At 56.1% G+C, this 57,671-nt stretch carries 52 protein-coding genes, 1 other RNA gene and 1 pseudogene (1 of these 54 only partly in view); 22 read left to right on the top strand and 32 right to left on the bottom strand.

Features of this window, described 5'->3' with window-relative positions; translation table 11 throughout:
* From C5Y96_RS11085 to acnA, 8 genes are all read right to left on the bottom strand, one after another.
* Positions 1-442, bottom strand: partial view of a TolB family protein gene (locus C5Y96_RS11085; protein ID WP_158261179.1) — the 5' portion only. Its footprint begins 419 nt before the window's first position; 442 of the gene's 861 nt are visible here — the first part of the coding sequence; the start codon lies at positions 440-442; the stop codon falls past the left edge of the window.
* 267 nt (positions 443-709) lie between these two features.
* Complete coding sequence (locus C5Y96_RS11080; protein ID WP_105353105.1) at positions 710-1,834, bottom strand: amidohydrolase family protein; 1,125 nt, start codon at positions 1,832-1,834, stop codon at positions 710-712.
* Positions 1,834-3,168: a glutamine synthetase family protein gene (locus C5Y96_RS11075; RefSeq protein ID WP_105353103.1), complete on the bottom strand. Its 1,335-nt coding sequence runs from the start codon at positions 3,166-3,168 to the stop codon at positions 1,834-1,836. The genes C5Y96_RS11080 and C5Y96_RS11075 overlap by 1 nt, the downstream gene beginning before the upstream one ends.
* Positions 3,169-3,273: 105 nt before the next feature.
* A complete protein-coding gene (locus tag C5Y96_RS11070) occupies positions 3,274-3,768 on the bottom strand; it encodes a hypothetical protein (RefSeq protein ID WP_105353101.1) in 495 nt (164 codons plus the stop codon).
* On the bottom strand, positions 3,769-4,644 hold the full coding sequence (locus C5Y96_RS11065) for a hypothetical protein (RefSeq protein ID WP_105353098.1): 876 nt from the start codon (positions 4,642-4,644) through the stop codon (positions 3,769-3,771).
* 229 nt (positions 4,645-4,873) lie between these two features.
* The gene (locus C5Y96_RS11060; RefSeq protein WP_105353096.1) at positions 4,874-8,320 is read right to left on the bottom strand and encodes a CHAT domain-containing protein; all 3,447 of its coding nucleotides are present in this window, start codon (positions 8,318-8,320) and stop codon (positions 4,874-4,876) included.
* A 311-nt stretch (positions 8,321-8,631) separates the two neighbouring features.
* Positions 8,632-10,527 carry an FAD-dependent oxidoreductase gene (locus tag C5Y96_RS11055; protein ID WP_105353094.1) on the bottom strand — a complete coding sequence of 632 codons (1,896 nt, stop codon included), beginning with the start codon at positions 10,525-10,527 and terminating at the stop codon, positions 8,632-8,634.
* Between the two features lie 269 nt (positions 10,528-10,796).
* Positions 10,797-13,508 carry an aconitate hydratase AcnA gene (gene acnA / locus C5Y96_RS11050; protein WP_105353092.1) on the bottom strand — a complete coding sequence of 904 codons (2,712 nt, stop codon included), beginning with the start codon at positions 13,506-13,508 and terminating at the stop codon, positions 10,797-10,799.
* Positions 13,509-13,866: 358 nt separating this feature from the next.
* Here acnA and C5Y96_RS11045 point away from each other — a divergent pair, with 358 nt between their 5' ends.
* Entirely contained in the window at positions 13,867-15,393 is a 1,527-nt protein-coding gene (locus C5Y96_RS11045; RefSeq protein WP_105353090.1) for an AAA family ATPase, read from the top strand.
* 304 nt (positions 15,394-15,697) lie between these two features.
* Positions 15,698-17,668: a SpoIIE family protein phosphatase gene (locus C5Y96_RS11040; protein ID WP_158261178.1), complete on the top strand. Its 1,971-nt coding sequence runs from the start codon at positions 15,698-15,700 to the stop codon at positions 17,666-17,668.
* Positions 17,669-17,856: 188 nt separating this feature from the next.
* Here the strand turns inward: C5Y96_RS11040 and C5Y96_RS27080 are convergent, their stop codons facing one another.
* The 8 genes and pseudogenes from C5Y96_RS27080 to C5Y96_RS11005 form a co-directional block, all read right to left on the bottom strand.
* The gene (locus C5Y96_RS27080; protein WP_146115622.1) at positions 17,857-18,069 is read right to left on the bottom strand and encodes a hypothetical protein; all 213 of its coding nucleotides are present in this window, start codon (positions 18,067-18,069) and stop codon (positions 17,857-17,859) included.
* Between the two features lie 205 nt (positions 18,070-18,274).
* Complete coding sequence (locus C5Y96_RS11035) at positions 18,275-19,075, bottom strand: toxin-antitoxin system YwqK family antitoxin (RefSeq protein ID WP_146115621.1); 801 nt, start codon at positions 19,073-19,075, stop codon at positions 18,275-18,277.
* Complete coding sequence (locus C5Y96_RS11030; RefSeq protein WP_105353084.1) at positions 19,059-19,544, bottom strand: hypothetical protein; 486 nt, start codon at positions 19,542-19,544, stop codon at positions 19,059-19,061. The genes C5Y96_RS11035 and C5Y96_RS11030 overlap by 17 nt, the downstream gene beginning before the upstream one ends.
* A gap of 44 nt (positions 19,545-19,588) precedes the next feature.
* The gene (locus C5Y96_RS11025) at positions 19,589-19,936 is read right to left on the bottom strand and encodes a transposase (protein WP_105353082.1); all 348 of its coding nucleotides are present in this window, start codon (positions 19,934-19,936) and stop codon (positions 19,589-19,591) included.
* Between the two features lie 154 nt (positions 19,937-20,090).
* Positions 20,091-20,234 (bottom strand): annotated as a pseudogene (locus C5Y96_RS28135) (hypothetical protein); the annotation flags it as partial.
* Positions 20,235-20,437: 203 nt separating this feature from the next.
* Positions 20,438-22,285, bottom strand: a complete 1,848-nt coding sequence (locus C5Y96_RS11015) for a hypothetical protein (RefSeq protein ID WP_146115620.1) — start codon at positions 22,283-22,285, stop codon at positions 20,438-20,440.
* Positions 22,275-22,517: a hypothetical protein gene (locus tag C5Y96_RS11010; protein WP_105353078.1), complete on the bottom strand. Its 243-nt coding sequence runs from the start codon at positions 22,515-22,517 to the stop codon at positions 22,275-22,277. The genes C5Y96_RS11015 and C5Y96_RS11010 overlap by 11 nt, the downstream gene beginning before the upstream one ends.
* 118 nt (positions 22,518-22,635) lie before the next feature.
* Positions 22,636-23,196, bottom strand: coding sequence for a DDE-type integrase/transposase/recombinase (locus C5Y96_RS11005; protein WP_105353076.1), 561 nt, complete (start codon positions 23,194-23,196; stop codon positions 22,636-22,638).
* Positions 23,197-23,381: 185 nt separating this feature from the next.
* On the opposite strand from C5Y96_RS11005, the gene C5Y96_RS11000 reads away from it, so the two are divergent.
* Complete coding sequence (locus C5Y96_RS11000; RefSeq protein ID WP_233198910.1) at positions 23,382-24,440, top strand: serine hydrolase domain-containing protein; 1,059 nt, start codon at positions 23,382-23,384, stop codon at positions 24,438-24,440.
* Between the two features lie 394 nt (positions 24,441-24,834).
* Complete coding sequence (locus C5Y96_RS10995; RefSeq protein WP_105353071.1) at positions 24,835-25,242, top strand: hypothetical protein; 408 nt, start codon at positions 24,835-24,837, stop codon at positions 25,240-25,242.
* 90 nt (positions 25,243-25,332) lie between these two features.
* Here the strand turns inward: C5Y96_RS10995 and C5Y96_RS10990 are convergent, their stop codons facing one another.
* From C5Y96_RS10990 to C5Y96_RS10980, 3 genes are all read right to left on the bottom strand, one after another.
* Positions 25,333-26,064 carry a C39 family peptidase gene (locus tag C5Y96_RS10990; RefSeq protein WP_146115619.1) on the bottom strand — a complete coding sequence of 244 codons (732 nt, stop codon included), beginning with the start codon at positions 26,062-26,064 and terminating at the stop codon, positions 25,333-25,335.
* A gap of 20 nt (positions 26,065-26,084) precedes the next feature.
* Complete coding sequence (locus tag C5Y96_RS10985; protein ID WP_105353067.1) at positions 26,085-27,257, bottom strand: transporter; 1,173 nt, start codon at positions 27,255-27,257, stop codon at positions 26,085-26,087.
* A gap of 82 nt (positions 27,258-27,339) precedes the next feature.
* Positions 27,340-28,470: a hypothetical protein gene (locus C5Y96_RS10980; protein ID WP_105353065.1), complete on the bottom strand. Its 1,131-nt coding sequence runs from the start codon at positions 28,468-28,470 to the stop codon at positions 27,340-27,342.
* A gap of 637 nt (positions 28,471-29,107) precedes the next feature.
* Here C5Y96_RS10980 and C5Y96_RS27340 point away from each other — a divergent pair.
* Together C5Y96_RS27340 and C5Y96_RS10975 are read left to right on the top strand one after the other, a co-directional pair.
* On the top strand, positions 29,108-29,320 hold the full coding sequence (locus C5Y96_RS27340) for a hypothetical protein (RefSeq protein ID WP_158261177.1): 213 nt from the start codon (positions 29,108-29,110) through the stop codon (positions 29,318-29,320).
* A gap of 269 nt (positions 29,321-29,589) precedes the next feature.
* Positions 29,590-30,495 carry an ankyrin repeat domain-containing protein gene (locus C5Y96_RS10975; protein WP_105353063.1) on the top strand — a complete coding sequence of 302 codons (906 nt, stop codon included), beginning with the start codon at positions 29,590-29,592 and terminating at the stop codon, positions 30,493-30,495.
* A 145-nt stretch (positions 30,496-30,640) separates the two neighbouring features.
* On the opposite strand, the gene C5Y96_RS28130 is transcribed toward C5Y96_RS10975, so the two are convergent.
* The 6 genes from C5Y96_RS28130 to ffs all read right to left on the bottom strand — a co-directional run bounded on the left by C5Y96_RS28130 (position 30,641) and on the right by ffs (position 36,101).
* Positions 30,641-30,940, bottom strand: a complete 300-nt coding sequence (locus C5Y96_RS28130) for a transposase (protein ID WP_105353061.1) — start codon at positions 30,938-30,940, stop codon at positions 30,641-30,643.
* A 165-nt stretch (positions 30,941-31,105) separates the two neighbouring features.
* Positions 31,106-32,584, bottom strand: coding sequence for an RNA polymerase factor sigma-54 (gene rpoN, locus C5Y96_RS10965; protein ID WP_105353059.1), 1,479 nt, complete (start codon positions 32,582-32,584; stop codon positions 31,106-31,108).
* A gap of 114 nt (positions 32,585-32,698) precedes the next feature.
* Positions 32,699-33,298 (bottom strand): recombination mediator RecR, encoded by a 600-nt coding sequence (gene recR / locus C5Y96_RS10960; protein WP_105353057.1) that lies wholly within the window; start codon positions 33,296-33,298, stop codon positions 32,699-32,701.
* Positions 33,299-33,349: 51 nt separating this feature from the next.
* The gene (locus tag C5Y96_RS10955) at positions 33,350-33,697 is read right to left on the bottom strand and encodes a YbaB/EbfC family nucleoid-associated protein (protein ID WP_233198909.1); all 348 of its coding nucleotides are present in this window, start codon (positions 33,695-33,697) and stop codon (positions 33,350-33,352) included.
* Positions 33,698-33,862: 165 nt separating this feature from the next.
* Positions 33,863-35,638: a DNA polymerase III subunit gamma/tau gene (dnaX, locus tag C5Y96_RS10950; protein ID WP_233198908.1), complete on the bottom strand. Its 1,776-nt coding sequence runs from the start codon at positions 35,636-35,638 to the stop codon at positions 33,863-33,865.
* Between the two features lie 367 nt (positions 35,639-36,005).
* Positions 36,006-36,101, bottom strand: an RNA gene (gene ffs / locus C5Y96_RS10945) — signal recognition particle sRNA small type.
* 172 nt (positions 36,102-36,273) lie between these two features.
* Here ffs and C5Y96_RS27985 point away from each other — a divergent pair.
* The 3 genes from C5Y96_RS27985 to C5Y96_RS27335 are packed head-to-tail and all read left to right on the top strand — an operon-like array spanning position 36,274 to position 37,506.
* Positions 36,274-36,408, top strand: a complete 135-nt coding sequence (locus C5Y96_RS27985) for a hypothetical protein (protein ID WP_261341387.1) — start codon at positions 36,274-36,276, stop codon at positions 36,406-36,408.
* Positions 36,409-36,421: 13 nt separating this feature from the next.
* Positions 36,422-37,306 carry a hypothetical protein gene (locus C5Y96_RS10940; protein WP_105353055.1) on the top strand — a complete coding sequence of 295 codons (885 nt, stop codon included), beginning with the start codon at positions 36,422-36,424 and terminating at the stop codon, positions 37,304-37,306.
* Between the two features lie 44 nt (positions 37,307-37,350).
* A complete protein-coding gene (locus C5Y96_RS27335) occupies positions 37,351-37,506 on the top strand; it encodes a hypothetical protein (RefSeq protein WP_158261176.1) in 156 nt (51 codons plus the stop codon).
* A gap of 152 nt (positions 37,507-37,658) precedes the next feature.
* Here the strand turns inward: C5Y96_RS27335 and C5Y96_RS10935 are convergent, their stop codons facing one another.
* Complete coding sequence (locus C5Y96_RS10935) at positions 37,659-38,528, bottom strand: alpha/beta fold hydrolase (RefSeq protein WP_105353053.1); 870 nt, start codon at positions 38,526-38,528, stop codon at positions 37,659-37,661.
* Between the two features lie 162 nt (positions 38,529-38,690).
* Between C5Y96_RS10935 and C5Y96_RS10930 the strand changes: the two genes are divergently transcribed.
* Positions 38,691-39,365 carry a HEAT repeat domain-containing protein gene (locus C5Y96_RS10930; RefSeq protein WP_105353051.1) on the top strand — a complete coding sequence of 225 codons (675 nt, stop codon included), beginning with the start codon at positions 38,691-38,693 and terminating at the stop codon, positions 39,363-39,365.
* Between the two features lie 14 nt (positions 39,366-39,379).
* Here the strand turns inward: C5Y96_RS10930 and C5Y96_RS10925 are convergent, their stop codons facing one another.
* The 5 genes from C5Y96_RS10925 to C5Y96_RS10905 all read right to left on the bottom strand — a co-directional run bounded on the left by C5Y96_RS10925 (position 39,380) and on the right by C5Y96_RS10905 (position 46,372).
* On the bottom strand, positions 39,380-40,066 hold the full coding sequence (locus tag C5Y96_RS10925; protein ID WP_105353049.1) for a family 16 glycoside hydrolase: 687 nt from the start codon (positions 40,064-40,066) through the stop codon (positions 39,380-39,382).
* 116 nt (positions 40,067-40,182) lie between these two features.
* Entirely contained in the window at positions 40,183-41,244 is a 1,062-nt protein-coding gene (locus C5Y96_RS10920) for a metallophosphoesterase (protein ID WP_105353047.1), read from the bottom strand.
* Positions 41,245-41,456: 212 nt separating this feature from the next.
* Positions 41,457-44,330 (bottom strand): PAS domain S-box protein, encoded by a 2,874-nt coding sequence (locus C5Y96_RS10915; RefSeq protein WP_105353045.1) that lies wholly within the window; start codon positions 44,328-44,330, stop codon positions 41,457-41,459.
* A 639-nt stretch (positions 44,331-44,969) separates the two neighbouring features.
* Entirely contained in the window at positions 44,970-45,392 is a 423-nt protein-coding gene (locus tag C5Y96_RS10910) for a DUF6795 domain-containing protein (protein WP_105353043.1), read from the bottom strand.
* A gap of 62 nt (positions 45,393-45,454) precedes the next feature.
* Entirely contained in the window at positions 45,455-46,372 is a 918-nt protein-coding gene (locus tag C5Y96_RS10905; RefSeq protein ID WP_105353041.1) for a DUF1559 domain-containing protein, read from the bottom strand.
* A gap of 198 nt (positions 46,373-46,570) precedes the next feature.
* Between C5Y96_RS10905 and C5Y96_RS27075 the strand changes: the two genes are divergently transcribed.
* The 11 genes from C5Y96_RS27075 to C5Y96_RS10855 all read left to right on the top strand — a co-directional run bounded on the left by C5Y96_RS27075 (position 46,571) and on the right by C5Y96_RS10855 (position 56,376).
* On the top strand, positions 46,571-46,852 hold the full coding sequence (locus tag C5Y96_RS27075) for a hypothetical protein (RefSeq protein WP_146115618.1): 282 nt from the start codon (positions 46,571-46,573) through the stop codon (positions 46,850-46,852).
* A gap of 30 nt (positions 46,853-46,882) precedes the next feature.
* Complete coding sequence (locus tag C5Y96_RS10900; RefSeq protein WP_105353039.1) at positions 46,883-49,141, top strand: HEAT repeat domain-containing protein; 2,259 nt, start codon at positions 46,883-46,885, stop codon at positions 49,139-49,141.
* Between the two features lie 238 nt (positions 49,142-49,379).
* Positions 49,380-49,565, top strand: coding sequence for a hypothetical protein (locus tag C5Y96_RS10895; protein WP_146115617.1), 186 nt, complete (start codon positions 49,380-49,382; stop codon positions 49,563-49,565).
* 608 nt (positions 49,566-50,173) lie between these two features.
* On the top strand, positions 50,174-51,673 hold the full coding sequence (locus C5Y96_RS10890) for a sodium:solute symporter family protein (RefSeq protein ID WP_105353035.1): 1,500 nt from the start codon (positions 50,174-50,176) through the stop codon (positions 51,671-51,673).
* A 257-nt stretch (positions 51,674-51,930) separates the two neighbouring features.
* On the top strand, positions 51,931-52,332 hold the full coding sequence (locus C5Y96_RS10885) for a hypothetical protein (RefSeq protein ID WP_146115616.1): 402 nt from the start codon (positions 51,931-51,933) through the stop codon (positions 52,330-52,332).
* A gap of 75 nt (positions 52,333-52,407) precedes the next feature.
* A complete protein-coding gene (locus tag C5Y96_RS10880) occupies positions 52,408-52,782 on the top strand; it encodes a hypothetical protein (RefSeq protein WP_146115615.1) in 375 nt (124 codons plus the stop codon).
* Between the two features lie 45 nt (positions 52,783-52,827).
* Positions 52,828-53,226, top strand: a complete 399-nt coding sequence (locus tag C5Y96_RS10875) for a hypothetical protein (protein ID WP_146115614.1) — start codon at positions 52,828-52,830, stop codon at positions 53,224-53,226.
* 106 nt (positions 53,227-53,332) lie between these two features.
* Positions 53,333-53,866, top strand: coding sequence for a GRAM domain-containing protein (locus C5Y96_RS10870; protein WP_105353026.1), 534 nt, complete (start codon positions 53,333-53,335; stop codon positions 53,864-53,866).
* Between the two features lie 587 nt (positions 53,867-54,453).
* Entirely contained in the window at positions 54,454-54,666 is a 213-nt protein-coding gene (locus tag C5Y96_RS10865; RefSeq protein WP_105353024.1) for a hypothetical protein, read from the top strand.
* Positions 54,667-54,760: 94 nt separating this feature from the next.
* Complete coding sequence (pyrF, locus tag C5Y96_RS10860; protein ID WP_105353022.1) at positions 54,761-55,687, top strand: orotidine-5'-phosphate decarboxylase; 927 nt, start codon at positions 54,761-54,763, stop codon at positions 55,685-55,687.
* A gap of 95 nt (positions 55,688-55,782) precedes the next feature.
* Positions 55,783-56,376 (top strand): hypothetical protein, encoded by a 594-nt coding sequence (locus C5Y96_RS10855; RefSeq protein ID WP_105353020.1) that lies wholly within the window; start codon positions 55,783-55,785, stop codon positions 56,374-56,376.
* 159 nt (positions 56,377-56,535) lie between these two features.
* On the opposite strand, the gene C5Y96_RS10850 is transcribed toward C5Y96_RS10855, so the two are convergent.
* The gene (locus C5Y96_RS10850) at positions 56,536-56,781 is read right to left on the bottom strand and encodes a hypothetical protein (protein ID WP_105353018.1); all 246 of its coding nucleotides are present in this window, start codon (positions 56,779-56,781) and stop codon (positions 56,536-56,538) included.
* Positions 56,782-57,077: 296 nt separating this feature from the next.
* Between C5Y96_RS10850 and C5Y96_RS10845 the strand changes: the two genes are divergently transcribed.
* Entirely contained in the window at positions 57,078-57,590 is a 513-nt protein-coding gene (locus C5Y96_RS10845) for a DUF3365 domain-containing protein (RefSeq protein WP_233198907.1), read from the top strand.
* The last annotated feature ends 81 nt before the right edge of the window (positions 57,591-57,671 follow it).

Raw genomic sequence — 57,671 nt, 5'->3', positions numbered from 1 at the left:
TGCTGAAGAATGGTTCGAACGCAAATATATCGTCCGAGGTGAGTTGGCGTAAATTGTTTCCAGTGGCATCGATCAAACAAATAACGCCCCCCTGCTCCCAGTTTGCAGCCAGACCGCCCCACTGGTAAGTCTTATCGCGCGCGAAGGTAATGGTACTTCCATCTGGCGAGAATCGCGGCGAAGTATCATTGGCATCTTCATAGGTAAGCTGAGTTATTGCGGTACCATCGCGCCGAATCGTGAAGATATGGTCCGCGCGGTCACCAGAAACACCAGACGAATAGACGATTGATTGACCATCGGGAGAAAAACTTGGTGCTGTCTCGTAATCTGGCGTTGAGGCAATTCGTCTGGCTTTCTTCGTGGTCAAGTTGAAAAGGTATAGGTCGCGTCCCCCTTTGCCCATTGCATTGAACACGATTTCGTCATCTGCTGGAGACACGGCAATTGTCGTCCCACGATGCCCCGATGGGCGGCTGTGGTCACGCGGAGTCCCCAGGGGGCAGCCGCAAAGGCAGATAGTTACGAGGCATGCCAACGCTCGATACGGCAAAGAGGCTCTTTTTGTTTTGATATCCGGGGTTGCTGAGGAGTCCTTGCACATCGAGCCTATCCCATTGGGTTTTAGGGTATACGTTTAGATTCGAAGGGAGATATGCAATTAAGACGAACGACCCACATTAAAAGTTTGGTATAAAATCAGACGTCATCAAACGGTATTCAGCCGATACAACCTACGAGCGTTACCGTGCAGCACAGCCTCGGCTACTTCGTCGGCTTCGTCCGCTGTCAGATCGGTGTCGCGGACTGCTTCGTCGAGGGCATTACCGAGCACAGTTCGTCCCCACTTCGCGGCCAGGTAGTAGAGCTCGGGAATTTGGTGGGCGTCCGAGGCGTACATCAGTTTAGTGAACGGAGCGAGCTCTAGTAGTTCTCGCACAGTGCGCTGCATGCCGGAGACGCTTAGGTAGGGAACGGCCAGGCTCAGGTCTAAGTAGACGTGCGGATAGACCGACGCCAGGTAGCCGGCCTCGCGTGCGAAGGGGTAGGACGCATGCAAAAGCACGAACGATGCCCCGCGGTAGCGGTGGTCCTCCAGCAAAGGACGCAGATGCAGCGGGTTGGCCAGACGCAGGTCGAGATCGGGGTCGCCGAAGCCGGTGTGAAACTGCACCGGCAACTGATGGTGGGCCGCGAGTTCCAGGGCATGCAGCAGAAGGAAGTCGAGCAGCTTCTTGTCGACCATTCGCGGCCAACCATTTTGGGCGTCGGCTTGCCAGACAGCGAACTTTGCCCGTGCGTTATCGATGGAAACGGGCTGCACGTCGAGGCCGGTGCGATAAGCGATGATGCTCTTCAGCCCCACCACATCCGCAGGGGGCGGATCAAGAGCGGCCCGGTACTGGGCGAGAAAGTTGTCCAGTGACGTTGCCTTCGTGACGAGGTCTTCCGCCAACATTTCTATGCGAAGGAGTCGCTGCACCGGCACGAACTGTTGATGCCAGTCGAGCGGCAGGATGTCACCCGGCAAGAGCCCGTCGTCGATCAAAATGCCTTCCATGTTCGCGCCCGTGAAGCATTGAGCGGTCAACTGTTCGAGCGACAGCTGACTTCGACGCGTTAAGATGGCCTGTTCGGTCGGTTCGCAGGCCAGCAACTGGCCTATCTCGCGGAGACTGCGGCGGAAGAAGAACGTATGCTGGGCGTGGTGGGCAATGATGTCGGAATGGTAACCTTCGGTGAACGCGGCTCGAAACGGCTTCCGATCGGCTGCCTCGGGCTTCAGGAGATTATGGGCGTGCTGATCGAGAAGCGGTATCGCCGACAGGTCCATCAGTATCGCTCCAATAGCAGGCGGACTTCGTCGTCGAGTTGGTAGTCCTTCATGGCGTGCCACTCGGCCTGGCGCACGGCGAGGAATGCCTGGGCCAGGCCGGGACCAAGTGCTTCGGTCAGCACTTTGTTTTCCGCCAGACACTGAATCGCCTCGCCGAGATTTGACGGCAACGCATCGATCTTGCGTTGGGCCCTCTCGGCGTCGGATAGGGAGCCAGGATCGACCTGCACCGGCGATGGTGGTTTCAATCTTCGCCGGATCCCATCGAGCCCTGCGGCAACGACGCAACCGGCAGCCAGGTACGGGTTGGCTGTAGCGTCGACAGTTTTCAGTTCGAAGTGAAGTGATCCGCTACCCGTGGGACTGCTCGGAACGCGGATGGCGGCCTCGCGGTTATCGAGTCCCCAACAGCGATACGCCCCGCTCCAGTAATGAGGCTGCAATCGGCGATACGAATTTGGGCTCGGAGCGACAACCGCGGCCAGGGCCGGCAGGTGTTCGAGCACGCCTGCCAGAAACGAGAGAGCTGTTTCCGATAGTTCGCCAGGACCGCTTGGATCGGGGAAGATGTTCTCACCATCCTTCCACAGACTCAGGTGCAGATGGCAACCGCAGCCAGCTTTGTCGGCGTAGACCTTCGGCAGGAAGCTGGCTTTGAGACCATGCCGAGCGGCGACCGCGTGAACCGTTTCGCGGAAGACAACTTGCCAATCGGCTGCTTGCGTGAGCGTCGTGCAGGCCGCGGAAAGTTCGTGCTGACCGGGGCCTGACTCGGGATAGTACAACTCGATGGGGACGCTCTGATCGATCAGCGCTTCGACGATGTCATCGATGACAGGGCGTGCCAGGTCCATCGAAAGCGTGGTCGCGAAGACGGTGTCGTCGGCCGGCGCGATACGTCCGTCAGGCGTTGTTTGCAGCAGGAAGAATTCGTTCTCGAAACCAGCCATGACCTCGAAACCGTATAGTGCGGCATCGTCGGCAATCCGCCTCAGGAAGCCGCGCGGACACAAAGGCCATGGCTCGCCATCGAGCACCATATCTCCCATCACGCGAGCATGACCCGGCGCGTAAGGAAGAGGTGTCAGCGTTTCGAAGTCAGGGATAAGCCGAATCTCGCCGATCGGCCCCAGGCCAGTCTCGGGGATAACAGCGTCGTACATCGCCGGCATGGCCTGCGAGGCAGCCGTGATGCCGATGCCGTTGTCGAGGTAGTGATCCAGAGCACGCCGATGGATCGCTTTGCCGCGAATGATATTGGCGTTGTCGGTCCAAAGAACGCGGACGAAGCGAATGTCGTCGTCCAGACTATTGAGGAAATCGCTTTCCATAGGCACCTCAATGGGGTTCGAGGGTTGCACGAACTGTTTGCATCATACCCGCTGGCCAAGGGCATCAACAGATGTGCCCTGCACGAAGCCTTGTAAACGCAATCGCTAATTCCTGGAAGGAAACAATTGCGGAAACTGCGAGATCAGACGCTCGGCGTATGGTGATACGAACTGGCTAAGCTCTCGTTTGATCTGCTCGATGGAACCATATAGCCCTGAATAAGCGAGGTCGCACCCGTCGTCCAAGTAGGTGATTCGAGAGGCTTCCTCAGGAGTGATGCCTTCTTGGTGAGCGAGCGAATAAAGTTCTTTTGCAGCATGCTGCGTTGAAAACCTCTTCTCACCGTACATTAGCCCCACGAATCCAATTGATGTGGCTACTAGAAAGGTAGGCTCAGACGAACCCATGTTTCGCAGTAGGATTGCCAGGTCTATTGGGGCCATGCTTCGATTCATTGACAAGTCGAACAACTCATCGCACGGCTCTTCGAGGGCGAGGATCCAGCGGTCCGCCCATTGGGCGACATCTGATTTGTCGAAATAGCCAACGTTGAATCCGCACCGCATGACATCGGCTTCTGTGGGAATTGGATCAGCCATCTAATCTTTCGGCGGAATCGCTTGCATCATGCCGTCGAGAATATAATCGAGCTGTGCGGTAAAGATGCCGGCTTCCCCTTCGTTGTAGGCTTCAAACCAAATACCGTAGCCTTCGCCGAAGTGGTCGTCTTCGCGGTCCCAGGCTTGTTTTTCGTCGAGCTGCCTTGTCAGGCATTCGAGCAGTGCGTCGGCATCGTAGGGAAGGTGCGACAGAAACAGTCGATTGCCATCGGGGGCGAGAACGTCGGTGACCGAAATATGCACGATCGCTTTGCCATCGAAGCCATGTTCGATCAAGTTGATCCACACGGTGGATGAGCTATCACAATCGCGGGTTTTGTATTTCCAGACTTGCCCTTCCTCCAGGGGTGGCGCGAGAAGATGCTTTTGCTTGGGCTTCCCGAGATGGCTCCAGTCGATGTAAGGGGATTTGTCGGGCCAGTGATGGCTTAGATATCGAGCACACGCTTCCGACTCGGTCTTGGCACCCGTTTCGTCATAGCACTTCAGCAAATAGACGAATGCCAGAGGGCTGTTGGGCTCGGCCACCGCGGACTGCTCGAAATAGGGAATCGCCTCGGTGAAGTTGAGCTCTTCGACATAGCCGATCGCGTAGTTGTCCAACGCCTCGATATGAGTTGGCAGAAGCGTAAATGCTTGCCGGTAGTATTGTCTCGCGTACGAGCGCTCCCCTGCCCTGTCGGCCGAGAGGCCACGTCGGTACGATGCCTGGGCTTTCGAGATGAGCTCGACTAATTCTTCCTCCGGTAACTCTTGAAGCGAACTGCGATCGAGATTGATCTTCTCGCAAAGCTGATTCCAAATTTCGTTGGGATCTTCCGGTGGGCTACTTTTAAAACGATCGAAGAATCCCATAGCAGTCGCTTTTCAAGTCGATGTTTGCAATAAGGTGTACGATGCGCTGATCTTGATGCGTGTGATTGTTCTGTCAGGCGTCCAGGGTATCACTCGTAGAGGGCAAAGTCATCTTCCCAAATGATGCCGAGGGGCAGCAGGGTGATGTCGTCGGTAAAGTACCGATCATGATCCTGCGGATTAGGAAGCGAATAGGGGTTGAGTGTCATCAAGCGGATCGCCTCTGGGGTCAATTCTCGATCAGCGTCCAGCATGCCCAGTAGAAGGGATGGGCTGCGGAGTTCTCTTCTCGGTGGCGACGGATACACTCGAGTTGGGCATTTCGTAATGCGTCTGCATGCGAGTCGCCATCGGCGATCTGCTGAAAAAAGTTTGACATGAGAATCGCCGTTTCGCGGTCGGATACGGGCCAAAGTGTTGAGACAACTCTTTGGGCACCAGCGATTTGAAAAGCCTGGCAAAGCCCTGCGATGCCGTCTCCTGTTCTGACATCGCCGACGCCTGTTTCGCAGGCACTAAGCACGACCAGTTCGGTCCCTTGCAGGTCGATATCGATGACTTCCATTCCCGTGAGAATCCCATCATCGAGATCGACCGGGGGGTTGTTGCAGCCGGCCATCAACACGCCGCAGCGAAGAAGAGGGTTATCGACTTGTTGGATGGTTGCATACTCTTGCTTCAGCGGGCTGCTGAGTCGCGCGAGTATCTGTGGTTCGAGCTTGGGTTCTGGTAGAAAGAAGCCATGCGTGCTCAGTAGCAGAATCTTCGGCCCTGTGACTCGCTTTACCACCCCTTCGAGCGCTGCTTCCCCCAGGAACGACTTGGGTGCTCCACCCCCGATTTTCTCGATACTCGGGGTGACAGCCGCCGCTTCTTCTTTGGTACCAGGCAAACGCCCCACTGGTGGCAACTTGGTTTGAACAGCGAAACGGTCGGTGATGCTGCTCTTGGGAGCGGGATTGCGGAATATCTTGGCCAGGGCCGCTTTGGAGTCGGCCGGCGATAGGTCGTAATCTGGATCGGCGAAAATCAAGGGGATTCGCGTACTCGTCTTTTCTTCTTTGGGCAGGAGTTCTCGGCCGCTGCCAACGTATTGCACCTGATAGTCCTCGACCAGATAGTGGGCCTCGTTGCCAGGCAAAGCGGCCCAGGGAAGGAGCCAAAGTGTTGAATCTGGACTGATGATCAACTGATTGGTTGCCTCGGGGAGTTTGTCCTTCAAGGGCTGCCATACCAGGCCAGCAACCTCCTGAAGTGCCGTTTTGCACTGCTTGGTCGCCTCGCTTTCCTTCTTGGAAGCCAGTAGCTGTGTATCGCCAATGACAGTTCGTACGTCTGTAATCTTGGCATTGATCACTGCGGATGGTCCCAGGTCGACCAATTGAACCTCTCCTTGATTTTCTGCCGGAATGATCCATGCCAAATAGCGTTCTGGTTCGCCCATCGCTTCGGTCCCTTTGGCCGACAGATTGAACGTTACCGGTTGAAGGATGTTAATGAAGACCTGGTTAGGTTTCAGTTGGCTGCGGATATCATTGAGGGAGATCCAGCCTGGAGTTACCTCATTGCGGCCCTGCTTGCGCGCGATTTCACCACTCAGTTGGTTCTCGGCTTCGGTCATCACTTGCAGCACGGACTGGCGGCTGGCGCGTGAGGCAGGGCTCGATGAAGCCATCGTGATGGCGGCGATCGTTCCACGAACTTCTTTTAGCTTGGCGATCTTGTCGCGCAGATCAGGATCGTCGGAATGCATGGTCAGTTGGGTCTGTTTCGCCAGGATCTCGGTGGTCATCGACTTGCCGTTTAAGACCCATTCGGCCGACTTGGACGCGACCTCTGGTTGGTCCGAGTGCTGCCGTGCGACGGACAAGGCCTTGGCGAGACTACCAATGAGCCCCAGCCGAAGTTGTTCTTGCTCGCGGGAACTGGAAGAAGCCAATAGTACGTGTGTCGACTGAGCTTTGGCTTTTTGCGATTGATCGAACAAGTCTAAGGCCTGTTCCCACTTCCCATTTGCCGCGAACACGGTCGCCAAGGTGGTTTGGCCGTTGACCAGCAGGTAGCTCTCCGGAGGAAGACTCTCGGTCATGATTTCCTGAGCTTCTTGCAGAAACTCTTCGGCCTTGTCGTAGTTCCCTAATTTGTAATGGAGGTAGCCCAGGTTCATCAGGGCAACAGTTGCATTGCCATGTTCGGCCCCGCGAGTGTTTTGGGCGATCTCCAAAGCAAGCTGGGCGTAGCGCAGCGACTCTTCGTATTCACCTTTTAATGAGTGCAAAACGCCAAGCCCGCCGACCATCAAGCCCGTTGTCGCATGATTCTCGCCGTTGACCTTGCGTGACACTTCCAGGGCTTTTTCATAGCCACGTTGAGCCGTGTCGAATTCTCCTTGAGATGCCAGGACATGCGATAGATGCAGCATCGAAAGAGCTGTCTCGCTATGTTCGTCGCCAAGGCTTTCACGACGAATCTTCAGCGCCTCTTCGTGATACTTACGGGCTTCTTCCAAATTGCCTGTATGACGGAAGAATTCGCCCAGGACGTCCATGCAATAGGCCGTTTGCGGATGTTTAGCTCCAAAGACGGCCAGACGAATCTTAAAGGCGGCGTCAAACAGGCTGCGCGCACGTGGGTAGTCTTGTTTTTCCTGGAATACCTGGCCCAGATTATCGGCACTGATCGCCGTTTTGTCGTGCGCGGCACCCAAGACTTTTTGCGAAGTCTGCAGTGCGGCGAGTAAATGCAGCGTTGCCGCATCTAGTTCGCCCGTTTCGCGTTCGAGCCGGCCGATATTGTTGAGAAGCGTGACGGTGAGTTCGCTTTCTTTGCCAGCGGTCTTCTCGCAGATGACGAGGGCTTCCTGAAAATGTTGCCTGGCCGCCGCGTAGTCCCCTAAGCGGTTCAGCGTCTCGCCAAGGTTGTTCTTGGCTAAGGCGACATCGGCAGTCGCACCCCCAGGCTGTGCAAGCTTGCTATTAAGAATCATTTCAAAATCGGCTTTGGCGCCTTGGTAGTCACCTTGTTCGACTTTGACGGATGCCAGATTGGTTAAGCATGCCAGTGTCTCGGGATGTTGCTCTCCCAGCTTTTCGCTGCGAACCTTCAGGGCTTTCTCTAAATGGGTACGAGCCTCATCCAGCCGACGCAGCTTGGTTAACACGAATCCCAGATTCGACCGCAGGTAGGCGGCCATCAGGTCATCGTCCCCGGCCATTTTCACTTGGCGGTCCAACGCTTCCTCGAAGGACGCGGCCGCCGGAGCAAGTACCTGCAGTTTCGTAAGCGTGTTGGCTTCCATAATCACGCAGTTGATGTAGGCACTCTCATTGAATTGGCTGCGATCCTTCAAACTACGCTGGAGCTTGAGCGACTGCTGGAAATTCGTAAGGGCACTCTTGTTGTCACCCAGCCCCAAGTCAATCTGGCCTAGGACCAGATAGTTGACGGCAGTCCGGATATCGCGATCTCCGTACAGTTTCTTATTAAGCTCTAGTTCTTTGAGCGAAAGCTTCTTCGCATCAGCGAACTTTCCGGCGGCATTCATCTGCAGTGTCGCATTACGAAGCGCTGCCGCGTCTTCTTGCTCGCCTGCCATTAGGTTGACTGGAACAACTGCGAAAGCCGTGGCACAAATCAACAGCAGAACGAGCTTGGTTCGTTTCCGTGCGTGAAACATATCGATTTCTTATGAAGAGCTAAACGGTTATGTGAAATGATGAGTGTCACGTCTTCGCACAAACGCGGCTTCGGAATTCGATACCGAAAGCTCGACCGTCTGCCGTCAGACAAGGAAGAGACTTCTCAAGCCAAGCTTGGAGATAAGTGTAGTAAGCGATTGAGAAGCTCTGATGATGAGGATTGAGGGGAATGGTACGATGAACCCCCTCCTGGGACAGCAGCAGTATAAAGGGTACGCTCAGGGTATGCAGCATGAGTTTGTGAAGTTTTGCGCATTCACTTTGCATCAAAAGAAGGGAGAAGCACGTTTTACGACTTCCGCACTCGCTCAGCCCAGTCGGCGTGCTCTTTCTTGAACTGCTGGAACTTGTCGTATTCCTTCTCGTCGATCTGGCTGTCTTGGTTCTGATCGATGAAGAGGAATAGGAACTCCCAGCCTGATTTGCCGGCGTTCCACTCGATCTGACTAACGAGTTGGTCTTCGTTTTTGTCACACTCTTTCAGAAGCCGGGCGAAATCGAGGTGGTTGGAGTTCGGGCGGCTAGGCGAGTCGACGGCGGGGTCCCAGGTAAGTTTCTGCCCTGCTCTTTCGAGCGCGGCCAGGTACTTCTTGGTGTCGATCTGTTGCACGGGAACGTGCTCTTCGATTGCCTGCACGGCGGCTACCCCAGCCGATTCACCGCAGATCATAAAGACCGGCTCCATGCGTGCCGATGCATACCCCAGGTGACTGGCCGAAAAGCAAACCGGCACTAGCACGTTGGTACACTCGGCCTGCTTGGGGACGATGGCCTGGTACGGCACCGCGTAAGGAACGTTGGTCGGTCCCTTGTTACCGCCGACGAACATGTTTCCTTCGTTGGCAACCAGTGTCTGACCATCTTCCTGAATGACGATCCGTCGCGAGGGGTAGGTATCGATGCCATACTGAGCGAGGCCCACCGGCACTTCGACCTGGGTGCGGTTGTAGACATCGTGCGCGGTGATCGTGTACTCGGCATCCAGGCGGCGCGAGACTCGAATGTAAAGCTGATGCGGCCAGCCGGCTGTTTCTTCGTGGTAGCGGCCATCGAGACCGAGTTGGGCCACTTCTTCCCGATACCAATCGGGTACGCGGGCATCGGTTCGCATGAACTCGAACAGACCACGCAGGTAATTCTGATGGGCCTTCCATACGCGGGCCTTCATGGCGGCATCGCCACTGGCGTAGTCCTGGCTGATTCCCAGCGGGGCCATGGTAATCAGCGAATCTCTCTGGTAGTTCCATTCGCCAGAGTTCTTCCAGCCTGGGCACACCCCGATTAGCTTCTTGCGAAGGGCCTCTTTGTCTTCGATCGTTTGCGTGAGGTACTCGACGTATCGGCCGACCAGTTCATAATCCTTGGCCGAGTACCCTTCGGGGGCGTCGATCGGCAGGCGATTCTCAGGCACGTTGGTCGTGTAGTAGCGGTAGTTGTAGGCCTGGGTGTACTTGTCGGCCGAGCCTACCGGTTTGCCGTGATCGGTCTGAAGCAGATTCAAGAGGCCACTCTGTGGATCGCCTGGCGTGACGTACGGATCGATCGGGGTCTTCACGACTGGGGGACGAACGCCGTTGGCTTCCTCGTCGAACTGCTCGGCCGATTCGCGACCGGTGCGATACGAACAGCCTGCCGCTGCGAAGAGGTCTCCTTCGTAGCTGGCATCGATAAACATCTTGGCTTGGACCGTCAGATTGCCGCGTTTGGTTGGCTCGACGGGTGGGCAGCCCAGGTCATCGAATGGGGCGAGATCGAACGATGCCGACTTGAGCCGGGCATCGACCATCTGACAGGTACCCATGCGATGCTCGTGGATGACCTGGATCTCATGTTCGTCCAACAGACGCTGAAAGTCTTGGCGAATAGCCGGGACGATCACGGTGCCGTCGGCGATGCCAGGCCCATGCCCCAGGCTGGTCAGCAGCGGCTTGGTCATGCCGCCGGTGGCGTTGTAGTTGGGGCAGTCCTGCATCGGCTTGAGACCGGCCCCCAGCATTCCTCCGACCCAGCGGCTCGGTTCGATAATCACCACCTCTTTGCCGGCCTGCTTTACGGCGATGGCCGCCAAAATACCGGACGGAGTGGCTGTGTACACACAGACGTCCGTTTCGATCGTCTCTGCCTGAGATGTTGTGTGGGTGGTGATCGCCAGCAGTAAAGCCAGACAAACAACAAGACGTCGCATGAGGTTTCCTTTGGCAGAAGGATTGCCGCTGCGAGTTGGTCAAGCAACCAGCCAGGCAACCAAGACTGGGGGATGGGGTTGGTACCACCTTAATCTTCTGGCAGATGGTTTTCCAGCAGGAAGAGGACGCGACCGCGGATTACGCCGACGGGCGCGAATGAGAATTCATTCGTTGCGAATCGCGGGCATATCCGCAATCCTCAAAAAAGCCCTGGAAGGGGCAAACCTTCCAGGGCTCAAGGGATGACTTGGTTCGCGAGGATTCGCGACTACTTCGATTCCTTCAGCAGCTTCAACAGCACCGTTTGAAGGATTCCGCCGTTGCGGTAGTAATCGAGTTCCACCGGTGTGTCGATGCGGACCGTGGCATCGAAGGTGGTGACTTCTCCATCGGCGCTCTTGGCCGAAACGGTGACCTTCTGTAGCGGCTTGAGATCTTCCGGCAGGTAGATGTCGTAAGTCTCTTCGCCGGTCAGGCCCAGCGATTCCCACGAGGCGTCGTTAGGGAATTCCAGCGGCAGCACGCCCATACCAATCAGGTTGCTACGGTGGATACGCTCGAAGCTGGAAGCGATGACCGCTTTCACACCGAGCATGAACGTTCCCTTGGCGGCCCAGTCGCGCGAGCTACCGGTGCCGTATTCCTTACCGGCGATAACCACCAGCGGCGTGCCTTCTTCTTTGTAGATCTCGGCGGCGTCGAAGATCGACATCGTTTCGCCGGTCTTGAAGCACTTCGTATAGCCACCTTCCTTTTCAGGAGTCAGGCGATTGCGGATACGAATGTTGGCGAACGTACCGCGGTGCATCACACGGTCGTTACCACGACGCGAGCCGTAGCTGTTGAAGTCGACCGGTTCGACGCCGTGCTCCATCAGGTACTTGCCGGCTGGGCTGTCCTTGGCGATGGCACCCGCAGGCGAGATATGGTCGGTCGTGACCGAGTCACCCAGCAGAGCCAACACGCGAGCACCGGTGATCGATACGATTGGTTCGACCGATTCTTTAACGTCGTCCAGGAACGGCGGCTCTTGGATGTAGGTGCTGTCGGCGTCCCATGTGTACAGCTCGGAGTCGGCCACGTTGATGGCATTCCAGCTCGGGTTCGATTCGTACGCGCTGTTGTAGCGTTCGCGGAACATCTCAGGCGTGATCGCCTTTTCCACCGTTTCAGCGATCTCTTCGTTGGTCGGCCAGATGTCCTTCAGAAAGACCGCTTCGCCAGCGTCATTGGTACTGATCGGATCGTTGTCCAGATCGATATCAACGGTGCCAGCCAGGGCATAAGCGACGACCAGTGGTGGGCTGGCCAGGTAGTTCGCTTTAACGTGTGGATTCACACGTCCTTCGAAGTTGCGGTTACCGCTAAGAACAGCGGAGGCAACCAACGAGCCCTTGGTGACGGCGGCGGCAACCGGTTCAGGCAGCGGACCGCTGTTGCCGATGCACGTGGTGCAGCCGTAGCCGACCAGGTTGAAGCCGAGCTTCTCGAGGTCGTCCATCACTTCGGCTTTATTCAGGTAATCGGTCACCACGCGCGAACCAGGAGCAAGGCTGGTCTTCACGTATGGTTTGACGCTCAGGCCCTTGGCGACGGCCTTCTTGGCCAGCAGACCAGCGGCCAGCATCACGCTGGGGTTGCTGGTATTGGTGCAGCTGGTGATGGCCGCGATGACCACGGCACCGTGGCCAATATCGGTCGACTTGCCGTTGTCTTCAACCGTTGCCGTGCGGGCCAGGTCGGCATCGCCCAGGCCGAAACCACGCTCGTTCGGCGATGTGACCAGCGACTTCTTGAATTCGGTCTGCATATTGGCCAGCGGCACGCGGTCTTGAGGACGCTTCGGACCGGCCAGCGATGGCTCGACGGTCGAGAGGTCCAGGCGAACCAGCGACGTGTAGCTTGGCTTCACGTCGTCGGTGCGGAACAGGCCTTGTTCCTTGGTGTAACGTTCCACTCGTTCGACTTCGATATCGGTACGACCGGTACGTCGCATGTAGTTCAGCGTTTCGGCATCGACCGGGAAGAAGCCCATGGTCGCACCATATTCAGGGGCCATATTGGCAATGGTGGCTCGGTCGGCCAGGCTCATGTGCGAGACGCCAGGACCGAAGAACTCGACAAACTTACCGACGACCCCTTCCTTGCGCAAGATCTGGGTGATGGTCAGCACCATATCGGTGGCGGTAACACCAGCACCGAGCTTGCCGGTCAGTTCGAAGCCGACAACTTGCGGCGTGAGCATGTAGATCGGTTGACCCAGCATGACGGCTTCGGCTTCGATACCACCCACGCCCCAGCCAACGACACCCAGGCCGTTAATCATGGTGGTGTGGCTATCGGTACCGACCAGCGAGTCTGGCAGGCAGACCTTCCCCTTTTCGTCTTCACGAACGAAGACCCCCTTGGCCAGGTATTCCAGGTTCACCTGGTGCACGATACCGACGTTCGGTGGAATGGCCTGGAAGTTCTTGAGCGACTTCTGACCCCAGCGGAGGAACTCGTAGCGTTCCTTGTTGCGCTTGAATTCGAGGGCCACGTTCTGATCGAGGGCCTGCTCGGTACCGAAAGCATCGACCTGCACCGAGTGGTCGATCACCAAGTCGACCGGGATGAGCGGGTTGATTTTGGCTGGGTCGCCACCTAAACGCTGCATGGCACTTCGCATGGCGGCCAGGTCGACCACGCACGGCACGCCGGTGAAGTCCTGCAGGACGACGCGGGCCGGCATGAACGGAATCTCGCTGGGGGCCGGGCTTTCGGCCTTCCAAGCGGCCAGGGCCTTCACGTCGTCTTCCGAGACGATATAGCCGTCGCAGTTACGCAGCACGGATTCCAGAAGAACGCGGATCGAGAAAGGAAGCTTATCAATGTCTCCCAGGCCGGCTTCTTGTAGCTTGCGAATGCGGTAGATCCCCAGATCCCCTTCCGAGGTGGAAAACACGTCGCGAGCGCCGAACGGATCGAACTTTGCGGTCATCGTACTCGTTCTTTCTAAAGCGTATCTATTGAGGCATATCGGTAGATGCTCCCAATTCTAGCGAAAGCCGAAGGGGTTGTCTTCCAGGGAACTGGCGACGTTTTGGGGGGCTTGCGGGACCGATCGGCAGCATTTTGATCGCCTGTGGCCTGCAATTGCCCTCCGCATATGGGTGGTTCACCATTTCGGCAGCTACGCCCCCCATTTTCCCCCTCGGAAAACTATTAGGTTGGGTTATAACGCCTGCGCAAAACGTAACGCGCAAGTGAGTTGATTCTTCCCGTGTGTGACCTAGGCTTTCCTCGAAACGTCTTTTCCCCACCTCTCTGGCAGTGCTTGCGCAACGAAGATAACAACTATGTCCGACCCGCTTAAAGATTTGTTGGCTCAACTGGCTGGTAGCGATGCGGCAGACTCTGGGGATATCGATCCCTGGCAATTGGTAGAGGCCATTGCGCCAGAGGAAGACCCACAAGATGCGAGTGACAAGTCGCTCGAGGCGATGATCTCGCGGATCAACAGCATGACCAGCCGTGGTTCGGACGACGAAGGTGCGTTTGCTGAAACGGCCCGTGCTGCCGCGGCAACGCCAACCCCTTCGATCAATCTGCAAGAGGACGGCGATATGCCGTTCTACCCGCGCGAGCCTGAATCGCTGCGTGAAGCGCATCTCACCGGAACCGACGTCGAAGCGTTGTGCTTGAAGTACCTGCTTACCGCTGGTGAAGCCTCTGGCCGCGAGATCGCCGGCCAGTTATGCATCCCATTTCTGCTGATGGACGAATCGTTGCGGAAGATGAAGTACGACCAGTTGGTCGTTTACAAAGACACCGCTCAGGCAGGCGACTACGTTTATTACCTCACCGATCTCGGTCGCGAACGTGCCCGGCGTTACAACGAACACTGCACCTATTACGGCTCGGCACCGGTGTCGCTTCACGACTATGTGGCCAGCGTTCGCGCTCAGTCACTGGAAGGCCAGTCCCCTAGCGTCCAGGCGTTGGAAACCGCGTTCGAAGACCTCTTGATCAACAAGGCCATGTTCCGCCGGCTTGGTCCAGCGATCAACAGCGGCCGTGGTCTGTTTCTCTTTGGTGCGCCTGGTAATGGTAAAACGAGTATCGCCGAACGTGTCACCCGCGCCTTCGGTAAGTACATCTGGGTTCCTCGTGCGATTGGAATCGATGGCGAGATCCTCCGCGTCTTCGACCCGGCAGTGCACGATGAAGTGCCGCTGGAAGATGGACCCGGTATCATGCAGCAGCATCGTATCGATCGCCGCTGGGTGCGGATCAAACGTCCCACGATCATCGTCGGTGGTGAACTTACGATGGATAACCTTGAAATCAGCACCATTCAAGCCACCGGCGTCAGCGAAGCACCGCTACAACTGAAAAGCAACTGCGGCACGCTGGTGATCGACGACTTTGGTCGTCAGCGAATGAGCACCGACGAGCTACTCAACCGCTGGATTGTGCCGCTGGAAAAACGCTACGACTTCCTAAACATGCGCGGCGGTAAGAAGATTCAGGTGCCGTTCGATCAGTTGATTGTCTTCTCGACCAACTTGGAACCACGCGACCTGTGCGACGACGCGTTTTTGCGTCGTATTCCCTACAAGATCGAAGTGGTCGATCCGACCGAACAAGAGTTCCGCCAGTTGTTCGATATCATGTGCCCGATGATGGGGTTCACGATCAATGAACCGGCGATCGACTACCTGATCGAGAACCACTACAAGAAGGTCAACCGCCCGTTCCGCTGTTGCCAGCCGCGCGACCTTCTGATGCAGGTCCGCAATATGTGTCTGTACGAAAACGCCCCACTGGAGCTGACCAAAGATTACTTCGACGGGGCTGTCGATAACTACTTCGCGGTGATGTAGTAAATCGCAAGTGTGTCCTCCATGGTCCCCTCTCCCCTGAGGGGAGAGGGCTAGAGTGAGGGGCTTCTGAGAGAGGTTTGGCTTGCATTTCTAGCCAACGTTCTCTTCTCTCACCAGCACAAATCGGGCATGTGCTACCGCCGAGCAGCATGTCCCCTCACCTTAACATTCTCCCCGCAGGGCATGGGGATAAGATAATTCGTCTCCCCTCCTCTTCTCCGCCGTGGGCGCGTGGACGATGGGGATGCGTTATCATGAAGTCAGGCTATTAGCTGCTTATCTTCATCGGATGGAAGTAGAGACCTTGTCCCTTACACGTCTACCTATTCGCGTTCTCGCTCCCCTGCTGTTCGGTGTTCCGGTGCTGATCGTGGGAGTATGGTTGTCTTTGACGTGGAATCGGCAATCGCATCATGCCGTAACGCAGCTGGCCGAGCAGAGTATCGACGAGATCCACCGCACTACCGCTGGCAAGATCGCCGATGTCCTTTCGATTCCGGTCCAGGTATGCCAGATGAATAAGCATCTGGTCACCACCAAGGCTCTTCCCCCTGACGACCTGGCAGCCTGGCGGCCAACGTTCGTGCGCGAGTCGAAGACGTTCGATATGCTCAGCGCGATCTCGTGGGGTAGCGCCGATGGGCGGTCGGTCTGGGTCAGCCGCTATGCCGACGGCAGCACCTATTGGGCAATCAAAAGCGATTCGTCTTCCGAACAGATGGAAGAATGGAAGCTCAACAGCGCCGGAGAAGTCCTGCAAGACACACGCAACTCGTTTGAGTTTCGCCTGGAAACACGCCCCTGGTTTCAAGCACCCCGCGATGCCAAAAAGCCAAGCTGGAGCGATCCGTATGTCTGGGTCGGTGGCGGCAGTGGCGAAGAGACGACGCTGGGCATCTCGTACGGAATTCCCGTGTATCAGGCCGATCGCACGCTGCTGGGCATTGCCGATGCCGACTACTCGCTGAACGATCTTTCCAGCTACCTGGGTAAGCTGAAGATCGGCAAGACCGGCATGGCGTTCATGCTTTCGTCCGATGGCAAACTGCTGGCGACCTCGGACGGAACGAAGATCATCTCATCGGCAGGAAGCCAATTGCTGGCCACGGAGTCGGATAACCCCAAGATTCTGGCCGCGGCCAAATTCCTGGAAAGCCAGGACTCAGCCGGCGACGTCAGTACACATATCAATCTGGCTGGCGAAACGTTTTACCTGCACGCATCGCAGGTCGGACGCGAGGTAGGCCTTGACTGGCAGCTACTAACCATCGTGCCGGAAGACGATTTCGTGGGGGACATTCAAGCCGAGTTCGCCCGCAGTTGGATTACGAGCCTGATCGCGGTTGTGTTGGCGGTCGGCCTGGGGCTGCTGGCCGCGCACTGGCTGGTTAAGCCCCTGACAACCATCAGCGATTCAGTTCGGCGGATCGGCCAAGGGGACCTCGAAACGAAGCTGAATATCCAGCATGCTCCGGAGTACACCCACCTGGCCACCGAGATCAACAAGATGGCCGAGGGGCTGAAAGACCGCTTGCGGATGCAGAAGTCGTTGTCGCTGGCGATGGAAGTTCAGCGAAACTTGTTGCCTTCCCAGTCGCCGCAGATCCAAGGGCTCGACATTGCCGGCCACAGCACCTACTGCGACGAAACCGGCGGCGACTACTACGACTTTCTCGATGTCGGTGGCACCGATGAAGATACCGCCGTGCTGGTGATAGGGGACGTGATGGGGCACGGCGTGGCCGCTGCCCTGCTGATGGCAACTGCCCGCGGAATTTTGCGGAGCCGCTGCGCCGAGCCTGGCTCACTGGCCGACTTCCTGAATCACCTGAACGATATGTTGGTGATCGATACCAACGGCGAACGTTTCATGACGATGCTGCTAATCACCCTTTCCGCGAAGAAGGACACGATCCGCTGGGCATCCGCCGGCCACGGACCACCGATCATCTATACGCCCAACAGCGACAAGTTCCCGCAGCTCGACGGGGGCGGCCTGCCGCTGGGGCTGATGGAAGGAGAAACGTACGCCGAGTACTGGCAGCCCAACATCCTGCCCGGCACCGTCATCCTGGCCACCACCGACGGCCTGGAAGAAACCATGAACGAAGCAGGCCAGCAGTTCGGCAAACAGCGGCTGGAAGAACTCATCCGCAAAAACGCCGAGAAGACTTCCGAAGAGATCAGCCAAATCATCCGCCAGGCACTGGTGGGCTACCGAGGGACTGGTTCGCAGGATGATGACCTGACATTTGTAGTGGCCAAGGTTCTGTAGGCGTGCCCAACGCATCCGAAGCCCTGTAAGGGCACAGAGAATAGCCAGGGGTGTGAGCCCCTGAATGGAGAATAAGAGGACGGGGGCAAGACTGTTCGGCACGAGATTTGTCCGATGTGTTTTGTTATACCAGATGCGGCCTCGGGGGGGCGTTCTCTTGGGCTCACGTGCTGGGATTTTTGGCTGTTTTACCGTACAGTATGCCCTGTTCGCACGATTTGCCTCGGTGTGTGCACGCAGTACTCATCCATGTGCTGATCGCGATTGCCGGCCCGATCTCTTTCGGTCCCAATTTCGTGCAGCGATGCCAGCAGCGGGCGAATCGACTTGAAGAACTTCATCCCCTGAAGATCCCGCGCCTCAAGCTGCCCCTTCAGTTCCCCTGATTTCCGCCTGGTCACAAAAACCCTCGCCGCATGACAAACTGGCAGTTGCAATGCTTGTGAAATGTCATGCGCAAATCTCGTGCCGAACTGTATTGCCCCCGTCCCTTTTTCTTGTCGGAGAGAACAAAGAGTCCTGACACCTTTTCTTTCCCGTGAATCTGACACACTTTCAATTTCTTATAGTCTAAGCACTTGTAGAAACTTTGTTGAGGAGCCTTCCTTACTTAGACAATTCACCGTCGGACGCACGCCACTCTTCATACTCTCTGAGCTTCTCTTTGGAGGTGAGATTGTAAATTGGCGTACCATCTTCCCTATAAAACAAGCCGTTGCTTCCGAACAACATCCCGTTGTCTAGCGAACCCTCCCACCACAAGCTTCCGTCCGGATAGAATCCCTTAGATTCTCCTCCTATTACTCCATTTACACATATTCCCTCATGTTTTACCTCGCCGTTTACATAGAACTGGCGAAATCGGCCCTCCCTTACTCCATTCAGCATCGTCCACTCAACCGTACGCCCACTTGAGTCGGTAACCACAGTCTTGCCATTTTCAACCCACTGCGCATGTAGATCACTGCGATTATAAATAACGAAACTCTCTAGAATTTCACTTCTCCTACCTCCCTTAAAAACACGAAGCAGTTCGTTCGGCCGGTCCGCGACGTAGTCATATGACTTTCCCAACACATTAACTCCAGGAGATTTCTGATGTAGCTTCCACTTCTTACCGGCAAACTGAATCGTATCAGGGAATGCGAGTTCCTGCTCGACAATTGTCGCTTTCATGTTTCCGCTACTCTCTCTGTCATCTGAATTCGAATGCGGTGGATTCTTCATGCATCCCGCCAGAGCTCCAAATACAACGAGCATCAGTATACCATAACACGAAGCACTACTTGCCGTCACGCGGCTCAAGTGAACACTCCCGCCCTGCCCCTTGAAATCGCAATAAAAAGCACGAAAAGAGACTGCATTTTTGCTATATGCATTACTCACACTACTATTCACATGCATCATCCAATACCTCTTCAATCCTTACTCTCTCCGTAGTATACTCAATCTCCCAGTCTCCCTCGTCGAAAAGAATTCGATCGGTCACCTTGCGAGAATAATCGTACTGACCTATTAATTCCTGCCTATGCTGATAAAACCGCTTCCGCTGTTCAACCAAGCTCTTCAGGCTTTCAATTTCTAATTGTTTTAAATCCTGTACTTCGCCTTCAAGTGCATGTGAAGCACCAACCATACCATTAATTGCTCCAAGCAGGTCACCCATAATATCATTATATATCTCGACATACCCTACCTGAGTCGAGGCATACTCAAGTCCTTTTAGAATTTGGTTTGCGCGCCAAATCTCTTCGTGGAGTAATTGCCACTCGGGATTTGTAGTTCGGAATATATAGCTAACAGCCTTGTATTCATCTTCCTTTTCCAGATACGTTAACCGACGTACTGACACGCACTTGCCTTCTCGAATTTCCATAAAATCTTCGGGGGCGGAAAAGGTGTCAGGACTCTTTTTGGCCGCTACCTGTTTTCTTTGGTCGGCCTCTGGGGCGTAGGGTCGAGTCTAGATTGAGACGGCAGGCGGTCGATTGGGTCCATTTGGGGTCGCCCAGCGGGGAGCCTCGGCGGATGGCGTGTTGGATCGCGTTCACTTCCTTCGTCCGCCGTGAGGCGGACCACCAAGTGCCAGTGGTTGGGCATTAACTGGTAGGCCAGCAACTGGCATGGATACCGCGAAAGCCCCTCGGCTAAGATACGCTCGAAGGCATTGAAGTCCTCCGGCTTCTCGAAAATAGTCGCTTGTGCGTTGCCACGATTCAACGCATGATAAGCGCCCCCAGCCTCGTCCGCTCGCTTTGGCCTTCCCATGGAAGCAAGATAACACAAGCGGTGGAGGGAACAAAGAGTCCTGGGAGGGCATAAAGAGTCCTGACACCTTTTCTTCCCCCATACCGCCGTCCGCCGTGGGGCGGATCACCAAGTGCCAGTGGTTGGGCATCAACTGGTAGGCCAGCAACTGGCATGGATACCGCGAAAGCCCCTCGGCTAAGATACGCTCGAAGGCATCGAAGTCCTCCGGCTTATCGAAAATAGTCGCTCGTGCGTTGCCTCGATTCAACGCATGATAAACGCTCCCAGCCTCGTCCGCTCGTTTTGGCCTTCCCATGGAAGCATGATAACACAAGCGGTGGAGAGAACAAAGAGTCCTGACACCTTTTCTTCTCCATCTTTGATAAAATCGCATTAGGCGATTTAAGGTTGAGAATTAGCTTTTGACAAGACATGTGGTGTTAGTCGAAATCGGGCTTCGTCAGAAAGTCAATACGCGTCCTAGGCGAATTCGTAGGCAAGCAACTTTCGATTTGGTGTTTAAGGTGCGGTGTCTAACTTACTTCGAGACGAGCGTATCTTCTCTATATCAGTGCACAATTCCTTTGATACAATATCATATCTACCCAACTTTCTTGCAGCCCAAGCACGACTGCTGATAACACTCGCAATCTCTTGGTCGAGCGGGGCAACGTTCGATTGGGTTCGCAGTTTCTCAATAAGGTAACGCAGCCCTGCTTCGTGGCGAGATATAGTTGAAAGAGCACGCATGCGAGAAGACTTGTTGTGTGCGTTCAGAATATACGACGCCCACCAGCTATCCATCTCTTTGCTAGGCACCCGGTCAAGCTGCCCCAAGCGTATGAGGGAGTCTATTGCCAGAAGCGAGTGTGGGGTTCCCACGGCGTAGGTCTTTATGGCATGAACCAAGGCGTCGTGGTGCTTGGACTCGGTTACCCACTGCCAACGCGTGTAAAACATTGCCTCGATCAATGGGTCCTCGAATTCTCTATTCTTAAATGTCTCTCCGGTTCCGTTGAATGAAGGAGGACCAAGTTCTGCGATCCGAGCGAGCAAACGTAGGCGGTCTTGCTTGCTCAGAATTGACTCGGAAGTGAGTTGCCTGCTGTATTCCACGATCTTCCACATCTCAATGGCAGACGTGATCCGTTCTGCATCACGCCATCGCATCGAAGTGTCGTCAATTTGCAAGAGATCGCCACGCTGTCTGTATCGTTCATCCGCGATCCATTCCAATTTTTCACTCAATGAATCGTAAAGCTGGCCGATGCCTGAACTGCTTGAGAGATCAAAGACCTTGTTGGGATGTTCCAGCAATAGACGTAGCTGTGAACGATCATCCAACGATTGGTAGTACGTCTGATAATCGGTCACATTCTGCTTAAGTGTGGGCGTTTGCGCCAGGCCGAGGGTGTCGGCCAGCAAGTCGGAACGGTGGCTGTTTGGCAAGCCAACGCTTTGCATTTGAGAATAAGAGAACTCTTCCGATCCTGAACGCTCCGCAAACTCCTTTCCTAGCTGCGTCTGAATGACATCATGTGACTTGAGATCGATGGTCTTGTCGAACGCGGCATCCGTCAGTTCGAATCGTGTGTAAACAACCGAAGTATCTCCGGTCGCCGAATGCCATCGCAGTTCCGATAAGTCCGTACCGAACTTGAGCGTATCGCTGGGTGTTCGGAAGCGCAAGAAGAATCGCGAACCATCCGCCTGGCGAATGACCAACGTGGATGAGACTTCATCCCAGTGACACTCTGGAATCTCTTGGTTCGCCTGGATACTCATTTTGAAAGCGAGATCAAACAAGCATCTTCCACTGGTGTCATGCGGAAGATCGGACCATTCAACTTCCGTTTCGAACGGACGGCCATCGACGGATAAACGCCAGCTACCTCCGGTCGCGAACCACTTCGTCTGTGGAAGCCGTACAAACCCATGTCCATCCGACAAGAAGCCGTAATACGATCCTATCCAATGCTGCTGCAATATGCCCGATTGTCCATCCTCCCAGCGTGTCGGAGAACGAAATCCTTGAAATGCATTAGGATTCTGTGGGTGCTTTTCGATCGTGATCCGTTCGAATCCGCCCATAAGTTGGTTGTCGGACCCGAAAACGATATGCGCGTCTTGAATTTGCTCAAGGATTTGTCGGCAAGAACGGCTATTTACATCATGGGATGGAATTTTTGGAACGTAACATATTGGAGCTACCGCCTCTCCTGCCAGGCATTGGCTACCGAAATAGAAGCAGCACGCAGCAAAAAATGCAAAGCGAATGCAAAACTTAGCCAAAAACATTGCGATCGAAATCTTACCTAGTGAAATTAATTGTGCCAAAAATGCCGCCTTTTGTAGGTTATCCATCATCAATTACCTCCGTGACATTGCCGTCGAGGGTGATCGTGAAATTATTCGCTCCGACCGGCCGAGTAAGTGCAAAAATGCCGTTTATGCCGTAGGAGCCAATTCCTTCGGCGGTTACATTCTTTACCTCAAGGATTGCTGTGCCGGACCAGTTCACGCCACCGGGGAGATTGTTTCTCGTAATGGTTCCAATATCGAATGTGAATGTTTCTAATACTACTACCTTAGACAGCAAGTTCTTTTTTCGGTTTCGTTGCTGTCGCCGTTCATCCCATCGCGTATTCCTTTGACAACGGCCAGTGATATTTCAAGCGGTTTCCCCCATTCAATGGACGTTCTATCAAGTGTGCCCCTCACTTAATCTTTGCGCATTTTTTAGCAGGAAGTGGTTGAGGAACGGACCTCCGGGTAATGTCGAGGTAGCCGTGTTCCACAAGAACATGGCGGACAGCTCGACGGTGATGGATCGCTAGTAACATATCGGTTAGTGCATCTCCGCGGGTGCATGCTTCCTGGTTCAATTCTCTTTCGTATTGTAGACCAGCGGCGCGGAACGTGTCACGCTCGATGTCGTTGATGGGAACGCGAGCCGCGAAGCGGCTGGCGGGTGTTCCGGCGGCGAAGCCGCCGGGGTAGCTTGCTTCGTTGGCCCAGCGCTGGGCCGCATGAAGATCGTCGGTCGTCCAGTCGAGGTAACGTCCTTGACGGGCTGCCAGGTATTCGGTGCGGCGTTTCGCCGCCCCGATTCCGGCCTCGCAGGCCCCGTTGTAGCGAGGCATGCGAACCGGTGACAGCAGCGGTACGACCTGGTGATCCGTCAGCCAGGCACCGAAGTCGCCGCTCTTGAAGGCCGAGCCGTTGTCGCTCTTAAGCACCAGCGGTGCTCCATGCTCAAGCACCAGGGGCTGGAGCACACAGCGTTTTCACTGTCAGCCAGGCGACAGGCATCTTCCCCAATGTGAATGTCTTTGAATTGCGATGTGCCTACCAGGATGATAAAACTTGCCTATCCCCTGCCTGCCCCTTCCCATCTCGTTGCCTGCCTTTTCCGAGAGCCTGCCGTATGGATCGTCGTCATTTTCTTCTAGGGAGTCTTGCCGTGGGATTGAGTACGCGCGCGATCGCCGCGGACGAGCCGAGTGGTTTAGAGGAAGCAGACAAGGTACTTCGGCAGGCAACCGCCAGTGGCCAGGTCAAGTCGGCGACACTGCATGTCCTAAAGAATGGAAACGCCGTCACGCGCGCTTACGGTTCGGGTACGACGCCTGATTCGATGTTCCTGTTGGGCTCGATCTCGAAGCCGATCTGCGTCACCGCATTGATGCGCCTGTACGATCAGAATGAATTTCAGTTGGACGATAAGCTGAGCAAGTACCTACCGAAGTTCACCGGCGATGGGAAAGAGAACGTCACGCTACGTCACGTCTTGACGCATACCTCTGGACTGCCGGATCAGTTGGCCAACAATGCGGATCTGCGACGCAATCACGCAGGCCTCGAAAAGTTTGTCGAGTACGCACAGCAAGCCCCCCTTTCGTTCCAGCCCGGCTCGAACTACCAGTATTCGAGCATGGGCATCCTGCTGGCGACCCACGTGGCCGAGAAGCTGACGGGGAAAGACATTCTGTCTCTCGTCGAAGAGACGGTCTTCAAGCCGCTGAAGATGCAGCGTTCGGCCCAGGGGCTAGGGCGGTTCGCGCTCGAGGACATGGTACCTGCCCAAACCGAATTCGCCGCGCCGGAAGCCGGCAGTGGCGATCCCACGGCGAAGAACTGGGATTGGAACAGCCAATACTGGCGCAAGCTGGGAGCCCCTTGGGGAACGACCCATTGTTCGGCACCTGACGTGGCGAAGTTCCTGGCAGAGTATCTCTTCCTGAACGGCGCGGTGCTAAAGCCAGAGACCGCCAAGCTGGTGCGGTCGAACCAGAACCCTGCCGGAATCAAGCCGCGGGGCATTGGCTTTGATGTTGGCTCGCTGCTCGCCGGCGAGGGCTGTTCGGAAGAAACGTTTGGTCATAGCGGATCGACCGGGACCCTGGCGTGGGCCGATCCCGCCACCGAGACCATCTTTGTCGTACTGACTTCGCTGCCAGCTCGCGCGGTAACGCCCCACCCCCGTCAACTGGCCTCGGCGGCGATCGCGGCGCAGGGTTAGCTTGTCCCGCTGGCACCCGGGTTATTGGGAGGGCGAAGAATCTTTGGCGGAAAGCTTGTGATACTAGCGTCTGTAACTAGTCTATGAGATAGGCCAGCCAGCAAGGCTTCTTACTGCTGGCCCTGCTTGAAGCACGCTAAGTTGTGTGCCAGAAACGACATGCCATCCACTTTCAGGTGGCCATTCTGCCGTGTGCGCGGGCAACTCTTCCCCCGCTGTTATCTTCTTTGCAATCCCCAAAATCTGGGTAATTCGCATATTTTCTCTCATCGAGATATCCACACCTGTAACTACAATCGGGTGTATCGCAGCCCATTTTCAGTCACTCAGGGGGGGTCTCAAGCGGTGGGATCGTGCCTGAATCTGCCCTAACTTGTTTCGCGGGAGAAACACAATGAAAACTTTGGCATGTCTCTTGGCAGTCGCTATCACTTCCTTCGCGCTGGTTTCGGATGCGAAAGCCGCTGAACCCAACGGTAACGTCGACCAAGCGACCCTGGCCTCGATGGGCCTGTCGGGTCTGAGCGTCATGAGCGACGAAGAAGGCAAGAACGTCCGTGGTACTTTCGCGATCGCAGGTGGTTTCGGTACTTCCAACTTCCTGCGTAGCTCGCAATTCTCGTTCTACGGTGCCGCCGACGTCGGTCGTGGTCCGGACTTCGCCGCTGGTGGTAACAGCAGCCAGACCGGTCTGAACTACAGCAAGACGGTCTACGGTCCTCGCGGTATCATCCTGGGTGGCACCACCGTGAGTGTTGGTACCTACGCCGTTGGTAGTTCGTGGGCCTTCGCTGGTCGCTAAGCGAACACCCGTCAGCCAAGCAAGCAAAAACGGCCGCGTCGAAAGTGCTCGACGCGGCCGTTTTCTATTTCTTGGTCTAACCGATGAAGGCTATGGGTACGCCGGAAACGGAACCCGGAAAGGTTTTTCGGGGAAGGTGCGGATGATCTGATCGTCGAGCCAGCCTCGGGCCATCTCTTCGTGTCGCACTCCCAATTGCGATACATCCGACTTTGCCTTCCCCTTCTTAGCCACCACCAACACGGCGTTCTCGATCCAGATTCGCTCGAACTCGAATTGCGGAATCCGCAAGTTCCCCCGCGCCGGGTCGGCCAAAAATACCCAGCCGTTGGCCATGCCTCGCAGCACGACGAAGTGGTTCGTTTCTTCCAGGCGAATGGCCACCACCAGAGGTACCTTCACGTCGGCCAGTTCACTCATACTCAAGCGACCGATCGTCGAAAGGTAACCCAGCTTCACCGCCGTCAGACGCAGGTCGGAGATGGCCAGCCCGTTCTTAAAGCGTTCCTCGAGTTCTTCCCGCGTGAGTTGTTTCTCGATGACGCCGAGCACCTGGTTCTCGGTGACGGGGTCGCCCCAGTAATAGCGGCAGATGGTGGCCAGGGCCGCCGCGCCGCACGAAAAGTCGCGCTGCTGCTTGACGATATTTTGATCGCGAATAGCCGTCCACGTGCGGGCATAGGCCTGAATGTTATGGTCGTTGGTGCGTACCGGCGGGCCAAACTGCGACCGCGTCTGCGCCGTGGCCGCCGCGGCCAGCGCCACGGCAACACCCATGGCGATCACCGGTACGCAAATCAATTTGATCCTGGGGTAACGCAAAGGAGTTTCTCCAGCGGAAATTACAGCGTCCAAACGATCCCGACCACGGCGTCTGCCGCGTCGTCGCTCATGCCGATCTCGGCAAACGGTTCTACGATTCGCCCGCAACGGTAGGTCGTTGCAGCGAAACGCAGTCGCAACAGTTCCCGCATCGAGCCTGGTACACCGAGTCCATCGATCTGGGTTTCGGTTTGATACAGCCCCAGAAACGCAGTGCTCAGCGTGATGCGATCGTTCACCGCGAAACCAACGCCAAAGTTGTACGTAAACTGGTGACCATAGAAGACATCCTGGTCGTTGAACTGACGCTTGGCCTGGTAACGATAGCCACAGCCGTAAAAGTAAATGATTGGGTCGTAACGCTGAATCATCAGCAGTTGCACCGATGGTGCCCACACGCCGTTGGACAGCGTCGCTTGGGTCAGCCCGTTGACGGCATACTCGGCATCGCCGGTTGGGGCGGTCAAACCAAAGTTAAGAATCACGTCCGGCGAATAGCCGTAGCATCCTTCACGACACAGTAGGTTCACACCCAGTTCCAGGTCGCCGATACCGCCGTTGTCGCTGTTCTGATCGAACAAGCCCAGCGACGAGAACTCTTGATGCGACCAGCCAATGGGCAGGCTACCAGAAAGTTGAATTCGATCGGTCAAACCATATCGCAGCGCGAACGGCACGAACAGCGCACGACGTTTCAGATCAGCTCGGGCCACGCCGGATGGGTTTAAGGCAACGGGGAAATCGTAATCGGCTTTGGCATATACCAGTCCGACATCCATTTGCCACTGGCCTGGATCGAGAAGGACGCTTGACGTCCGCAGAAACTGAACGTTGAAGTCTTCCAGTGGTTCGCCATATTCCTGATCGCGACTGACCGGCGGATCGACCAGTTCGACTCTGCCGTTGGCGGGAATTTCAGGAAGTGGTGGCGGCAGCGGGCCAGGCTCTTGCTGCATGGCCGAGACCGGCATGATCGTACCGTTCCCATAACGCCAGACCAGCGAGGTGTCTTCGAAGTCGGAAGCGACGAACAGGGGTTCATCGATACGGAAGCTGTTGGATGTACCGTAGTCCCACTGCGCGCTGGCGATCGAGACCTGCCCGAGAAGCACGATGGCCGCGCCGATCAGCCCCTGGTAAAGGCGATTGGCAAGCCAGTGAGGCTGGCGGCGTGTCTGGGTTGTTCGCATCATCGTGTCGTTCCTTCGGGAAGCGAGCTGTGCGGGCTTTGAAACTTCCATATTAGGTAGCCTTATGTATGCTTCGTGTGCCGCGTTACCAAACGATGCCTGCCGAGATAGCGAAACCGACCAGGTCGAGCGAATCGGCCGGGGCCAATGCGTTCATCGTCAGTTCGCCGACGCCAATGTCGCCGACGGTCGACGTGGCACCAGCTGCGGCACCCAGTTCGCCCCAGTGCTGGTATTCAAACGCACCGCGAGCGAAGAACCGTCCACCCATGCACTTCAGCGGTGTGCTCCACTGGGCACCTACTTGGAACTCGGCAACGAAGATTGAATCGCTGTCGCCGGCGTAACCGAAGTTGGTATCGTCGGCGGAGCCGCCTGGTCGAACCAGTTGGGCGTGTGTCAGTGCCCCGGCGTACGAATCGCCGAACAGCACCGAGCCGCGAGCGTTCCAGAACCACTGCAGGCCGCAGCAGCAGTCGGCACAGCGATAGCCAGAGAGGGAGAACGTCAGGCCGTCCCCTTCAAACGTGGCGATCCCCGAAGCAAAGCCGGCATAGGTGGTCGTGCCGCCGCCATGGACGATCGCTCCGTTGAAGCCAATCGTTTCGTTGAATTCGCGCTGGGCATGTCGATAACCAAACGTACCGACCATGTTCCAGTCGTAGAAGCAGAACTCTTTGACCAATTCCAGGTCGAGCGCGAACATGTCCAGGTTCGTCCCTGAGGCGAAACCGTACGTGTCGGCGGTCAGCAGGAAAGGATTGGCATAGTTCGAGCTGCTGTTCAATTCCCAGTAACGTACCTGAAAACCCCAGCCATTATCACAAACGTAACCACCCCACAGACGCGGAGCTGGCACCAGGCCGCCAATGCCGTGGGCATCGGTCGAGAAGCTATCGGTTCGGCCGGCGATGTCGTCGGTGAAGCTCCAGCCGGCTTGATTGCCCCCCATCGGCGCGAGGAAAGTCGCTTCAACCCCCATCCGCCAGCCGGCGCGGCAATAGCCACATGCCGGACCGCAAGCAGGTGTTCCCGCGGCGGTTACTGGGTAGGTTTCTGCATTGGCCAGGTTGTCGAGCTTCTCGAACGAAATCGGGGCCATCACCGGATCTTGAGCAAGGTAGACCGGTCGGAAGATGTTATCCGTTTGGGCATACAGCGCAGTTGCCGCCGTGAACCAGGCAAACATCGTAACCAGGATGTGACGCATTTTCATTTCTGAATTCCTTTCAGCCACCGCCACAACCGGCGAGCTTTTCCACGCTCAAAAGGGATGCTTCGATCAACAACTGGGGCTTCGACAAGGATTAGTCGTTGCGTTCCCGCTATGCGGTGCTAGCGGCATGAATGTGCTAGCGGGCATAACAGGCAGAATCGTGTTCTCTGGCATCGTGCTTTCGAGGGGGTCACGATAAACAGAATGTTGGTAGCACCAACAACCGCTGCCACGAGACTAACCCCACCTTTCGGTACAGGCAGAACAACCGCGAGTCCTGGGAACCAAATCAGCGGGTGCCACGCCCAAGTCCGCTTGGGCGTGTTTGCAAGCGACTAAATAGTGACTGGGCGCGACGCTGTCGTGTGATCCCCGGTATCAAATTGCTGGAAATCGTTCAGTGCCACGGGGTATGATCACTCGAAGTCACCACACTGCCGCGATGTGAAAAAGTTGCCATTTCGAGGACGAACTTCCATGCCGTTTCCAACCCAGTTGAAAAAGAAAAGGGGACGGGGCATTTCGCATTAAAGATGTCGCACTAAAGCCCCCCGTCCCAATACTGTTCGGCACGAGATTTGCGCATGACATTTCACAAGCATTGCAACTGCCAGTTTGTCATGCAGCGAGGTTTTTTGTGGCCAGGCGGAAATCAGGGGAACTGAAGGGGAAGCTTGAGGCGCGGGATCTTCAGGGGATGAAGTTCTTCAAGTCGATTCGCCTGCTGCTGGCATCGCTGCACGAAATTGGGACCGAAAGAGATCGAGCCGGCAATCGCGATCTGCACATGGATGAGTACTGCGCGCAAACACCGAGGCAAATCGTGCGAAAAGGGCATTCTGCACGGTAAAACAGCCAAAAAATCCCAGCACGTGAGCCCAAGAGAACGCCCCCCCAAGATCGCATCTGGTACAACAAAACACATCGGTCAAATCTCGTGCCGAACAGTATTGCCCCCGTCCTCTTATCTTGTCGGAGGGAACAAAAAGTCCTGACACTTTTTCTTCCCCAGAATTTATCGGAGACCAGTTAATGCTGGACGGAATTAGTCAAGAGATTAGATGGCATGATCGCTTCCGACGCGCAGGCGTTGAATTTGAAGGAGGTCGTGAATAGCCAATGACGATGAAACCAATAATTCAAGACTCGTTTCCACAGGCTTCGGATAGTGATTTAGATAAACTTGAGAATCAGTGCGATATTTTGCTTCCACAATCGTACCGATCGTTCTTGAAGAAGACCAACGGTGGGTCATTTCCCTCGGACGTTTATTTTGGTCCAGATACAAGTCCAGTCAGTATCCAACTGTTCTACTCTATTAATTCGGAGTTCGACTATTTGGACCTACTGCTTGCAAATCTAAGGCTTTCTTGGATCCTTCCAGGCAAGTTTCTAGCGATTGCAGACACTGGGCTGGGAGATGTGATTTGTATTAATTCCGAAAGTGAGAGAGGAGAAGTGTGGCTGATTAGCCATGAAACTGAAGCTAACGAATGCCTCGCGGGCGAATTCGCGAAGTTCATCGATGAAATTCGTTACTCCGATCATCCCGATTTAGTGTCGTGGAGTGAAACAGAGGAACCTTTCAGATCAATTGAACAAGGAGATCTCGATGCGGTCGCCCTAATGGCACCACTAGAGTTTAGTACGACCAGCCAATTTGGATATTCGATGCTTGAGTGTGCTGCAGCGTCACGACAGCCCAGGATTGTTGAATTTTTACTAGGACGTGGCACCGAAATTAATTCTCGAACGAGTGATGGAATGACGCCGCTGATTTTGGCGTGTCGGTCGGGGTCCGTTGACGTCGTAGCGACACTGCTCGAGTACGGAGCTCGAATGGAAGATATTGACTCGAGTGGTCGAACCGCACTTCTATGGGCTCTTGTGCGCCAACATCCGCGAATTGCTAAGCTGCTAATTGAGAAAGGTGCCGACACTTCAATCAAAGATAAAAATGGAAATACTGCTTTCTCTCTTTCGCAATCTTTGCCCTTGAACAAATACATCTTACCGCTGTTGTAGATGCTTCTTCGTCGGATGTTCATCAGAAGCAGGAGTTCTATCGCCCTGTGAAAACTTCATTAGCGTCTCTTGTACAGTTGGTGAGTTTTCAGGATTACCGTTTCAAACGGGAAAGAAAAGGTGTCAGGACGACTCTGTAGAAAACTCAAGCCCACCAGAGAATCATAACATTGTGGGTCAGCACCATCAGGTGTAATTCTCTGTGTCGGCTTCCTTCTGATTTGCCTCGGACGAAGTTGCCTTGCCTACGTTTGATCATGCTCATCACGGTTTCGACCTGGCTTCTTTGACGGTAGGTTTCCGCATCGAAGTGGAGTTGCATCAGCCTACGATATCGGCCGCTGGCTGGCTTGCTGGTCGGGCGGCCGTGCTTGGCCGGGATAATCGTTCGCACTGATAACTTGTCTCGTGCGAACTTTTTGTAGCTTTGGCCAGAGCGATGCATTTTCCATCTTCAACTGCTAGTCGCTTGAATCCCTTAACGTTGGTTGGTTTGGAAAAGACCGTCGCCCGCTTTGGGCCAGCAATACTCTTACGCCCAAGAAGACTTGGCGTGGCGGACGGCTCGAGAGGCACGTGAGTTAAGCCTCACGACGACGACGTAATCGCCTTACTTCTTCGACCAGTCACGTCGTTGACGCGAACTGGGAATGCCCATCTTCTTGCGGTACTTGGTGACCGTACGACGGGCAACGTTCAGGCCGTCGTCTTTCAGCTTTTTGACCAGGTCGTCGTCCGACAGCGGTTTGGCTTTGTCTTCGTTGTCGATCACTTCCTGCAGACGCAGACGAATCTGATCCCAGGTCACTTCTTCGCCCGCTTCGTTCACCGTACCACCGGCGAAGAATGCTTTGAGCGGGAAGATACCGCGCGGGGTTTGAATGTACTTGTCGTCGACAGCGCGGCTGACGGTCGTCACATGCACGCCCACCTGATCGGCAATCTGCTGCATCTTCAGCGGCGTGATGTGCTCGGGGCCGTTGTCGATGAAGTCCTTCTGGTAGTCGACAATCGCCTGGGCGACGCGGCTAAGGGTGTTCTGACGCTGGATGATGGCGTCGATAAGCCACTGGGCTGCGTTCAGCTTGCGCTTGATGAACTCTTTCTCTTCCCGCGTGGCCGTCGGGCTGGAAAGTCGTTCGCGGTAATAGTTACTGATGCGCAGTTGGGGAATGTCACGGTCCTCGGCTTGCACGGTGTAGCGGCCATCTTCGTCGATGTCGAGCATCAGGTCGGGAATGACGTTGGCGACGTGCGAATCGTTGTAGATCGAACCAGGCTTCGGGTCCAAGCGGCGTAGTTCGCTCCAGGCTGCTTGAATGCGTTCGATCGAGAATCCTGTCGCCTTCTGGATTTGCGGCAGACGATTATCGCGTAGGTCTTCCAGGTGATTCATGATCAGCGTGCGCAGTTCGTCGTAGAACATCCGCGACGGATCGATTTGTAGCAGCAAGCACTCACGCAGATCGCGAGCACCCACACCGGCCGGGTCGAGCGACTGCACGACGTGAAGTGCTTCCTGGGCGATCTCCCGCAGTTCGTCGTCGGCATCGGCCGGCAGCAGGTCTTCCAGGCTCGTCGTCAGGTAGCCGTTGCTGTCCAGCGCCGAAATGATGCGCTCGGCCCATTCACGGACCTGCGGCTCGATGGTGAGTTCGTATAGTTGGTGATCGAGGTGGTCTTGCAGCGTTTCGGGACGAGACTGAACGTTGGCCAGCGCGTCCATACGGCGTTCGGCGTCTTCTTCCATCTGGCCAGAAGAGCGTTGCGGACGTTCGTCGAAGGTGTCGGGGTACTGCTGGTCCATTTCCAACAGGCGTTCGAAGTCGTCGGCATTGTCTTTGCCGTCTTCGACCACGAATTCCTCTTCGGACTCGCTACGCGATTCATATTCGTCTCGCGGCGATTCATCCGTATCGCTCGCTTCCTGTTCCTGAACTTCGAGCATCGGATTTTCGTTCATCTCCTGCTCGATCTTCTCTTGCAGGGCCAGAACGGGGAGTTGCAGAATTTCCATGGATTGAATCATCCGTGGGGCCAGAACTTGCTTCTGGACCATCTTCTGCTCGAGACCGAAGGACATTCTCATGGGAATGATTCCGTAGCTGTTGGGAAGTGGGTTGCTGGAAGCGAAGACGTTGTCGTCAACTTGCAGCGATCATTGGATGAACCAGTTTGCCTTCTTGGCTCACCCAAAGTGTGGTTAAAGCGATTGCCGGCCTGTCATGGCGTCGGCAAGCACTTCCTTGTTGGCGAATTCGAGAACGCTACCGGCGGTAACACCTCGCGCCAAACGGGTTAACTTAACCGGGAAATCGGCCAGCAGGCTGGAAATGTGCAGCGCTGTGCCGTCTCCTTCGGTCGTGGGATTGGTGGCCATGATCACTTCGCGAATGTCCCCTTGGGAAACGCGCTTGACCAGGGCATCGATGGTGAGTTGATCCGGGCCGATTCCTTCCAGCGGAGCGATGCGCCCCAGCAAGACATGGTACAGGCCCGGGAACACGCCGGACTGCTCGAGCGCGATCAAATCGCGTGGTTGTTCTACCACGCACAAGATCGACGCGTCGCGCTGGGGATCTTTGCAGATACTGCACAGGTCCCCTTCCGACAGATTGAAGCAGCGGCTGCAGTAGCGGACGTTTTCTTTGACGTCGCGGATCGCGTCTGCCAGCCCCAGGGCTTCGTCTTTATTCACGCGAAGCAGGTGATAGGCAACGCGCTCGGCACTTTTCCGGCCGATGCCAGGCAGCTTGGAAAGCTGATCGATCAATCGAACCACCGATTCAGTCAGCTGCGCCATTCACCTCGCTCCTTCATGTGGGTTGTTGTGGTTGCTTTCCGAAAGCCAACCTTATTGACCGAACTGGCTCAACGCTTGATCCAGGCCGGGGACATTCAGTCCGCTGGTCACCGATTGCATCATCTCTTGATGCAACTCTTTGCCTTTGGCCTGGGCATCGTTAACGGCCTGCGGAATGAGTTCTTCGATCAGGTCCTTGTCGCCATCAGCGATCAACTGCGGATCGATGGTGATGCTGACCAACTCACCGTGTCCCGTGCAGATCGCTTCGACAAGGCCGGCACCGGCAGTTCCCTTCACACGCTTGTTGCGAAGTTCTTCCTGCATGGCCTTCATACCCTGACCGACTTGCTGGGCCTGCTGCATCATGCTGGCGATATTGCCAAGATTCTTGAACACGGACGTCTCCTTTTCAGTGAAACATATTCCTGTCCCCTCTCCCTTGGGGAGGGCGAGGGAACATTTTTCTGCATGCCAACGGCATGATTACCGCGTAAAGTTTAGCTCAGCCAATGGCCGAAACTTCCCCTACATGCGAAAAGCGTGCCAAGTTCTGCAGAAAATTTAGCTGGCGTCCGAATCACGGACTCCGCTCACTTCCGCATCAAACAGATCCATCGCCTTTTGGACGAATGGTTCCTGTTCGGCCTGTAGTCGAGCTCGTAGACGACCCTCTTGAGCCGATCGCTCGGGAGACATGTGTTGATCGGGCTTTCGACCGGCATTGGGGTCTTCCAATACCCGAAAATCGATCGTGTAACTGTCTCCGCACATCTCGCGGAAGGCCTTCTCCAGGACTTCCTGGCTTCTGGGCCGTCGCAAAGCTTCGACAGCCGAATTATACGTCGAGAAAAAATCAACGACTAGCCGATTTGGCCCAGAAATTGCTACCGCGTGCCCTTGCCGGGCGTAATCACCGATAAGGCCCGGTAAATCTTCCACAATCTTTTTCCATACCGAGAATGCATTTTTCTCGGTAATCACCAGTTTGGGGGCCTCGCCGGGAACTATTTCGGGCGGCGGAGCCGGTGCCGGTGGTGGATCGACGGCCACGGGAGGTGCCGGGGGATCGACCGGGCGTATCGGAATCGTCTCAGGTGCCGGCGGTGCTACTGGGGGGCTATCGACTGTTTTTTTTTGAGGTTCCACCGCGCGCGGAGTTATCGAAGCCGACTTCGCTGGAAGGCCACCTTCCTTGAGCGTTGCGATCAGCGTGCCCAGGCTTTCCAGGTCGTTCAGCTGGCAAATACGTATGACGGCCGCTTCGGCCAGAACCTGACCATACGTGCTGCGGTGCAATCGAACCAGCGTTTCGTCCAGGCACTGAACCGCGGCCAAAAGCTTCGCCAGACCTGCCTGGGTGGCCATGGCCTGTGCTTGATCGACTGCACCAGGCGAAATCGTTTGCAGCAGGTCAGGCGACCCGCCAGAACCGAGCACCATCAAGTCGCGGAACAATCGTAACAACTGCTCCAAAAGCTGACCCGGGTCGACCCCTTCGGTAAAGACCGCATGCACCGTTTGCAGCGCGCTGGCCGCATCGGACGCGAGAACCTGCCCGGCGAGATCGACGATCTGCTGATTGTCGGCCGTACCCAGCAGGCGATGGACCGATTCGACGGTGATCTGCGAGTCACCGAACGCCAGAATCTGTTCCAGCAGCGACTGGCTATCGCGCATCGAACCGTTCGCCCGGCGGGCAATCAGCTTCAGCGCTTCGTCATCGGCCGGAACCTGCTCGGTGTCAACGATATGCCGCAGCCGGCCAACGATGTCTTCGGGCAGAATCCCGCCGAAGTCGAACCGCTGGCAGCGCGATAGAACCGTGATCGGAATACGTTCGGGGTCGGTCGTGCAGAAGATGAACTTGGCGTGGTCCGGCGGTTCTTCCAAGGTTTTCAGCAGCGCGTTGAACGCTTCCTTGGTGAACATGTGGACTTCGTCGATGATGTAGATCTTGAAGCGAGCGCGGCTGGGGCGGACGTTGATATTGGCCCTCAACTGGCGGATTTCTTCAATACCGCGATTCGAGGCACCGTCGATTTCGAGCACATCGACATCTTCGCCGGCGGTCACGCTCTCGCAGATCTCGCACTCGTTGCACGGAGTGGCGGTCGGTCCCTTCACGCAGTTGAGTGCCTTGGCGAAGATACGCGCCGAGGAAGTCTTGCCGACCCCGCGAGCCCCGGTGAACAGATAGGCGTGCCCTACCCTGTTGCGGGCAATCGCATTGCCTAATGCCGTGGCGACACGCTGCTGGCCGACCAATTCGCCGAACGACTGTGGCCGATAACGCCTGGCAACGACCAGGTAGTCGGGAGAACTATTTTGCTCAGCCACGATCCCTCTCAACCGGCTAAGGACTTTTCGCGAGAAGCCGAGCCGAAAGCATCGGTCTCGTCAGATAAACGCTTACCCAAACTTAGGGCAACGATGCAGTTTGACGCACAACCGGCGGCAAATCAACCGTGGCACTTACCGTCAGGACCTCGGCCGTGTGCCACGGGGCTCTGGTCAGTGCGAACCCGGTACCGGTGCTTCACCAAACACCGACGTAGGCAACAAAAAAGACTGCCTTGGAGGAACCCCCGCACAAAGGTTGCAAAGTTTTGGCTGCTCCAGTTAAGGCCTGACCAGATAACCAAACTTCCCATCGCGGGGATTGCTCGAAAGCAGTCTTATCCGTTGTTCGTTCTTTCCCCGACTATCTTGGAGTGACCCTCGCACAAAAGTCCTCCAGGTGTGGCTGCTCCAGTTAAGGCCTGACCAGGTTGCTAGATTTCCCCTTGCGAGGGTCGCTCTAAGACAGTCCGGGAAAACGAGTTATGCTACCGGCTAGGTGGGCAGTTGTCAAAGGGGGTGTTGGGCGTGCCCCGAAATGGTTGCATGCGGGATTCTTAGAGGGGAAACTGTTTCGGGTGCCTTGCTTACGTCTGCGTGGGCATGCGGTCAACTAAGATTGATGAACTTACGCTATGAATAAGTGGCATCGCATCCTATTAATCGTGTTACTGCTGTTGTTCCTTTGCCCGTTTATGCTGGGCTGGATAACACCGGGTGAGTACCTCTCGGAGTTGAAACAGTTTGTCGTCGAGCGAATTCTGTTTTAGCGGGCCGGCCATAATGCTTAACGTATGTTGTAAATCGCTCATCGCGTTCATCGTGCTCTTTGTTCTATTGCAGTCGGCACACGCCCAGCCGATAGTCGCCCGGGCCGATAGTATCGAAAGCATGGTCATCAACGCCGATCTCGTCTTTGTGGCCAGACTGGTCAAGATTGGCGATGCGCAGAAGGTCGAGGGACGCGATGTTTACAGCACGACAATCGACGTCGAGCAGAACTTGAAACGGGAAATCTTCAACGACGACCCGTACGATCGGGTTCAAGCGGACATTTCGCGTGACTTGAGCGTACTCAACGATTGGCTGGAGCACTCGTCCCGCTTGCTGATATTGTACGACCAGAACTCGCCCTACCAGACGAACGTGATCGAACTAGTGCCTGGCAAGATGGAAGTCATGCAGGCCGACTTCAGTCTGCTACGCGAGCCGGACGAAGTGATTCGTGCCATCAAAGAAGCTCTTAAGCACTGGTCGCCAGCCATCCGGCGCATTCACACGTTCGGTCTGTATGTCCCCCGTAATCGAATCGTCGGTACGCAGTGGGAGAAGTACCACGGCCTCATCCTGAATGTGCCGGTGAACCAAGAGTTGGAAGAACGAGCGATCGAGTTTACGCGCTCGGAAAATTATCTGGAGCGCGAACAAGGGGTCCGCGCCCTGCGGTATTTCAAATCGGACGAGAACATTGCTCGCTTGAAGGCATTTCTAGAGGACTCAGGCTGGGCCTATCTGCAACATGCGGAGCAGAACAATGGTATCGAAGTGCGGTTTTATGGCATTCGAGAAGCGGCTTACAACACGCTGAAGTACTGGGGAGTCGATGCGCAGAAGCCTGTGACCCGAGAAGAAGTCAGGCTGCCGGCTGGGGATGATCCCGTCAAGTAGTCGATTTTCTTGCGGCAAATAGGCCCGATTTCTACACTTGTGTTATGAGCACCAAATCACGCTTCGTGCTGTTCTTGTGGCTGCTATTGCCCCTACTGCTGCTACTGTTTGTCTTGTCCCCGGTCCTATCGGGCGGACTTATGTTGGGCGAATATGTTCAAATGGTGGCAGAGGCGATCGATGAGTACGTCTTTCCATAACGCCGGTTGCCCCGGGCAAACGTTCTGACCTGTTCCGTCTCCTGGTGCGTGGGACTGCCGCTCTCGACAGTGCCAGACGTGCGTCGATTAGAAATCTAATCCGTTCGGCGATCGCTTTCGGATGGATTGAATAGGCCAAGTTTCGGGGAACGTTAACCAAAGAACGCCGTCAACCGCTGGGCAAGCCACGTTCGGAATTCTGGCGTGGTGGGTGGGCAGTGTTTCATGCCTGGGACGACCTCGACTTCGGCGGTGGGTACCTGCGACCGCAGTCGCTGTTCGACCAGATGGCCGGGGAACGAGATGTCCTCTTCCCCCACGATCGCCAACACGGGCATGGTCAGTTGTTTCAGTTGTTCATCCGTTGCCACCGGGGGAATGCGTGGGTCCATTTTCAGATCACGAATCGTACAAGCAATGAAGCCGCCCCAGTCGTCGTCCCAGGTCGATAGCAGTGGTAACAACAGCTTTTGCAGATTGGCTTCACTGGGGCGTACCTGGTAGCGGATCATTGGCCACGCCATTTTCATGAGCCCGGTAAGGTGCGAACCGTTGGCAATGCCTGCTGGTACCAGCAGCGCCAGGCGCGGCACGCTGTGTGGCATGTGCGAGGCCGTCAATCGCGCGATGAAGCCTCCCCAACTCACGCCCAGTAGGTTGGCCGATTCGAGCGAGAGGCCATCCATCACGTCGGCCAACCAGAACGCCGCCGATTCGTCTTGGAGAGGAAGCCGCACATCGAGACCTCGTACCGATTGCCCCGGCAACTCTGGCGCATAGACACGGTACTTCGTTAGCAGCGGGCCCAGTTCCGAAAGCAAAAACGCGGCCCCGGTGCGCATGGCATGCAGCACGACCAGCGGTGGGGCATCGGCCGGGCCGGTTACCAGTACCTGGTTTTCCCCGAACCGCGTCGGCACGGTTCTCGTTTCGACTGGCGTTTCTATCTTAGCCAGGAATCGTTCGTACCATTGATCAAGTCGCTGGCGACCAGCAGCGGTCTTGTAGAGATGTGATTTCAAGATGTGCTCCGATTGGAACGATCCGCTATATCAGGTTAATATCGCTTAGTCTGTGATCAAGCATTCGGACGTCGAGAATTATAACAGGGATAGTGCGTGGTACTATCTCGGTGATGTGAACTAGAACTTTCGCCTGCGTAACGCGTGGTACTGAGGACTACTGTGAACAGTGACGAACTGATTACCTTGTATCGCGCGCCTGACTCCGTACCGCCGGTTTCTGCGCTGGCCGATGTCGACAGCGTCGACTGGTCCGCGGTCGATCACGCCTATGGGCCGGCGACCGATGTTCCGGCGCTGCTGCGGGCGATGACTTCGACCGAGTCGACCCACCGCGACTACGCGATGCAGACTCTCTTTCAAACGATCTGGCATCAAGGGACGATCTATGCGGCCTCAGCCAAGGCGGTGCCCTTTCTGCTGAAACTGTTGGAAGCCGACGGACCGCACGACAAGGCGGCCGTTGCCTACTTGCTGGCCAGCTTGGCGGAAGGTCAGCCGTCCTTCTTTCGCTGCGAAAACAACCCGGAAGAGGCTGCCAGGTGGCGCGAGATCTTGGCCAAGAGTAACCGTTCGCTCGACGAAGAGATGGCCGCCGGGCGAATCTATCATGCCGATCTGCGACAACAGATTGGACAGCAGTTGGACCTGCTGTACCCTTACCTGCGAGATCCGCACCCCGAGGTCCGGCAGATGATCGTTGTGGCGATTGGCACCTACCCTGAGATCGTCAAACGGGTAGTGCCTAACTTGAAAGAGCGACTCGACGAGGAGCCAGACCCCTACGTCCGCGAGTCGCTGCAACAAGTGATTGAAAGTAGCTTGCCCGGAAGCTGAGTAAAAGTCTCAGGCTACTTCGACTGGGAAATGACCTTGGCCTTCGACTGGGACCAATCGGCTTTGGGGGTTGCTTCCCACAGCGAGAAGTCCTTGAACGAAACCGACTCGCCACCAACCGTCAGGCCGAAGTTCGTTTTGTCGACGTCGATCGCCTCGTGGCTGCCGTAGGCGACCTGTTTGCCGTCGAGCCGGGCCAGCATCTCGGGGCCGTTGAACTCGACGACCAGCGTGTGCCACTTGCCAGGGGCGATCTTCGTTTTCACCATTTGCAGCAGTTCGGCTTTGTCAGGGCCGGCATGGTCGTGATCGTCTTTGCGGACCGAAAAACCGTTGGCGTTGATCATTACCCGCGAGTTATGCCCCTTGGCGTCGTTGATGCTCAAGGTCGTGGTTTTCGAGCCATCCATCTTGAAGCTGTACTGCAGCACCAGGTTGCGTACCTTTTGATTCACCCGCATCGCGGCAACGTGCTCGTCTGCTTTCAGTTCCGATCCCTGCGTCGCGCCATCAACGGCTTCCCACTTCCCCTTGGCCGTACGCCACTGTTTGCTCGGTCCGGTCTCGAAGCTATCGCTCAGCAGCAACTTGCCACGCTCGCACATCAGCGTATCGAGTGGCGAAGAAGCCTCTTCCGCCATCGCCGTTAGTGCCAGCAGGACGGTACTCAAACCCAAAGCAAACGCGGTCGAACGAATCATGGCTGTCTTCCAGATGGGAAACGGGAATAGGTTGGGGCAGAAGTCTCTCTGCTCAACGTACCCTGCCTGCCGGCGCGGCTCAATAGCCAGGCCGTTTTCGCAAGCTGGCCGAGCGGCTAACCCACCTTGGCCAGGTCGATGACGAACTGGTTTTGCGGCGAGGTATTCGTCAGGTCGAGCGTGGGCGAGTAGTCGACGATGTGAACCTTGTTGTCGCTGGTGAATTCCATCAGTCGCAGCCAGCCGTCGCCGCCGTTGGGTTTCATCTGGAAGTTGACCAGCATCTGGTGGACGTCGCGCCCGCCAGGCGTGGTGCTGGTAACGCGCCCCAGGCCATCGTTCAGCACATGTCCGTTGAGCGTCAGGATGAAGTTCTCGTGCTTGCTGACCAGGTTGTTCCACAGCTCTTCGCCGTCGGAAACGTCGTCGGCGGTAGCTTTGGCGACGCCGTACGAGTGGGGGTTCCAGTTCTGCTTCGTGCCGTACTTCTTCCAGTCGTAGCGGGTTTCGTCGTAGTAGATGTACGCGTGCGTGATCAGGATCGCTTCGCGGTCTGAATACTTCTCGGCGATTTCATTGGCCCAGCGAACGACGTCGGCACGCGGACCAAATTCCAGGCCGATGACCACAAAATCACGCCCGCCGGAAGAGAACAGGTGATACGTGTTCTCCATGCGGTCCGCTTCCTTGTCGTACGTGCCGCCGAAGGTTGACTGCGACTGGAACTTGGCCAGCGGGAAGTACTGATTCAAGTTCGTGGTGCGGTCCTTGGCCGAGCCGCCGTCGCTATAGTCGTGATTGCCAGGCACCATGAAGTAAGGAATGTGCCCGTCTAGTTGGGACATCGCCTTGACGGCCACGTCCCACTGCTCGGGCGTGTTGCGGTTGGTGATATCCCCCAGGTGCAACACCGCCGAGATATTACGGGCATCCTTGTTCTCGACCAGCCACTTAGTCTGGGCATAGAAACCTTCCGGTACCTTTTGGCAGTACATCTGCGTGTCAGGCAGGACGGCGATCGTGAAGCTATCTTTCTCCACGCGCGCCGGAACGCCAGACTTCTTCGCGGCATCGTCCTCGGCAGCCATCGCAGAAGACGTCATCGCCATCGGCAACGAAGACAACACCGGCAAAGCAAGACCAGACTTCAATAATTGGCGGCGGCTGAGATGCGACATGCGATGGTTCCGAAAGGTGGGAAGTTCGAGTGAAAGCAGACCCTCTGTTATAGGCGTTTTGCCGCCAGATTAAAGACCTGCCCTGGGGGATGCCCGGGAAATTAACGTGACTATAAAGAAACGTGCCGCGCCGAATTCATCGCGAATTGGCGATACGCAACTCCGACTTGCCATCACTGCGGCAGAAGCTGTTGAGATGGGGGCGGGAAGTATTAGATTATGCCTGGGATGTTGGAAGCAGGTGGATCGAGAGGAGATCGTTTTCTGCCGTTGATCGCCTGTTGGCAAATCTCTTGCAGATGTTCTACGGCATCGAGTAGCGAATCTGGGTCTTCGGGATGACAGGCCAGTTGTTCGACGCGTACTGCGGCGTCGGTAATCTCTTGAAAGCCATAGCCGCCACCAGAGCCTTTAAGTTGGTGGGCAAGCATGGTCAATTCATCGAACCGCGCTTGAGACATATACTCTTCAATTTGATTGATCTTCTTGGCCAGGCCTTGCAGGAAGCTGTCGATCACCGGGGCAAATTCATGGTTGTCGGCCAGTTCGCTCCAAATCGCATCGCGCGGTGGTTGGGTTTGTTCAACCGGGGCGATCGGCGCAGATTCGGAAGTCATTGGCTCGATCGATTGCTGGCCATTTTGATCGAGCCAGCGACGGCAAATCGAGAGGAAGGCCATCTTCTCAATCGGCTTGCTGGTATACTCGCTGCAGCCTGCTTCCAGGCACTTCACGCGTGCTTCTTCCATGGCGTGTGCCGTCAACGCTACGATCGGCAGTTTGCTGCCGCGGGCACGTAATGTTCTGGCCAGTGTGTATCCATCCATTTCCGGCATTTGGATATCGGTCACGATCAGATCGAACGACTTGCCTTGTGCGGATGATCGGGCGATTGCCTCGAGTGCGATGCGGCCATTGTCCGCTATTTCGACTTCCGCACCGGCCTTTCGCAGGTAATGCGAGAGAAGTCGTTGGTTGTCCTTGCCGTCTTCGGCGAGCAAGATTCTTCCACCTGTCAGGTCGATCGCATCCAGCGTGGCAGGTTGCGCGGGAATGCTTTCCGATTCAATTTCTTTCGGATCAGTCAGCATCTCGTGTTGGCTCCACTTTCCAGGCGGAATGCTGAAAGTAAAGGTCGATCCAACGTCGGGAGTGCTGCTTACGAAGATCTCTCCTCCCATTAATTCCACGAGTCGCTTCGAGATCGCCAATCCCAGACCGGTTCCTCCGAAGCAGCGTCCCACGGATGAATCGGCCTGTGAAAAGGGTTTGAACAAACGGCCAATATGTTCCGGGGGAATACCGATTCCCGAGTCGAGCACTTCGAACCGCAAATGATGCTCGTTGACTCCATGGGGAACGAATTGGAGGCGAACTTCGACCTGCCCCTCTTGGGTGAACTTGACCGCGTTACCAATGAGATTCAACAGTACCTGTCTCAGGTGGACGGGCGATCCTTCGATGTACCGAGGAATCTTGCCGGCGTAAGTTAAGTAGAGCTGAATTCCCTTTTGTTTGGCGCGCACTTGAAGCAAGGTAATCACTTCCGCGACGATTCTGCCGGGGCATGTTGGTACACGCTCTAGCTCGACATTTCCCGACTCGATCTTGGAAATGTCGAGAATGTCGTTCATGATTTCCAGCAAATGCTCGCCGTTGCGTTTGATGATCTCGACCGCTTGCGCTTCGGGACCATCCTTCAGTGTCGACGCAAGCTCGCTGGCATAGCCGAGAATCGCCGTAAGGGGCGTCCGGATCTCATGGCTCATATTCGCCAGGAAGTCACTTTTGGCGCGATTCGCTTGCTCGGCGTCTACTTGGGCTTCCTTGAGACGTTTGGCTTGCTGCGTGAGCTCTTTAGCCTGGGCCTTGACGCGAAGTTCCGATTCACTCGCCTCTTCGGCGACCGTCTTCAAGCGTTGTTCATACCGCTTGCGATCCGTGATATCACGCACGATACCCGTAAAGTAGCGGTAGTCTCCCATTTTGACTTCACTGACGGAAAGTTCCATCGGGAAGGTCGAGCCATCCTTGCGACGTCCCACCGCTTCGCGCCCCAAGCCGATTACGCGTCGAATTCCACTGGCTTTGTAGTTCTGCAAGTAATTGTCATGCTCGTCCCGGAATGGTGCAGGCATGAGCATCTTCACGTTTTCCCCAACCATCTCATGATGAGAGTAGCCGAAAACCTTCAGTGCGGCTTGATTGAACGATTTGATCAGGCCGTTCTCGTCAATCGTGATGATGGCATCCACGGCCGCATTCAGAATAGCACGCCCCCGGGCCTCGCTATCTCGCAGCGCGTTCTGGGCTCTTTTGACCTTTGTAACATCACGCACCGTCCCGACGAACAGACGATCTTCGCCATCAATCACTTCCGAGATCGACAACTCCATGGGGAATGTCGCGCCGTCCTTTCGTTTACCGAGCACCTCGCGGCCAATGCCGATCACGCGACGTTCGCCCGTCTCCAGGTAACGCGCAAGATAACCGTCGTGCTCCGTCTGGTACGGCTTGGGCATCAGGATACGAACGTTGAGCCCCAGGACTTCCTCGGCCGAGAAGCCAAACAAACGTTCGGCGGCAGGGTTGAAGGCCTTGATCACGCCGTTGGTGTTGATGATCACGATGGAGTCAACAGCCGCCGCGAGAAGCGCTTGAGTACGACCTTCGCTGCGTTTCAGGGAAGCTTCCAGTTTGTGAAACGCCGTGACATCTCGAATCGTAACGAGCCGAACCAGGGCATCATCCGACTTCGTCATCAAGCTATGAGAAAAGTCGAGGATCCGTCGTCCGATATTGGGAAGTTCCACTTCGAGTTGTGCTCGGCTCACGAATACAAAATTCGTATCGCGATCGCCAATGAGTCGGCGTAGTGGTGTTGTATCCCAGCAGCCCTGGTGGATCTCAAAGAAGGACTTGCTAATCAATTCATCCGAGGACAACCCGACAAGTTCATCGAACTGTTCATTGGTACCGAGAATCACACCGCTCGCATCCAACAGGAGAGCCGGGTTGGGAAGAGCATCTAAGTACCGGTGGAAGTGGGGGAGACCTTCAATTTGCGGGTGGGCGTGATGTAACATGCGGGCAATCCACAGCGAAGACCGATTGGCAGTTCGTGACCTCTCCGTTCGACAACCGCCCAAACTTTCAAACCCAAAAGCCGATACCGAATCTATCGATTTGGGTACACGCCAACCGTGAGATCCACACCAGGCGTAGTCACGCGCGGCGTGACAATAGCAAGAGAAGCAAAAGTGCACTGCGATACGCAGTTTAACCTGGAAGACGTATGCCCCGTCTCAAGATCATCTTTAGCCGAACGGATGACGACGCCTGGTGTGGATCATCGGTAAAACCGTTGGAACTTTGGATCCTGTGTTTGTCTGAGCAGGTTCATAAGTGTTTTCGACATGGGCTCGAAAGTTACTCCATGAAAACATGGATATATCACGTGGAATCCGGACTGCCAGCGGTGATTGAGCGAGGAGCCCGTTCGATTCCCCCCCTCTGCAATCGGAGTTGCTTACCCCGAACCTTTCCGGCGTTGATAGCACTGGTGTCATGTGCCGTTGCCGGGTTGTTAATCGACAAAGCTTGAAACGTCCCGGGAAACGCGGGCACTTCCCGGCCGGTAGAGTGGTGATTCCTAGTGATAGCTTGGGCAAACGAAAGCACGGACCGGGCGACGTCACTTAGGTATGGCGGTCCGACGAGTAAGATCAGTCCAGCTTCAACTCCAAATCAGGCATGTCTTCCTCAACCGTGATCGTGAAGGTCGATTTCTTTTCGCTGCCATATTTCTTCAGCACGGCCAGGTACGATTTGGCCGTGCTGGTCTTGCCCCCTTGGACGGCGGCCGGGTCTTGCACGTAGACGGTGTGCTTGCCGGGGGCGACGCCTGGCGTGCTGACCACCTTCATCTCGAAGTGCCCCTCGTCGTCGGTCGTGGCGTAGCTCTCAGGGTGTTCTCCGGTGTTCTCCGGGACGAAAAAGATCATCATCCCGGCGATCGGCTCGCCTTGGTGCGTGAGCCGACCTTTGACTTGATACAGTCCGGAATCGTTGCCGCCGCAGCCAGTGAAGGCCAACGACAAAGGTACGAGCAACCAGAGAAACGTCATCGAGCGCGCGTAGTTAGACATGGTGAGTCTCATTGCCATGGGCCAAGGTTGGTCATGAATTCGCAAGTGATTCGACAATCGCTTTAAGGAAGCGACACCACTTCATCACCGTTGCGAGTGTGCAGCCAACGCCATGGATCACGAGCAATCGTTTCGGGGATGAACTTCACGCTGCCGTCACACATGGCCGCCAGGACTCCGCCTGGGTGATCGCTTCGCGAGGTGCGGCATCCGAGGTTAGCCAGAACAACATTCGGAGGAAAACTGGTTCCTCCTTGATTGGATAGAGCGAGCCCTTCCGAGTTGTGGTTCACCCAGAAAAACGGATTCGAGGCCGCCCCTTGGGTTTTGAGTTCCTGCTCGTCGCTGTCGTGCTTCTGTTCCAGCAGCAAGAATGTATTGGTCGTGCCGTCGGTGATGTCCTTGAAGTTGACGCTGCTGTTCTTGTAGCCAATACCGTTGAATTTCAGTGCCCGTTCCGGACAGCAGCTACTGCCCGAATTGCCGGCGTTCATCGCGTAGTCTTTGAAGTCGGTCTCGGGGCCGCGGCGGGCGGCACTTGGGCAGACGAACATCTCAGGCATGTTCTGGGCGGCGTACTGATTCGCCGTATCGCCGTGCGAGCCATACTCGTCGAAGTAGTTATCCCCTCGCTCGCTCGTCCATGCCAACTTGCTGGTGTCGATGCGTTCGGCCAGGTTTGCCGCTTCCACGAAGTCCAGCATTAGCGCCGGCCAGCCGTGCATGCCGCGATACCAGACGCCGTCGTTCTCGGCGTTACTCTGGTGGCTATTCAAAGCCAAAGCCCCGCTCGGAAACGACCCGACGGTGTCGTGATAGTTGTGCATGCCGAGCGCGATTTGTTTCATGTTGTTGGTGCATTGCATCCGCCGAGCCGCCTCGCGGGCCTGCTGTACAGCCGGCAAAAGCAAGGCAATCAGCACCCCAATAATTGCAATCACAACGAGCAGTTCGACCAGCGTAAAGCCACATTTTCGCATGGGAAATCCTCGGACATAGAAAAGAAAAAAAGAGATAAGGTTGGGAAATGAATTACACCCCCTCGCTGTGATAATATCGGGATATCACCCGATTTGCAACATAAATTCGCGCGCGAAACGTACCTGTGCGTGAGCCGATTCGCAGGCGATTGAGCCAATTTCTGCCTCATCCATATCTATTACCAGTATTCCCTGGGGATGAGATTACGCCGTTGGCTGCGAGCCACCGTAAGCATCGAGCCCGATTCATGGCTCGCGGACCCTTTTCCTGAGATCCTGTATTTGTCGGCAAACTTCCGGCAGGCCGCGTGGGGCGTCGATGAATTCGACTGGTTGGCAGCTCAATGGTCTAGCGGCATGGAAAACGTCGCAATGATTCCCGCTACCCGCAATAGCGGACTTCCCTTGATTTTGGCAAAATGCCGCCAATCAGGATTGGCATCGATTAACAGCCCCACCGATGCCCTCCTGCGAAGATAGGCAGAATAAGTCACTCAGGAGCAAGCCCCCGTGTTCAGTAGTCCTTTGCGTCGCGCCCTCAAGCGAGGTCTCAAGCCAGGCGGAGATTTGGTGGAAGAACTGCGCGGACTGGATGACTACGTGATCACCTCGAAGAACGACGCCGAAGCCATCTGCGAGGCGCTGACCACGCTGCCAGGCGACCGGGTCTACAACGCGCGGCACTTCTCGTCGCCGCTGCACGAACTGACCGGGCTGTTTCAAGATGTCGAAGGGCGTCAGTGTCCTGCGTTCGAAGAGTTGTACGAGGAAGGCCTGCCTGAGCTGATCCGGATTTTCGATGCGATGGTCGACGATGCCAGCGAAGAGGAAGTCGACGACCTGTTGTACGTGCTGAAGATCCTGGCGATGTACGGCTCGTTCGAAGGGGCTCAGAAGGTCGTCGAGGCAGCGCAAATTCCGCTCAAGCCGGAAGCGTACATGTGGCACGTGATCCTCTCGACCTTTTCGGAAGATCACCCGCAGCGCGAGTTCGTCATCCAGTCCCTCAGCGATCCATTGCCGACCGGCTTTATGGCGATCGGCCTGTTAGACTGCGCCACCAGCGCCGCGATCAACGGCGCGTTCGATCAGCATCCGTTCGACTCGCCGGCCGGCACACAGATGCTCCGCGGGTGGCTGGAAGATCCCGACCCAGAAAAATACAGCTACGCCCACAGTGCCACCGGGGCCCTCCCCTTCATTAGCAATCCGCCGCGAGATGAACTGCTGGAACTGGCCATGCAGCACCCCGATCCTTCCGTGCAACTGGAAGCGGCCTGGGCAGCGGGCGAGCTTGGTCGCGAAGACGGCCTGAACATGCTGGTCCAGTTTTGCCTGGACGTAAACCATAGCGACGCTGCCCAGCGCTACCTGGAAGAGCTGGAGCGTACCGATCTGATTCCCAGCCAGGCCCAAGAGGAATCGTTTCAGGCCAAAGCAGAATTCTCAGGCTGGTTGTCGCATCCCAACGAACTCGGTCAGGCCCCTGACCAGCTCGAAGTAGTCGACCACCGTCAATTGGCCTGGCCTCCCGAGCGTGAAGTCCGCTCGATGTGGTTGATTCGCTACTTGATGCGCGACGATTCCGGCCTGGAAGAAGACGACGTCGATTGCGGTCTGGTGGGTAGTGTTACGTGGTGCTTCTTCACCTACAAGATGAATCAGCGTCCGCCAGAGGATGTCTACGCAATCCACTGCTACTGGGAAATGGAAAACGCCGAGCTGATCGACGAAACGGAAGTAACCGATCCCAACGAGTACGCCGGCATGCTCAGTCAGTGGACCGGCGACGCGCTCGAGAACGCCAACATTACCCAGGTGGCCGAGACCTCGCCGAAGCTCAACGTCCACGCACGCTTCGTCGCGCTGGCATCGGCCACGCTCAACGGCGAGGACGGCTGGGTCGTGCTCGATGGTCCCCGCAGTACCTGGTACCCGCAGTCCGAGCAGCCCAGCGAGACGATCGACAGCGTGGTGCTGAAGATCCACGTTGGCCGGCAACTGTTGGGTTTTGAAGACGAACCTGATCGCAAGAGCTACCTGGTCGAAACGGCACCCCGCCGCACGCCTGAGGAGTATCTCGCTGCGTACGAAAAGATGCTCGACGACGCGACCAACGCCAGCAGCCGCAATCAAAAGAAGCTGCTGGGCAACCACAGCATGCTGGCCAGCCACTTCGACCGTTACGTCGATTCGCTGGTCGATGCGCGCGAGGCCGACCGCAACGAAGTCGTTATCGGCACGTACCAGCGACTGCTGTCCGCGGCCCGCGATGCCTGCGCAGACGTTCAGGAAGAAGCGTTCGATTCGTTCGGCATATTGGGTGGCGCGTTCGACGCCTACGTCGACGCGTTAAAGGCCCAGCACCGCGACGCCGAGATCACGGCGGCGGTCGAGTTCTTCGAACCCTTTTGGCAACACAACCTCGGCTACGGCCGCCTGGGCCGCGCTGCCTACCTGGCCGGCGAATACGATCTGGCCGAACCTTTCTTCCTCGACATTCGCGACGGGATGGAGGCCTTCTACCGCAGCGAAACGATGAGCATGCTGGCCGAGATCTGGTTCCAACGCGGCGAAACAAAAGCCGCCGCCGACCTGCTGATCGATTGCCTCACCCAAACTCGCCGCGACTTCCAGGAAAGCGAATACCTCTCGGACCGGAAGATGTTCGCCGAAAGCTACGTGGCCCACCGCGCAACCTACCTCCGGCTGTTCCCCGGCGGCGAAGCCGACCTGGAACAACAGTCGCTACCGGTCGAGCTGAAGTAGAATCGCAGGCGTCAGCAAACGTCTCTGGTCCCCTCTCCACCGTTTGCGGTGGGAGAGGGTTAGGGGGCCGCACCAGGTTCGAACGAAAGAGGCGACCTGCGCTGGTAGAAAGTCAGCACGACTTGCTCAGTCTTTTTGCTTGATAGACAGCGTTGTTGAATTGCTTCCACGCGACAACTACGATGGTGCCGACATCCTATCCAACTTTCGGAACCTACTCTCTCAGGTCGTAATTTCCATGGCAACGATGATCCTCTCGTTATTCCTGCTCACCATCGCGTTTATCGCCGGTGGTATTGGCAGCTTTGGCGCTTTCCAACACAGCCAAGGCAAGCAGTTTTTGCTGCCGCAGAAAGTGTGCATGGGGCTGTCCGCCTTCGGCCTGTTTACTGTTGCGTTTGTTGTCATACAGATGATGAAATAAGCAAGCAGGTGCCAGGCCCACATCCGCGTGGGCATGGCTTTAGCAACGTTGCGACGAAATCGAAGAAGAATAACCACGGATTACGCAGAGGAGCGCGGATAAGTCGTAGGATGGCTACCGACGTCTTCGTTGGATTGCCCTCTTGGGACGCTGAAAGATGGCTATCGCCAGGGAAGGCGTAGCCATCCTACAACGCGCTGGGTAAATGTTTTAATCGTAGGATGGCTACCGACGTCTTCGTCGGATAGCCATCTTGAAATGTTGAGATCGATGGCTATCGCCTCGGAATCCGAAATCCAACGGGGCGACAGAATCTTTAGATGTTGTTTTCTGCCTGCCCTTTCAGGGCTTAGAGAGTGTTCGCATACGGATGTCCTACGCCGATAGGATTTTTCGAGTCGACCAAGTCGACGTCTAATATCCGCGCCCATCCGCGTAATCCGCGGTTGTACCTCTTCTCCTCCCCCTCTTCCCTCTACGGCAATTCTTCCCGCAATCTGATCCCAGGCATATTTTCCCCCGCCGCAACTGCGATACATTGAATGCCGTTCGCCGGGCCTGACGGATGCAGGGAGGGCGGTCATCTTTACCCCAAGGGCATTGCGTAGATGGAAATCGAGTCGTCGCTGAAGTGGCTTCTGGCCGTTACGATGGTTCTTTATCTCATTGTCATGTATGTGATCGGCGTCATTGCCCAGCGGAAGGTGCACAACGCCGAAGACTTTCTGGTAGCTGGCCGAAAGCTGCCCCTCTCGTTTGCCTGGATGACGCTGCTGGCCACCTGGTTCGGTGCCGGCACCATGCTGACTGCCGCCGATGAAGTCCGCAGCGAAGGGCTCACACGCGGCGCGCTCGATCCCTTCGGTGCCGGATTTTGCCTGCTGATCGCCGGGCTGTTCGTGGCCGGTCCGATGTGGCGCATGCAACTGCTCACCGTGCCTGACTTCTTTCGCCGCAAGTTCGGTTCGTCGGCGGAACTGATCTCGTCGTTGATCCTGGTCCCCAGCTACTTCGGCTGGATCGCCGCGCAGTTCACCGCCTTGGCCGAAGTGCTGCAACTCTTCTTTGGCATCCCGCTGTTCTGGGGCATTTTGATCGTAGCGATCGTCGGCACTGGCTACACGCTGATGGGCGGCATGTGGTCGGTAACGCTGACCGATGCCGTGCAGATCTCGCTGGTGCTGCTCGGACTGCTGGTGCTCGGCGGCGTCGTGCTATTCGAACTAGGCAGCGGCAACATGCTGGTCGGCATCACGCGGGTTCGCGAAGAGACCGATCCCGGAATGTGGACGATCATTCCCACCGATAGTTTCCCCAGCCTGGTCGGCTGGATCGGCGTGTTCGCGATTGGTGCCCTGGGAAACCTCCCAGGCCAAGACCTGATGCAGCGCGTCTTCGCTGCCAACTCCGAGCGCACGGCGAAGTGGGCCTGCCTGGTCGCTGGCGTGCTGTATCTGCTCTTCGGCGCGATCCCGCTGCTGCTGGCCTTGGCCGGCAATATTTTGTTCCCCGAAGACATGGAAACGAAAATCCTCCCCGCCCTGGCCCATGCGTTTTTGCATCCCGTGGTGGCGGTGATCTTTCTGGTCGCGCTGTTGTCGGCGATTCTGTCGACGATCGATAGCGCCATCCTGTCGCCTGCCAGCGTGATGGCGCAAAACATCTTTCCCCGCTTCGGCTGGTCCGACACGCTACGAAGCAACCGCATCGCGATTCTGATGGTCGCTATCTGCAGCCTGGTGCTTTCGTACGCCGGCGAAAGCGCCTACGCGCTATTGGAAGAAGCGTACCTGTTAACGATGGTCGGGCTGTTCGTCCCGCTGATCGTCGGCTTGTACACCAGGCCCTGCAGTCCCACGGCCGCGATCGTCAGCATGCTCGTCGGCACCTGCATCTGGGCGGTGCACTTTGCCCTGGGGTGGGAAACATTCCTGCCGGTGGGCGGCTTCATGCAGGCGATGGAGCTACCCATCTCGCTAACCGCCACAGCCGCCGCCGCGATCGCCTACTTCTGCATCCAATGGCCCTGGCAAACCCAATTCGGCCCCGCCCCCGCCGAGGCAGAAGAAGAGCTGCCAGCCACGGATCTCGCGGATGAACGCGGATAGAAGAGAAGAGGGATCTAACCACGGATCTCGCGGATGAACACGGATAAGAGAGAAGAGGCACGGGTATGAAGAACGAACAACTTCAACCACCAATTCCCTATCCGCGCCTATCTGCGTAATCCGCGGTCAAAACTTTTCTGCCTACCTCTTTCAGTTGATAAAGTTTTGCGGATAACGGAAAACGCCCATAGAATTGGGTGCACATCCCCAGGAAAGCAAATTCTTTCGCGAAACAAGTTCGGCCGATTGACCTCGTCATGCAGCAGCGAGCCATATATCCCAAACGCCCGGTGAGAGCGACCTTCATTACTTTCCTCAGCTTGTCCGCGTTTGTCGGTGCGTTCATGCCATTCGACCAGACCATTCGCGATGCTTGGCCGTTTGCATTGGGTTACTGTGCGCTGCTCGCGGTTAGTAGTGTCGGTTTGGCGCGACTAGGTTGGCGTGGCTGGCTGCTGGTTGTTGCGGGGACGATGATTGCTGTTGCTCCCGCAGCCGTTGGCATTGCACTCATGCTTCGTCCAGGTGGTTCCATCGAAGATGGAGACGTTTGGTTGCCGGTGTCATTGTATTTGTTTTATGCACTCATGGCGTTTGGCGTTTGTCTCGTCATAAGAGGTTGGACGCTGTATTTTACGAAGTCAGATGAAACGGATTGAACACGCGTAATGTCGAACCCGCAATGATCGGTACTTTTCGTCGGAGAATTCATGTCTCTTTTACAGGACGATCGAATGGACAAGGACTCGCTTACCGATATTCAACGAGATGCGATCCGCTTCTACATTGCGTCAAGACACAACGACATCACGCCCGCATTCGTCTTTCGCTTCTACCTGGTGGGAGTGGTTTACTTGGCTGTCATTTTTATTCTCTTGTCTGCATTGGCTTGGTTTCTTGTCCCGGCTGATGCCGTGATTTCAGTCAGGATTTCGCTCGTTGCGGTATTTGCCGCGATGTTTTCAACCTTGGTGTTGTGGTTTTTATGGAAATCTCATGCAAGCGTCGAGCATTGGCTAATGCTGAGGTCGATCATTGACTGGAATGCCGTCGCAAGACTGATGGACGACGACAACATTGATGATTCCATTCGTGATGAACGTTCCTAGCGTTAGGTGCACGTCGACCTCACTTCCGCACATTGAGGTGCCAAGTTGGTAGGAAAACTTGTCTTCGCCTTGGCCGTCTCGCTGCTCGTGCTTGTCTTCGGTCTACCCAACATCGAACAAAGCCGGCAAGAAGCACGCAGCGCCCAGGCGTTTCGTCTGGCACAAGAGATCAAGACCGGGACGCTGCCGGAAGATACCGTCGATCCCTGGGGGAAGCTGTTCGAGATCCGACGCCCGGCGGAAGGCGAGGTGACAGTCGTCTCACGCGGACCGAATGGCCTCACGCCATCATCCGGTTACGATTCCGACGATGTCTCGACATCGATGTCCGATCCTCCCCATCAAAAGATAATCCGCCTCAAGCAGATTCAAGTCATCGTTGTCCTGGCCTTGGTCGCGTTGCCGTGGCTGGTCTTACTGGTTGCTGCGATTCGTAAGAGGTAATACCCACAACAGCATTTCAGTGATTGTCATTTCCGCTCCTATACGACAGCATGTCATGATTTGAAACAGACAACCGTTTTCTTTTCACCAACAAAATCCGTAAACCATGAAGACAGCGATCCAAATAGGCGTTCCCAGCGGAGTGATGTTTGGGGCAATATGGGTTTTGGTGATGTCTCCCGGGCTCATCTTTCTCGGCGTCATGGGATATGTGCTCTTGGCGCTTGCTCTGGCTGCTTTCCTATTCGTGATTACCGCGTTCCCTTTTGGATTCGCGATGGGCTTCTTCGGAGAGTACCAACAAAGACGCTTTCTCGCGATGAAGTTGGTACCTGACGACGAGAGTCTGCTCTATCAAGGAGGGGCCAATCACTTCGTTGGCTTCGAGGGTGTGGGGGGATGGCTGTACCTTACCGACAAGATGCTTCGCTTTAAGTCGCACGAATTGAACTTTCAACCACACGAACTGGCAATTCCCCTTTCGGATATTACCAAGATCGACCCAACGCGCATGGCGGGCATTTTCCCCAACGGCGTGCTGGTGAATACCAAAGAGGGACAGCCCGAACGCTTTGTCGTATCTGGCCCAAGCTTTTGGATCAGTGCGATTACGAAAGCGAAAATGCAGGCAGCTTCGTAGGATGGCCGCTGGCGTGTTCATCGGATCGCTACCTTCATAGAGATGCTGATTATTCTGCCATGGGCACGTATGCGTAGACTCTGTAATGCAAAGAAGAAGACGAACCGCGGATGGTCGCGGATAGGAAGCACGAACAACGTCGACCACCAATTCCCATCCGCGCCCAACCACATAATCCGCGGTTAGTTCCCTCTTCTCCCGCCCTGCTCTGAGGCCTGATTTCGACCAACCGTGTCCGCGTTGTGCCTGGGGAAAAATGCTGGCACAAGATAGTCGCGAGTGTGGACGCATGTACACCAATGTGGTACACTAGGCCTTGCGTGAAACGAAAAGTTTTCCAAGTCCGATCTGGGGGTCGGCCGGTATGCATCGAGACCGTGGACGATGCCTAGTTTTCTAACAACAGGCAAAGCGTAGCTTGCTTCGCGACGAATCTTTGGCGAGGTGGGGGATGGCTACGCGCTCGTTCACAGGGGGCTGGTTTTTCAGGCCAGCTTTCTCAGGAACCGCGGCGGGGATGCCGCGCCGGGCAAGGCAGCCCACTCGTTTTGATGCAACATGCGAAACCGCTAGTGAAGGCACTCGTAATGATCGACACGCAAGCGTCACCAGATCGGTGGATGGTGATTGTGGTGGAAGGAAAACCAGGCCAGGAAAATGCAAAAATTCTGATCTCAGGCATTTCTCAGCGGGTCGCCCAAGGCTACGCCCAGGGATACAACCAAGTGAACGATCCGCAGGAATCTCCGCTGGTCCGGGCCATCATTTGTAGCTGTACGCCCCAGACCGCGGTGGCCTGATGCGGCAAAGCTTTGCGAGGGTCCTTTCGCCATTGGGCTATCCGGTTTAACCTCTTAATTCTGGATAGACACTGAACACGAAAGGGATCAGGCAATGGCCAATTTTTCGGATCGTCTTCGCGATGGCATCGTTCGCACGGCAGCCCCGGTGGTGGTGGGTCTGGACCCTCGCTTTGAATCGCTGCCGCAAACCCTCTTGGGCGAACACCGCGGCACGCACGATCCGAAGGTCAAAGCAGGCCTCTACCTGGTCTTCTGCCGCGACGTGATCGACGCCGTCTGTCAGCACGTACCGGCCGTCAAACCGCAGTCCGCCTTCTTTGAAGAGTTGGGCCCCGCCGGCATGATCGTGCTGGCCGAGGTGATTCAGTACGCTCGCGAAAAGGGGCTGCTGGTCATTCTGGATGCCAAGCGAAACGACATCGGCTCGACCGCAACCGCCTACGCCAAGGGGATGCTCGGAGCCAACAGCCCCTGGCAGGCCGACTGCCTGACGATCAGCCCTTACCTGGGTGACGACAGCCTGACCCCGTTTGTCGAAACGGCCATGCAAAACGATGCCGGCCTGTACTGCCTGGTGAAGACCTCCAACCCCGGCGGCAAGATGCTGCAAGACCTGGTCGTCGATGGCCTGCCCATTTATCGCCACGTCGGGGCATACGTCGAATCGCTGGCCAAACAGACGATCGGCGAGTGCGGCCTGGGTGCCGTCGGTGCCGTCGTGGGTGCGACTTACCCCGACCAGTTGATCGAATTGCGTGAAGCGATGCCGAGCACCTGGTTCCTGGTCCCTGGCTACGGCAGCCAAGGGGGCGGAGCCAAAGACGTCGCTGGCGGTTTCACCGACGCTGGCCTGGGCGCGATCGTCAACAACAGCCGCGGCATCATCTTCGCGTACTCCCGCGAGCCATACGCATCGAAGTACGAACCCAGCCAGTGGCAACGAGCGGTCGAAGACGCCACCCTCGAAATGATCGCCGACCTGCAAGCCGAAACAACCGCCGGCAAGCTGAAGGGTTAACGTCCCACGTCCCGTGTGCCACACCCAAGCCTGCTTGGGCGTGCCGCAGACGCGATACAGCGAAGGGTAACGCAGCCAGTCGCGAAGGCATCCCCATGAAAGCAAAACAGTTCGACAAGCTGGCCAAGGAAGCATTCGGCAGCATGCTGCAAGACTTCGGCTTTACCAGCGATCAGTCGCGCGGCTGCACGTTTTACCGCCGTGTCAACGACGACCTTTATCACCTCATCATTCCCGACTTGCTGCGATCAGGCGAGCGATACGATGTAATGGTCTTTCCGTTTTGCCCTCGGCTCGATCCCCTCTTCTCCGAGAAGTTTCCTGATTCGTTGGGAATACCAACCGGCTCATTCTGCTATCTCGCCCCCTCAGGCGTTGGCCCCGACCAGACGCTCTTCGAGGCAAGCAGCGAAGAGCGTTTCTTCAGCGTATTCAACTCTCAGGTTGCACCGCTCTTAAAAACGATGGCCGTTGGGTATTTGGATCAAGTTCAATCGCTGGAAAACATGTTGCCGCTGATCCGCAGCCCGCATCAAAAAGCGTTGGCCTCCTTCTATGTCCATGGAGATGCGGCTTCAAGGGTACAGCTCGAGCAACAGCGAGACCGACTCGCAGCATTGGATACCGACGACAAAACCGTTTCCGCCATACTCGGCTTGATCGAATCGTTGCTGTCCACGCCTGCTTAGCCGATAATAATTAGCCGGTGCCAAGCTCAAATCTTCTTGAGCCTGTATTCATGTCCTTGCGCCAACAACCGAGAAACGTATGCCAGACGAACACGAGGCCGTTGTTCTCGCCCAGCCTACCTGACTTCATGCGCACTTGAATCACAAAAGCCAAGTGATCTACGGATCGTAACTTGTCGAGGCACTGACCCGTTGGTCGTAGTCGTATTTCTTTTCCTCCCAGGTAGATCCACCGCCGCTGTACCCGCCGCCGAACACACCGAATAGGGCGTCCGAAACGGTACAGCCAGTGCTTGTACAGAGAAGAAGCAAAACGATAAGCAGCATGATTCGATTCATCGGCGACACCATGAAGTGTGGTCGTTGGGGCCAGGCAGCGAACAAGCCTATTCGTTTGATCGGCATTCGCAGGGGTTTCCATACGAGAAAACCCCGCGATTGCCAAGGCAGATTCACGCGAACGGCCGCTAGCGATTCGCTTGGCGACTGCTCCGTTGTCGCGCCCAAGTCTGCTTGGGCATGCTGGCCACTTCGCACTGCCGAGGGCGGTTGTGACACACGCTGAGGTTGTCAAAAGGCCCTCGGAAAATCAATTCTGGACAAGAAAGTCCAGAATTATCTAGGTCGATCATCTTACGTGGCATATCATGAGGTCTAGGCTCGCCCCAACCGCTCCCCTGCCCCGCCTCGGAATGTTCCTCATGCCTGTGTCGAAAACTCTCATCGCTGCGCTGCTTCTGCTGCTTGCGTCATGGACCTATGCTGCAGAGCCGAAGCTGTCCCCCGCTACGTCTCAGGCCGAAGCCAGGGCCCGGGCCATGCTGTTGCACGAGACCATCCACGGCACGCTCCAGGTCGTGCATCGCGATTTCTTTATCGAGGACGAATCGCGCGTGATTCCATCGGCGTCGATGGAAGACGTGTTCGATGCGCTCCAGGAAACTTACAACGTTCGCTTGAAGTGGCTGGTTGTCGAGACCGATGTCGTCAACGTCGATCACCAGGCGGAAGATGCATTCGAGAAAGCGGCCGTCAAAGCGCTGGCCGATCGGAAGCCCTACTTCGATGCGGTCGAAAAGGAGACCTACCGCTTCGCTGGCCCCATTCGCCTCGCTTCGCAGTGCTTGAAGTGCCACGTCCGTAACCGCAAAGACACCGCAGACCGCACCGCCGGTTTGCTGATCTCGATGCCACTTGAGCTTCCGGCTAAGTAAACGGAAGAGGAAGGTGAACCACGGATATCATGGATGGGCGTGAGCAAAAAGGTTGCTCTCCCTCTGCCGCGCTGATGACGT

Source organism: Blastopirellula marina (genome assembly GCF_002967715.1).
Lineage (GTDB): Bacteria > Planctomycetota > Planctomycetia > Pirellulales > Pirellulaceae > Bremerella > Bremerella marina_B.
Note: the sequence above shows the minus strand (reverse complement) of the source record. Positions and strands in the feature narration are given on the sequence as shown.

Bases quoted from the DNA above. Each gene is read 5' to 3' on its own strand.
- acnA (WP_105353092.1), bottom strand. From the start codon at position 13,508: ATGACCGCAAAGTTCGATCCGTTCGGCGCTCGCGACGTGTTTTCCACC.
- C5Y96_RS10920 (WP_105353047.1), bottom strand. From the start codon at position 41,244: ATGTCGCATCTCAGCCGCCGCCAATTATTGAAGTCTGGTCTTGCTTTG.
- C5Y96_RS11070 (WP_105353101.1), bottom strand. From the start codon at position 3,768: ATGGCTGATCCAATTCCCACAGAAGCCGATGTCATGCGGTGCGGATTC.
- C5Y96_RS27335 (WP_158261176.1), top strand. From the start codon at position 37,351: ATGAGCACCAAATCACGCTTCGTGCTGTTCTTGTGGCTGCTATTGCCC.
- C5Y96_RS10980 (WP_105353065.1), bottom strand. From the start codon at position 28,470: ATGAAAATGCGTCACATCCTGGTTACGATGTTTGCCTGGTTCACGGCG.
- C5Y96_RS27075 (WP_146115618.1), top strand. From the start codon at position 46,571: ATGAGATTACGCCGTTGGCTGCGAGCCACCGTAAGCATCGAGCCCGAT.
- C5Y96_RS11055 (WP_105353094.1), bottom strand. From the start codon at position 10,527: ATGCGACGTCTTGTTGTTTGTCTGGCTTTACTGCTGGCGATCACCACC.
- C5Y96_RS10985 (WP_105353067.1), bottom strand. From the start codon at position 27,257: ATGATGCGAACAACCCAGACACGCCGCCAGCCTCACTGGCTTGCCAAT.
- C5Y96_RS28130 (WP_105353061.1), bottom strand. From the start codon at position 30,940: ATGCATCGCTCTGGCCAAAGCTACAAAAAGTTCGCACGAGACAAGTTA.
- pyrF (WP_105353022.1), top strand. From the start codon at position 54,761: ATGGCCAATTTTTCGGATCGTCTTCGCGATGGCATCGTTCGCACGGCA.
- C5Y96_RS10925 (WP_105353049.1), bottom strand. From the start codon at position 40,066: ATGATTCGTTCGACCGCGTTTGCTTTGGGTTTGAGTACCGTCCTGCTG.
- C5Y96_RS10975 (WP_105353063.1), top strand. From the start codon at position 29,590: ATGACGATGAAACCAATAATTCAAGACTCGTTTCCACAGGCTTCGGAT.
- C5Y96_RS11060 (WP_105353096.1), bottom strand. From the start codon at position 8,320: ATGTTTCACGCACGGAAACGAACCAAGCTCGTTCTGCTGTTGATTTGT.
- C5Y96_RS10905 (WP_105353041.1), bottom strand. From the start codon at position 46,372: ATGCGAAAATGTGGCTTTACGCTGGTCGAACTGCTCGTTGTGATTGCA.
- C5Y96_RS10890 (WP_105353035.1), top strand. From the start codon at position 50,174: ATGGAAATCGAGTCGTCGCTGAAGTGGCTTCTGGCCGTTACGATGGTT.
- C5Y96_RS11080 (WP_105353105.1), bottom strand. From the start codon at position 1,834: ATGGACCTGTCGGCGATACCGCTTCTCGATCAGCACGCCCATAATCTC.
- C5Y96_RS10940 (WP_105353055.1), top strand. From the start codon at position 36,422: ATGCTTAACGTATGTTGTAAATCGCTCATCGCGTTCATCGTGCTCTTT.
- rpoN (WP_105353059.1), bottom strand. From the start codon at position 32,584: ATGAGAATGTCCTTCGGTCTCGAGCAGAAGATGGTCCAGAAGCAAGTT.
- C5Y96_RS10995 (WP_105353071.1), top strand. From the start codon at position 24,835: ATGAAAACTTTGGCATGTCTCTTGGCAGTCGCTATCACTTCCTTCGCG.
- C5Y96_RS10885 (WP_146115616.1), top strand. From the start codon at position 51,931: ATGCAGCAGCGAGCCATATATCCCAAACGCCCGGTGAGAGCGACCTTC.
- C5Y96_RS10855 (WP_105353020.1), top strand. From the start codon at position 55,783: ATGAAAGCAAAACAGTTCGACAAGCTGGCCAAGGAAGCATTCGGCAGC.
- C5Y96_RS11075 (WP_105353103.1), bottom strand. From the start codon at position 3,168: ATGGAAAGCGATTTCCTCAATAGTCTGGACGACGACATTCGCTTCGTC.
- C5Y96_RS10910 (WP_105353043.1), bottom strand. From the start codon at position 45,392: ATGTCTAACTACGCGCGCTCGATGACGTTTCTCTGGTTGCTCGTACCT.
- C5Y96_RS10865 (WP_105353024.1), top strand. From the start codon at position 54,454: ATGATCGACACGCAAGCGTCACCAGATCGGTGGATGGTGATTGTGGTG.
- recR (WP_105353057.1), bottom strand. From the start codon at position 33,298: ATGGCGCAGCTGACTGAATCGGTGGTTCGATTGATCGATCAGCTTTCC.
- C5Y96_RS11045 (WP_105353090.1), top strand. From the start codon at position 13,867: ATGTCCGACCCGCTTAAAGATTTGTTGGCTCAACTGGCTGGTAGCGAT.
- C5Y96_RS27985 (WP_261341387.1), top strand. From the start codon at position 36,274: ATGAATAAGTGGCATCGCATCCTATTAATCGTGTTACTGCTGTTGTTC.
- C5Y96_RS10915 (WP_105353045.1), bottom strand. From the start codon at position 44,330: ATGTTACATCACGCCCACCCGCAAATTGAAGGTCTCCCCCACTTCCAC.
- C5Y96_RS10870 (WP_105353026.1), top strand. From the start codon at position 53,333: ATGAAGACAGCGATCCAAATAGGCGTTCCCAGCGGAGTGATGTTTGGG.
- C5Y96_RS11030 (WP_105353084.1), bottom strand. From the start codon at position 19,544: ATGGAAATTCGAGAAGGCAAGTGCGTGTCAGTACGTCGGTTAACGTAT.
- C5Y96_RS11025 (WP_105353082.1), bottom strand. From the start codon at position 19,936: ATGGGAAGGCCAAAGCGAGCGGACGAGGCTGGGGGCGCTTATCATGCG.
- C5Y96_RS10880 (WP_146115615.1), top strand. From the start codon at position 52,408: ATGGACAAGGACTCGCTTACCGATATTCAACGAGATGCGATCCGCTTC.
- C5Y96_RS10845 (WP_233198907.1), top strand. From the start codon at position 57,078: ATGCCTGTGTCGAAAACTCTCATCGCTGCGCTGCTTCTGCTGCTTGCG.
- C5Y96_RS10895 (WP_146115617.1), top strand. From the start codon at position 49,380: ATGGCAACGATGATCCTCTCGTTATTCCTGCTCACCATCGCGTTTATC.
- C5Y96_RS10850 (WP_105353018.1), bottom strand. From the start codon at position 56,781: ATGCCGATCAAACGAATAGGCTTGTTCGCTGCCTGGCCCCAACGACCA.
- C5Y96_RS11015 (WP_146115620.1), bottom strand. From the start codon at position 22,285: ATGATGGATAACCTACAAAAGGCGGCATTTTTGGCACAATTAATTTCA.
- C5Y96_RS11035 (WP_146115621.1), bottom strand. From the start codon at position 19,075: ATGATGCATGTGAATAGTAGTGTGAGTAATGCATATAGCAAAAATGCA.
- C5Y96_RS11065 (WP_105353098.1), bottom strand. From the start codon at position 4,644: ATGGGATTCTTCGATCGTTTTAAAAGTAGCCCACCGGAAGATCCCAAC.